Consider the following 56,963-nt stretch of genomic DNA (forward strand, 5'->3'; position numbering starts at 1 on the left):
CGCCGTCATCGCGGTGCCAGTACAGCGGCGCGTTCCAGCCGTGCTGGCGAATATGTGCCCAGCCGTCAGACAGCCAGAGCTCGCTGCGCGCGTAGCCGCCGTCGGCAATGAACGACAGGTATTCGCGGTTGCTGACCAGGCGGTCGGCCAGCTGGAAGTCCTCGACGAACTGCCGATGCCGCGGCGTCTCGCAATCGAAGGCGAAGCCGTTGCCAGCATGGCCGATGTGGTGCACGCCGCCAGCGTAATCGTGCCAGCGAAGACGTTCGCTCTGCAGCGCAGGGGGCGCTTTCAGGTCGTCCCGGTAGACGGGGTGCAGCGGGTTCTGCGCAAGGATGTGCTTGATGTCCATGAGCAGCAGTTCCTGATGCTGCTGCTCATGCTGCAGCCCCAGCTCGACGCGGCGCACGATTTCGGCGGCGTGCTCTTGTGGGGGGTTGACCAACAGCTCGGCCATGGCGCGGTCGACGTGATGACGAAAACGGTAAACGTCGTCTACACCGGGGCGGGAGATCAGCCCGCGCTGGACCCTTGGAAAAGGCGTGCTGTGGGTTTCATAGTAGGAGTTGAACAGGTGATCGTAAGCGGCGTTCAGCGGTTTATAGCCTGACTGATAGGGCTTGAGCAGAAAGGCTTCGAAGAACCAGCTGATGTGCGCCAGATGCCATTTCGGCGGGCTGACATCAGGCATGCTCTGGATGACGTAATCCTCGACCTGCAACGGTGCGCAAATCGCTTCGCTGGTAGCGCGAACCTGCTGGAAGCGCCGCAGCAGATGATCCATCTCGGCCAGGGCCGGTTGCTGCTTCGGCTGTTGTGCCAGGTTACCCATGGGCATCCCCCCGATCGATGCATGGAGCGGCCAATAACCGCTTCTATAAACGACCTGAAGCGAGGCGCAAAAGTTTCTCGCAAGAGGTGCCGGTCGCCGGTCTCAGTTATTCGTAAAAGCAGCCCAACGCTAAATAACCTGGTCTCCGGCCTGTCGTTCAAGTTGCAGTCATCTGCTTTCGGGACGGCGCCTCCAGCCACTTATTGAGCGCCGGTTAATCGTCCGCGAGCGGCGGGACGGGCCGAATCAGGATTTCATTCACATCCACATGGCTGGGTTGCGACAGCGCATAAACCACCGCACGGGCTATGTCTTCGGGTTGCAGGGCATAGGGCGGCGGCTGGTCGAAGAGTGGCGTATCGACCATGCCCGGCTCGATCAGCGTGACGCGCACGCCGGTGCCGCGCAGTTCTTCGCGCACGCTCAGTCCCATGCCGGTCACCGCCCACTTGCTGGCGCTGTACATCGAGCCGGGAATGACGAAGCGGCCGGCGGCCGAGCCGGTCAGCAGGACATGGCCCCTGCTGGCTTTCAGCGCTTCTAAACTGCAGCGCAGCGTAAGGCCTACGCCATACACGTTGGTCAGCAGCATCTCGCGCCAGACTTCAGGGTCCGCGCCGCTGAAGCCGCCTTCGCTGCCCGGCATTCCGGCGTTGGCGTAGACCGCATCGAGCTGACCGAAGTGGTCGAGCACCCGCTGCACCATGGCCTTTTGCTCCGCGTATTCCTTCACATCACAGCGAATGGCCAACGCCCGGTCGGGACCGCCGAGTTCGTCCACCAACTCCGTCAGCTTGTGCTCGGAGCGAGCGGCCAGGGCGATGCGATAGCCAGCCTCGGCTGCGATACGCGCGGTGGCGGCGCCAATCCCGGAGGACGCACCTGTGATCAGAAGAACCGGATCGGTCATGCTTTCCTCTCGGAATCTAACGGATCAATAGTTCGGTGGCGTCTCGGGGATGCCGGTGTCGTCGGTTATGGCTGGCATGGTCCAGGGCTCGAGGCGTTGGTCCTTGTCTTCTACGTCCAGCCTGGCCTGCTCGATGACCCCGCCAAGGCGCTGCGGGCTGGTGTATTCCTCGCGCGACACGCTGGGCACGCGCAATATTTCGGCACCGCTTCCGGACATCACGGTAAAGCCGAAGCTCTCTTCGTCCGGGTTGGCGCTGGTCACGCAGCCACACGGAAGAAAGGCTTCGGAGACGAGTTGCATCGCTTCATCAAGGTTCAGGGGTTGGTTGCTCATGGGGTTCTCCATCGACGGGCTGTCTCAAGTGGACCTCCAAGCGCCGTCGCCGTTTCCTTCTACCTGACGGGCATGCGACGGGCTGCGGCGAGACGGCCTTGTAGATGCGCTGCGGCGACAGCATATTCAGGTGATGACAAACTCCACCGTTCCCGACGCGCTGGCGACCTTCCACCCAGCAGTGGCTGGCTGGTTCGTACGCAGTTTCCCTGCACCGACTCCGGCACAGACCCGCGCCTGGCCCTTGATTCGTGCCGGCCACTCGACCCTGGTGGCGGCGCCCACCGGCTCGGGGAAGACGCTGACCGCCTTTCTCGCCGCCATCGATCAGCTGGTGCAAGAGAGCGTCGCCGAAGGTGGCCTGCCGGACCAGACCTCGGTGCTCTACGTCTCGCCGCTCAAGGCGCTGTCCAATGACATTCACGTCAATCTGGAACAGCCGCTGGCGGGCATCTCGGCGCAGCTGCAAGCGCTCGGCCTGCCACCGCTGACGATACGCACCGCGGTGCGCACGGGCGACACGCCACAGGCCGAGCGCGCCGCGATGCGCAAGCGCGTGCCGCATATTCTGGTCACGACGCCGGAGTCGCTCTACGTGCTGCTTGGCTCCGAGTCCGGCCGGCAAATGCTCGCCAATGTGCGCAGCGTGATCGTCGATGAGATTCATGCCATCGCCGGCAACAAGCGTGGCAGCCATCTGGCTTTGACGCTGGAGCGGCTGGAGGCCTTATGCGGGCATCTGTTGGTGCGCGTCGGGCTCTCGGCAACACAAAAACCCATCGAGGCAGTGGCCGATTTCCTGGTCGGGGTCGGACGCCATTGCGCAATCGTCGATGTGGGCCATGGCCGGTCGCGTGACCTGGCGCTGGAAGTGCCGCCGGTCCCGCTGGAAGCAGTGATGAGTAACGCTGTTTGGGAGCTGGTGTACGACAGGCTGGCCGTACTGGCCGGTGAACATCGAACCACGCTGATCTTCGTCAACACGCGGCGCATGGCTGAACGCGCGGCGCGGCACTTGAGCGAGCGGCTGGGCAATGCGGTTGTCGCGGCCCATCACGGCAGTTTGGCGCGCGAGCAGCGGCTTGATGCCGAGCAGCGACTCAAGCGCGGCGAGCTGCGGGTACTGGTGGCTACTGCATCTCTTGAGCTTGGGATCGATATCGGGGACGTCGAGCTGGTCTGTCAGCTGGGTTCGCCGCGGTCCATCTCAGCGTTCCTGCAGCGCGTCGGCCGCGCCGGTCACCAGGTGGGTGGTGTCTCGAAGGGACGTCTATTTCCCAGCTCACGCGATGATCTGATCGAATGCGCCGCCTTGCTCGACAGCGTGCGGCGCGGCGAGCTCGATACGTTGGTGATACCAGTGGCCCCGCTGGATGTGCTGGCGCAACAGATCGTGGCCGAAGTGTCGTGCCTGGAGTGGCAGGAGGATGCCTTGCTGGCGTTGATCCGCTGCGCCATGCCTTACGCCGGGTTGAGTGAGGCGGATTTTCAGGCGCTATTGGCGATGCTCGCCGAGGGCTACACCACCCGCCACGGCGCACGGGGCGCTTATCTGCACCGCGATCTGGTCAGCCGCAGCCTGCGCGGACGACGTGGCGGCCGTCTGACCGCGCTGACGTCTGGCGGCACCATCGCCGACAACGCGGACTACTCGGTGCTGCTCGAACCACAGGGCTTCAACATCGGCACGGTCAACGAGGACTTTGCCGTCGAGAGTCTGGCCGGCGATGTCTTTCAGCTGGGCAATACCTCGTACCGCATCATCAAGATCGAGTCTGGCCGCGTGCGGGTCGAGGATGCACAGGGCCAGCCGCCAAACATCCCGTTCTGGATAGGCGAGGCGCCTGGGCGCAGCGATGAGCTGTCCGCGGCGGTGGCGCGACTGCGCGGGGAAATCGATGAGCGCCTGGACGAAGCCGAAGCCCGTAGAAGCCAGCTTGCTGGCGATGCTTTTGAGTCTGCAGGGATCGCCAGCGAGCTGGCGCCTACAGAAGCGACCAACGAGGTGCGATCAAGACTGCAGTCTGCCATTGACTGGCTCACTGAGACGCTCGGCCTGGCAGAAGCCGCGGCTCGCCAGATCGTTGAGTACCTGGCCCGTGTCCGCTCGTCGCTGGGTGCGCTGCCGACGCAGCAGCGGTTGATCATGGAGCGCTTCTTTGACGAGTCCGGCGGCACCCAGCTGGTCATCCATTCGCCGTTCGGCAGTCGGATCAACCGTGCCTGGGGACTGGCGCTGCGCAAGCGCTTCTGCCGCACTTTCAACTTCGAGTTGCAGGCGGCGGCGACCGAGGATGCAATCATCTTTTCGCTGTCGACCAGTCATAGCTTTCCGCTCGATGAGGTTTGGCGCTATCTGCACCCCAACAGCGCCGAGGCGGTGCTGGTCCAGGCGCTGCTCGATGCGCCGCTGTTCGGGGTGCGCTGGCGCTGGAACGCGACCACTGCCCTGGCGCTGCCGCGCATGGCCGGCGGGCGTAAAGTCGCGCCGCAGCTGCAGCGAATGAAAAGCGAAGATCTACTCGCAACTGTTTTTCCGGACCAGGTCGCCTGCCTGGAGAACATCGTCGGCGAGCGGGAGGTGCCGGATCATCCTCTGGTCGCCCAGACCCTCAACGACTGCCTGCACGAAGCCATGGACAGCAATGGCTGGCTGGCGCTATTGCGGCGGATCGAGGCGGGGGACATCGAGCTACTGTCGCGTGATCTGCCGGCCCCGTCGCCGCTGGCCATGGAAGTGTTGGGCGCTCGGCCTTACGCCTTTCTCGACGACGCTCCACTGGAAGAGCGTCGGACCCAGGCCGTGCTGAATCGCCGTTGGACCGACCCCGAGTCCAGCGACGATCTCGGTGCGCTGGATGCCGCAGCGATCGAGGCGGTGGGGGAGGAAGCCTGGCCCCAAGCGCGCAATCCGGACGAGTTGCATGAAGCGGTCACCGGACTGGGCTGTATCGCGGAAGCCGAAGTGCAGGCCGAGCCTCAGTGGCTTGCCTGGCTGAACGAGCTGGCTCGTGGAGGGCGCGCGACGCGGATGCAGGTCGCGCAGGATCGCGCGCTCTGGTTGCCCGTCGAGCGTCTTGCACTGTTGCAGTCCATCTATCCCGAAGCGGGTTGCGAGCCAGTCCTCAGGCCGCTGCCGGGCTTCGATCAGCCGTCGAGCGAAGACGACGCCTTGGTCGAGCTGATCCGCGCGCGCCTGACGGGCTTCGGCCCCTTACCGGTTCCGCTGATTGCCCGGCCGCTTGCCCTGCCGGCATCGGCGGTCGCCCTGGCGCTAACGCGTTTGGAGTCTGAGGGTTTTGTGTTGCGCGGCCGCTTTACGCCGGCCGCAACTGACGATGAGTGGTGCGAGCGGCATCTGCTGGCGCGCATCCACCGCTACACGGTCAAGCGCCTGCGCCGCGAAATCGAACCGGTTGAGCGCGCTGATTTCATGCGCTTCCTGTTCGACTGGCAGCACCTGTCCGAGGCGACACGAATGCAGGGCCGCGATGCGCTCGGCACGGTAGTCGAGCAACTTGAAGGCTTCCAGGCCGCGGCAGGCGCCTGGGAGAGCGACCTGCTGCCGGCGCGCCTGAAGGATTACGGCGGCACCTGGCTGGACGAGCTTTGCCGCTCCGGACGCATCGTCTGGACGCGCCTGGCTGGGCGAATCAAAGCCAGCAGCGGGCCGGTGCGCGGCACGCCTATCGTGCTGCTTCCGCGCCGGCAACTGGCGGCCTGGTATGCACTGGCCAGTGATGCGCCGCAGCCCGAGCTGTCATCACGCGCGCAGCGGGTGTTCGAGACGTTGCAGGGGCAGGGCGCATTGTTCTTCGACGAGCTGCAGCAGGACGCACGCCTGTTACGCAGCGAGCTGGAAGATGCTCTCGGTGAGCTGGTTGCGGTAGGGCTGGTCAATGCAGACAGTTTTGCCGGCTTGCGGGCATTACTGGCGCCCGCCGCGAAGCGCTCACGCAGTACCCGACAGAGCCGCGGTGGCGCATTCATCGGTGGCATGGCGGATGCCGGTCGCTGGGCGCTGGTACGAAAAGTCGCGTCGCTATCGGCCGAAGCCCCTGCGCGCCGTCCAGTATTGGACCCAGAAGCGTTGGAACACATTGCGATGACCTTGCTGCGTCGCTACGGCGTGGTGTTCTGGCGCCTGCTGGACCGAGAGGCGGATTGGTTGCCGCCCTGGCGTGAACTCCTGCGCGTCTACCATCGGCTCGAAGCGCGGGGCGACATCCGCGGCGGTCGTTTCGTGGCGGGTGTGCCGGGTGAGCAGTTCGCCTTGCCCGAAGCGGTTGGTCTGTTGCGTGAGGTGCGCAAGCGCCCGCTGGCCGGCGAGATGATCGCCGTCTCGGCGGTCGACCCGTTGAATCAGGTCGGCACGCTGCTGCCTGGCGAGCGCGTACCTGCAACTGCAGGCAATCGCATCCTCTATCGCGACGGCGCACCGCTGGCACTGCTGATCGGCGGAAAACCGGAGCTGCTGGCTGAGTTGGACGAAGACGACCAGCGTAAGGCCAGGCAACTGCTGGCGGTAGCGCGGCGTTGAGGGCTGCGGTACTGCTCTTCAGAGAGTTTGGGACTGATGAAGGGGACGGCAACCTACGGCGGCGATCAGTGCCGATTGGGATCGCTCGCTTATCGCAATCCCCCGAGCGTGGCGGGTCAGCTTGGAAAGCATGAAAAAGGCCGGCTGCAATCGCTCGCAGCCGGCCTTTCGTAACGCGGGTGAACGTCAGCCGGCTACCAGCACTCGGATCGCCTCCAGGCGCAGACCGGCCTTCTCCAGCATCGCCAGACCTTCTTCACGCTGCTTGCGCACGGCTTCGATCTCGCTGTCGCGCACGCTCGGGTTGACCGCCTGAAGGGCGGTCAGCCGCGCCAACTCTTCGTCGAGGCTCGCCTTCAGCTTGCGCTGCGCCTCGGCGACGCGCTCGGTGTGGCGCGGTGTGACCTTGGCTTCCGCATCGGCGATTTGCTTGGCCAGCACGTCGCGCTGAGCCTGGACGAACTTGTTCGCACTGGCGCGCGGGACGCTTTCCAGCTGATCGGTGAGCGTCTCGAACGCCACCTTGGGCGCCAGGTCGTTGCCGTTCGAATCCAGCAGGCAGCGCAGCGCCAAGGGCGGCAGGAAGCGGTTGAGCTGCAGTGCACGCGGCGCCACCACCTCGCTGACATAGAGCAGTTCGAGCAGGACGGTGCCGGGCTTCAGCGCCTTGTTCTTGATCAGCGCCACGGCGGTGTTGCCCATGGAGCCGGACAGCACCAGGTCCATGCCGCCCTGGACCATGGGGTGTTCCCAGGTGAGGAATTGCATGTCTTCACGAGCAAGGGCCTGCTCGCGGTCATAGGTGACGGTCACGGCTTCGTCGTCACCGAGCGGGAAGCTGGCGTCGAGCATCTTCTCGCTGGGGCGCAGGATCAGGGCGTTCTCGGAATGGTCTTCACTGTCGATGCCAAAGGCGTCGAACAGCTCTTCCATGAAGATCGGCAGGGCGAACTGGTCGTCCTGCTCTTCGATGGCTTCGACCAGTGCCTTGCCCTGTTCGCCGCCGCCGGAATTGAGCTCCAGCAGACGGTCGCGGCCGGCATGCAGGTCGGCTTCCAGGCGCACGCGTTCGGCGAGAGCCTCTTCAATAAGCTTCTGGAACTCGTCGTCGTCGCCTTCTTCGAGCTGGTTCAGCAGGCGCGGCCCGAACTGATGCTGCAGAGCATTGCCGGTGGGGCAGGTGTTGAGGAACGCATTCAGCGCCTCGTGGTACCACTTGAACAGGCGTTCCTGCGGGCTGGTTTCAAGATAGGGCACGTGCAGCTGAATGACATGCGCCTGGCCGATCCGGTCGAGGCGGCCGATGCGCTGCTCCAGCAGGTCGGGATGCGACGGCAGATCGAACAGCACCAAGTGATGCGCGAACTGGAAGTTGCGGCCCTCGCTGCCGATCTCGGAGCAGATCAGCACCTGCGCGCCGAACTCTTCATCGGCAAAGTACGCGGCCGCGCGGTCGCGCTCGAGAATGCTCATGCCTTCATGGAACACGGTGGCCGGGATGCCGGAGCGCACGCGCAGCGCGTCTTCCAGATCCAGCGCGGTCTCGGCGTGGGCGCAGATCACCAGCACCTTGAATTTCTTCAGCATCTTCAGCGTGTCGATCAGCCACTCGACGCGCGGATCGAAACTCCACCAACGGTTCTGCGGGTCCGGCTCTTCCTGCTGGCTCTGGAAGCTGACTTCCGGATACAGCTCGGCATGCTCGCCCAGCGGCAATTCCAGATACTCGGCGGGGCAGGGCAGCGGATAGGGGTGCAGTTGGCGCTCAGGGAAACCGCGCACGGCGGCGCGGGTGTTGCGGAACAACAGGCGGCCCGTGCCGTGACGGTCGAGCAGCTCACGAATCAGGCGGCTGCTGGCTTCGATGTCGCCATCGGTGGCCGCGGCGAGCAGCGCTTCGCCTTCGGCGCCGAGGAAGTCATGGATGGTCTGGTGTGCTTCCTGTGACAGGCGGCCCTCGTCCAGCAGTTCTTGCACCGCTCGTGCAACCGGCTGGTAGCTGGCGCTCTCGGCGCGGAAGGCTTCGAGATCATGGAAACGGTTCGGGTCGAGTAGGCGCAGGCGAGCGAAGTGGCTTTCCTGGCCGAGCTGCTCGGGTGTCGCCGTCAACAGCAGGACACCAGGGGTGACTTCGGCCAGTTGCTCGACCAGCTTGTATTCGGCGCTGGCGTTTTCCGGGTGCCAGACCAGGTGATGCGCTTCGTCCACCACCAGCAGGTCCCAGCCGGCAGCGAAGGCCGCGTCCTGGGCGCGCTCGTCGTCCTTCAGCCAGTCCAGCGAGACCAGTGCGAGCTGGGTGTCTTCGAAGGGGTTGGTGGCATCGCTTTCGATGAAGCGTTCGTCGTCGAACAGCGCGACTTGCAGGTTGAAACGGCGGCGCATTTCCACCAGCCACTGGTGCTGGAGGTTCTCCGGAACCAGGATCAGCACGCGCTTGGCACGGCCAGAAAGCAGCTGGCGATGGATCACCAGGCCGGCTTCGATGGTCTTGCCGAGGCCCACTTCGTCCGCCAGCAGAACGCGCGGGGCGATTCGGTCGGCGACTTCACGGGCGATGTGCAGCTGGTGCGCGATGGGTTGCGCACGCACGCCGCCCAGGCCCCACAGTGAGGAGGTGAGTTGTTTGCTCTGGTTTTCCAAGGTGTGGTAGCGCAGCTTGAACCAATTCAGCGGGTCGATCTGGCCAGCGAACAGACGGTCACTGGCGAGGCGGAACTGGATGAAGTTCGACAGCTGGGTTTCCGGCAGAGTGCGGGCTTCGCTCTGTGCGGTCAGGCCGTGATAGACCAGCAGGCCGTCGACATCGTCGACTTCGCGCACGGTCATCTTCCAGCCTTCGAAGTGAGTGATTTCATCACCCGGGACGAAACGCACGCGCGTCAGCGGAGCGCTGCGTGCAGCGTATTGGCGGGTTTCACCCGTCGCGGGGTAGAGCACGGTGAGCATGCGGCCGTCCTGCATGAGGATGGTTCCCAGACCGAGTTCCGCTTCGCTGTCGCTGATCCAGCGTTGCCCCGGTAGATACTGCTGCGCCATGCCCTGCCTCCCGCTGTAAAAAAGCCCGCTATGTTAACGGATCACCGCGCATAGATCGACGATAGATGCCACTGCATCAAGCCTGTCACCGCTCGTGTTCATCCATGACGACCCGGAAACGCACCCCGGCAGTGTAGCGTTGCTGCTAAAGTCGTCGGCAGAACCGCCGATCAACCGCTACAGGCCCGCCAGCCCGGTATAGAAAGCGATCGGTTTGCCAGGGGAGAGCGAAGATGCTGCCAGTCATTCCACCCGGTACCGTCCAGGTCACCGCGCAACAGGACGTGGTCAAGCCGCGACCCGATATCGCGCCGGTGACGCCCGTGCAGCCTAGCGCGAACGAAAGCTCGGTGGGCCTTGATCGTCGTCACCCTCAGGAAGCCGAGCAGATGCTGCGCGACGAGCAGCGCAGGCGGCAACGGCGTCGTGGCTACACCGCCCAGGAGCTCGCCGAAGGCGAAACCACCGAGGAAGACCAGGCCGCCCTTGATGAGCTGCCGCGACAGGGACTGTGGGTGGATGTGGAGGTTTGATCCGTCCATGTCAGACGACAGCGAGCTGATCGAGCTGGCAGATGCAGATCTGCGCTACTTCCCGCGATGGGTCGATGCAGATTTGGCTGACGGATGGTTGTCGGAGATTTCCGCACAGACACCTTGGACCCAACCTCAAATCAAACTCTACGGTCGCAGCATTACGGTGCCGCGACTGGTCGCCTGGTATGGCGATGCCGATGCGCATTATCGGTATTCCGGTTTCACACACGAGCCGCTTACCTGGACGCCGCTGTTGGCCAATATCCGCCAGCGGGTACAGCAGCAGGTCGGCCAGCACCTGAATGGTGTCCTGCTCAACTACTATCGCGATGGACAGGACGCCATGGGCTGGCACAGCGATGACGAACGAGAGCTGGGACAGCAGCCCTTGGTAGTCTCGCTCAATCTGGGCGCCACGCGGCGCTTCGATTTTCGCCGCAAGGGAACCAGCCGTATTGAGTACTCCATCTCGCTCGAACATGGATCGCTGCTGGTCATGAGCGGTCTCACCCAGCATTATTGGCAGCACCAGATCGCCAGAACACGAAAGGTTCGCGCACCGCGCCTCAACCTGACCTTCCGCCAGATCATCCACGGGCCGACCTTATGAGCAGTGACGAAAAGCTGATCGATTTCAGTGCCGAGCGTGAAAAGCGTATCCACGACATCAAGGAAAAGCGGCTGGTTGAAATGCGTCAGGCTTTCGAACAGGTGCTGCCGCTAAGCAAGCCAAAGAAAAAGTCCAAGACCAAGCCGAAAAAGCACTAACATCGCTTGCTGATAGCCCGTTCCAAATTGCTCGCGACGACTTATCGCGTGGCTGCTGTCCCGTAGCGTCCCTCCTGACACCCCCATTTTTTTGATCCAGATCAGTTACCGCGGTGCCTTTATTCAAAGGCTCCGTGGTGATTGACGTCGGTCAATTTTTTTATCGGCGGGGAAGACGACTATGCAGCCATCAGACAGCGAAACAGCTTGGAGGTAGGAAATCATGTTCGTCGATAATGTGGTGCTCGCAGGGGTGGTCACGGTCGGCCTTATGGTCGCCTTCCTCGGCGGTTTCGGATATTTCATCTGGCGGGACGCGCACAAGAAGCGTTGATCCGGCTGGTGGTACAGAGCACGCAAGGCATTTGGGCGACTTAGGTCGCCCTTTTTTTGTCTGTAATTCGCTGCAACCACGAACACCGCTGTTTCTCGATTCGTCCGAGGGGGGCGAGGCGCGCAGCGCGTATCCCCAAGTTGATTTGTCTACCCGCCCCTTCGGGTTGCTGCCGGCTGCAGGCGGTGCATACGCATCGGGACGCAGGTAAACAGTTACCCCTTCAATCTCTCTTGCTTATCAGGCAGTGGCGCGGCGCAACGGCTGGAATGCCAATCGATGCGTTCATCGTGGTGCGCCGTTCGCAGGGGAGCCCCGTTTTAGAGCGCTGCTTGCTGAATAAAACCTCTGAGCGAAAAGTCACAGCAGGCGTGTCAGCTTTGGTTGATGGCTCACTGCTATCGCCGCGGGCGTTTGGTTTGGCCGGTATATATGCTGGCCAGTCAGTCAGGAAAAGCGTGGTCGTCGGCGTTGTGGGCAAGGATGTTGCAACCAGCCTCGTAAGCGCGTCCCTCCCTGGGCGCTGGAACGCCGGCTTCCTGCAGCCGGCGGTATGCAGAGGAATCCTATGTCTTTTTTCGCCCCGGTTCTGTCTCTGATGTCTAGGGCGCGTTATGCCCAGAAATTCATCATCATCCTGGCTGTGTTCATGCTGCCGTACTGTTGGTTATCCAGCGACAAGCTGTCCGCGATCTATCGCTCTATCGATGCGCTTGAGCAGGAGCAGCTTGGGCTCGAGGCGCTTGAGCGCTATTTGGCTGTCCAGCAGGCGGCGTGGCGCGTGGCTGCTCTGCAGGTGGTTCACCAGGCGCGCGACAAGCCTGACGTCAACGAGGCAATAGCTCAGCAGGGCCGAATCTACGAGGCGCAGGCAACCGAATTCAATCGCTGGCTGAGCGCCAATGGCTTTAGCGAGCTGGCAGCGCATCCTACCGCCAGAGCTGAGGAGATGAAGTTTGAACGCGGCACGGCAGTTGACACCTTGTTCATGTATCACGGCGCGCCAGTGCTCGGGCATGTCGAGGCGATGAAAGCGATTGCCGCCCGTGCACACCTGGCACAGGATCAGGATCCGCTGGTGTTCAGCGAAATGGACCGCCTGCTCAATCGCATCCTCCCGCTTCACCAAAAGCTGGCCCAGGCCGGCGCTTACAGCGCCTACTTGAAGGCTTACGGCTACCTGGAGTCGGCAACCCGGCCGTCCGTGATCAACCTTGGCAGCGAAATCGCAGCCATGGCGGTCGCCGAGCGTGGTCCCGGAGCGGTCGCGCAGCAAGTAGCTGTGGCGTCGGAAACGCTGGCGCAGACCTATGCAGAGGTCACCGAGCCTTATACTCGTTCGCGCTTCTTCGGCAGCGACAGCGTGCAGCTGTGGGCAGATGATTTCGCCCGCTACGATGACGTCGCCAGATTGCTTGACCAAGCTTCGCTCAGCCTGTTCAGCACGGTGCGCCAGCAAGTCGCCGAGCATCTGGCGAACGAGCGTACCAGCCTGTACAGCTGGGCAGCGGCGTTGCTGGTAGTGGTGCTTTTCACTCTTTATCTGTTTGCGGGTTTTTATCTGTCGGTGCGTGGTGCCATCAAGGTCATTGCTGATGGCACACGGCAGCTTTCCGAGGGTGACCTGCGGCATGACATCCAGACTCGCGCCCGCGATGAGCTGGGCGACCTGGCGCAAGACTTCAATCGCATGCAGACCCGCATTCGCGAGCTGATCAGTGAAGTGGCGCGGTTTTCTGCGTCGACCACCGGCAAGGCCGAGCGCTTGAATACCAGTGCGATCGACAGCCAGCAGGCCATCGCCCATCAGGCAGCCGAGCTCGAGCTGATGGCCAGCGCCATCAGCGAGCTCGTCAGCAGCGTCCAGGAGGTCAGCAGCAATTCGCTGACTACGGCAGAAAAAGCGAATAGGGCTGGCGACCAGTGCCGTGACGGGCAAGTGCAGATCGAGCTCGCTGTTCTTCAGATCAATCGATTGTTCGGCGAGATGGATCAGTCCCTAGTGGCGATCACTTCAGTCGAACAGGAGAGCAGCGAGATCGCCAAAGCTGTCGACGTCATCAAGACCATCGCCGAGCAGACCAATCTGTTGGCGTTGAACGCTGCCATCGAGGCGGCCAGAGCCGGCGATCAAGGACGTGGCTTCGCTGTGGTGGCCGACGAGGTGCGAAGCCTGGCGCAGCGCTCCCACGCCCTGACCGGCGAAATCTACGCCACCATCGGTCGCTTGCAGCAGCAGGTTAGCGATGCCGTGCGCATCATCCAGGCCAGCCACTGCAATGCGTCCGAAACTGTGGAAGAGGTGACCCGCACCGCGGCGATCTTTGAGGGCATCACCGAAAGCATGGGGCTTATCATCGATCACAACACTCAGATCGCCTCTGCGGCGGAACAGCAAGCGACCGTTGTGGAGAACGTCGAACGCAACACACTGGCTATCAAGAGTCTGAGTGAAGCCAATGCGACTGAAGCCAGCCACACCGTGGCTGTGAGCGGGGAGGTCGTCAACATGACGCGAGAGCTGCACGGGCTGATCGGGCAGTTCAAAATGAAGTGATCTGGTGGCGGCCTAAGAGGCTTCCATGCCGGAACAGTTACCGACTGGGCTATCTGTCACCGCCCGATCACGGTGACAGCATCCGGTGATGCAGGGGTGGTATTGGTCTGGGCCCGCATCGCTTTGTTCTCAGCCGATGCTGACCGGCGGCAGGGCTTTGATCTCGACAGTCTGTGCCTTGCGTGGGGCAAGAATTTCGGCCTCACCGTCCACGACCATCTCGTCGCGCTGGTTGAACACCTGGGTGGCGATGCGAACGCGAAACTTGGGCAGCTTTTCGAGAATTTCCAAACGCACAGTCAAGGTGTCGCCAAGCTTGACCGGCAGGGCGAAGCGCATCGTCTGCCCGAGATAGATGGTGCCCGGCCCAGGCAGCTCGCATGCCACGGCTGCGCTGATCAAGGCGCCACTGAACATGCCATGGGCGATGCGCTCACGGAAGATTGTCGAAGCGGCAAATTCGGCGTCCAGATGAACCGGGTTGTGGTCCCCCGACATGGCGGCGAACAGTTGAATGTCACGTTCTTCCACGGTCTTGCTATAGGAGGCCTTTTGGCCAACTTCCAGATCAGCGTAGGGAGTGTTGCTCAGCGTACTCATGCGTAGACCTCTGAATGCGGATATAAACGACAGAACCCGCCGCAATAGGATCCGTCGGAGCGAAAGGCGCGCCGTAGAAGGCGCCCGAGTGGCTGCATTCTAGAGCTCTGCGATGGCGTTGTCCCGTGTCTGGTGGTCTGGCGCAGTGGCCGGAGATTCACATCACTGATTACACCCGCCTCGCTATTGCACCGGACAGCGGAGCTGTTAAGTTCGCCACAGCCCGCCGCGAGTGGGTCAGACACTCTCAGGTATAGAGGCCAATAACAATGCAACCTGACTTCTGGAATGACAAACGCCCCGCCGGTGTGCCTAACAACCTGGATATGGGCGGTTTTCGCTCGGTTGTGGAAGTATTCGAGCGCTCCTGCAAGACACACGCAGACCGTCCCGCATTCAGCAACATGGGCGTGACGCTGACCTATGCGGACCTGGAGCGGTACTCGGCGGCTTTCGCGGCCTGGCTGCAGAACCACACTGACCTGCAACCCGGCGATCGCATCGCGGTGCAGATGCCCAACCTGCTTCAATACCCTATTGCTGTCTTCGGTGCCCTGCGCGCCGGGCTGATCGTGGTCAACACCAACCCGCTGTACACCGCGCGGGAGATGCGCCACCAGTTCAAGGATTCCGGTGCACGGGCGCTGGTATACCTGAATACCTTCGGCAAGCTGGTACAGGAAGTCGTACCCGATACGGGCATCAAGGTCCTCATCGAGGCCCGTATCGGTGACATGTTGCCATCGCTCAAGGGGCTGCTGGTCAACGCCGCGGTCAAGCACGTGAAAAAGATGGTGCCGGCGTACAGCCTGCCCCAGTCCGTGTCGTTCAAGCACGTGCTGCGTGATGGCGCGCGGCATGGGCTCAAGCCGGTGTCGCTGACGCTGGACGATGTTGCGGTCCTGCAATACACCGGCGGGACGACTGGTGTGGCCAAAGGCGCCATGCTGACTCATGGCAACCTGGTCGCCAATATGCAGCAGGTCCACGCCAACATGCAGCAGCTGGACGAGCAGGGGCACACGATCATCAAGGAAGGGCAGGAGATCATGATCGCGCCGCTGCCGCTGTATCACATCTATGCCTTCACGGTTAACTGCATGTGCATGATGGTGACCGGCAACCATAACGTGTTGATCACCAACCCTCGCGACATCGATGGCTTCGTCAAGGAGCTGCAGAAGTGGCAGTTCACCGCTTTCCTCGGCCTGAACACGCTGTTCGTCGCGCTCATGTCGCACCCTGAATTCAAGAAAATCAATTTCGCCTCGCTGAAGGGCACCAACTCAGGCGGTACGGCGCTGGTTTCCGCAGTGGCCGAGCGCTGGAAGAGCATGACTGGCGTCACTGTGACCGAAGGCTATGGCTTGACCGAAACCTCACCCGTGGTCTGCGCCAATCCCCACGGCGACGGTTCACGTTTGGGCACCGTTGGCCTGCCGGTGCCGGGCACAACGTTGAAAGTGATCGACGATGACGGCAGCGAACTCCCTCGCGGTGAACGCGGTGAGTTGTGCGTCAAAGGTCCTCAGGTAATGAAGGGCTACTGGCAGCGTCCCGACGCCACGGCCGAAGTGCTGGATGCCGAGGGCTGGCTCAAAACCGGCGATGTCGCGGTAATCGATGAGGATGGTTTTGTTCGCATCGTCGATCGCAAGAAGGACCTGATCATCGTGTCCGGTTTCAATGTCTACCCCAACGAGATCGAAGATGTGGTCATGGCGCATCCGAAGGTGGCTGCCTGCGCAGTGATCGGCGTGCCTGATGAAAAGTCCGGCGAAGCCGTGAAACTGTTCGCCGTGCGCAGCGATCCCAGCCTGACCGTAGATGAGTTGAAGGCTTATTGCAGAGAGAATTTCACGGGATACAAGGTGCCTCGCCAAATAGTATTCCGCGACTCGCTGCCAATGACTCCGGTGGGCAAGATTCTGCGCCGGGAATTGCGCGATCAGGCCTGATCTCAGCGATCCCTGAGATTGCTCTCGAAGTGACCGGTAAATCCTGATCGGTCACTTTGTGCCCTTTTTGCTCTGGCTGGACACTGTTCGGCCAGTTCCAAAACTGCTAACCTCGAATCCACTTTTTGGCCGGAAGTTCCGTACAAAAATTAACAAAACACAACAAAACAGCTGCTATATGCAGTAAAGCTGTCGCTTAGGAGTGGGGTTACATGACCGATAACTTCTGGAAGGATAAGTATCCTGTCGGGGTCAACAGTGAGATCAATCCCGATGAGTACCAGAACATTCAGGCTGTGCTCAAACAGTCCTGTGAGCAATTCGCAGACAAGCCTGCCTTCAGTAATCTCGGCAAGACCCTGACCTACGGTGAGCTATACAAACTGTCCGGTGAGTTTGCTGCCTATCTTCAGCAGAACACCGATCTGCAGCCAGGTGATCGCATCGCGGTCCAGCTGCCTAACGTCATTCAGTATCCTATCGTCGTGTTTGGCGCCATGCGCGCTGGGCTTGTGGTGGTCAATACCAACCCGCTCTACACATCGCGCGAGATGGAGCACCAGTTCAACGATTCCGGCGCCAAGGGGCTGGTCTGCCTCGCCAATATGGCTCACCTGGCGGAAGAAGTGCTGCCGAAGACAGGCATCCGGCACGTCGTAGTGACTGAGGTTGGCGATATGCTGCCAACCGTCAAGCGCATGCTGGTTAACGCCGTGGTCAAGCATGTGAAGAAAATGGTGCCGGCTTACAACTTGCCGAAAGCGGTCAAGTTTACCGACGCCATTGCGCTGGGCCGTGGCAAGGTGGCACGCGAAGCCAATCCGGCCAGTGATGAAGTGGCGGTTCTGCAATATACCGGCGGTACTACAGGCGTGGCCAAGGGTGCGATGCTGACCCACCGCAACATTGTCGCCAACATGCTGCAGTGTCGCGCCCTGATGGGCTCGGAGCTGGGCAACGGCTGCGAAACGATGGTCGCGCCGCTGCCGCTTTACCACATCTATGCGTTCACCTTTCACTGCATGACCATGATGCTGATCGGTGCACACAACGTGCTGATCACCAACCCGCGCGACTTGCCGACCTTCGTCAAGGACCTGGGCAAATACCGCTTCACCGGTTTCGTCGGGCTGAATACCTTGTTTGTCGCCCTGTGCAACAACGAAGACTTCCGCAAGCTCGATTTCTCTTCGCTGAAAGCTACCTTCTCCGGCGGTATGGCACTGCAATTAGCCGCGGCCGAGCGTTGGCAGCAGGTCACCGGTTGCGAAATCTGTGAAGGTTTTGGTATGACCGAAACCAGCCCAGTGGTCTCGGTCAACCCGTTCGGTGGCATCCAGATCGGCACCATTGGCATTCCGATGCCATCGACATTGTGCAAAGTCATCGACGACGAGGGCAACGACCTGCCCATGGGCGCTATCGGCGAGCTCTGCGTCAAAGGACCTCAGGTCATGAAGGGCTACTGGCAGCGCCAGGAAGCCACCGATGAAATCCTGGACGCTGAGGGTTGGTTGAAGACCGGCGACATCGGCATCATCCAGGACGACGGCTACATGCGCATCGTCGATCGCAAGAAGGACATGATTCTGGTCTCCGGTTTCAACGTCTATCCCAATGAACTTGAAGACGTGCTCGCAACCCTGCCAGGCGTGCTGCAGTGCGCGGCCATCGGGGTGCCGGATGAGAAATCGGGCGAGGCGATCAAGCTGTTTGTTGTGGTCAAACCGGGCGAAAGCCTGACCAAGGAACAGGTCATGCAGCACATGCACGACAACGTCACCGGTTACAAACGACCCAAGACCGTCGAGTTCCGTGACAGTCTGCCGACTACCAACGTTGGCAAGATCCTGCGCCGAGAACTTCGCGACGAAGAGCTCAGAAAACTCGGAAAGAAATAACCGTTACTGGTACGCAAAAGCCCCGCTCTGACGGGGCTTTTGCGTTTCTATACGGCCACCGGTCAACGTAACAAACGGCTTTGCTAACTCATTTACATGCGACCTTTGGCTGCTGTCTGCCTCGCTTACTCCTTGTCACAATGACGGTATTAATCCATGTGAAAAGTGGGGTCAAAGCGCATGATTGCCAATCTTCGATTACGAGTGAAGCTGCTGCTGTTGGGAGTGGTGCCGACGCTGGTGCTGGCCGTGATGCTAAGCGGCATCGCCGTCTACGAATTACGCGACCTGGCACGGCAGCAGGAGAGCAACGTCCGTGAAAGCCTGACGCGAGATCGTCGCGCCGAACTCAAGCATTATGTCGAAGTGGCGCGCAACGCCATTGGTGCGCTCTACGACCGATCTGCCGACGGGAACATGGCGGCGAGAGCCGAAGCAGTCAGGCTTCTCGAACGACTTTCATATGGCACCGAGGGCTATTTCTGGGGCTATGACGATCAGTCAGTGAGGGTTTTCCAAGGCGATACTCGCGAAAAGATCGGTCAGAGCTTTGCTAGTTACAAGGACCCCAGCGGCGTCTTTGCGATTCGCGAGCTGGTCAAGGCTGCTCAGGATGGCTCTCATTTCGTCGACTACAGCTTTGAGATGCCAGATAGCAAGGCCGTAGTGCCAAAGATCGGCTATGCCGAATACCTGCCGAAATGGAACCTGGCGTTCGGGACCTCGTTGAACCTCGATGGTGTCGAGCGGGACGTGCAGGCGGCGCGCATGGCTTTCCAACAACGCATTGATCGCATGACGACCATCATGCTGGGCTCAGCTGCCGCACTGCTGGTGTTGATTGCCGGGCTGGCGGTGTTCCTGAGCAATGCCATTTTGAGGCCTCTGCTGTTGGTCAAGCGCAATCTGGATGATATGGCCGCCGGAGACGGCGATCTAACCCATCGTTTGCCCATCACGAGCCGCGACGAGTTGGGCGAGCTGGCCGGGTCCTTCAATCGTTTCGTAGAAAAGATCCATACCCTGGTTCAGCAGGTTGCTGGCACCACTACTCAGCTGACCGGGCTGGTTGGCGCGGTGGCCAGCCAGGCGCAGCGCTCGGAACAAGCGATGGCAGACCAGCGGCATGAGACCGACCAGGTAGCCACGGCGATCAACGAAATGTCGGCTGCGGCACACGAAGTAGCGATGAGCGCGCAGCGGGCGGCAGAAGCTGCGCAGGAAACCGACCAGCAAGGCCTGGCTGCCAAGCAGGTGGTCGACCGCAGCATTGAACAGATTCACGAGCTGGCGGGCGAGCTGCGGGACAGTGGTTCTTCATTGGAGGGGCTCCAGCGGGACGTCGAGGGCATCGTCGGTGTGCTGGATGTAATTCGTGCGATTGCCGAGCAAACCAACCTGCTGGCGCTGAACGCGGCGATCGAAGCGGCCCGCGCCGGGGAAGCCGGGCGAGGTTTCGCCGTGGTCGCAGACGAAGTGCGGGCCCTCGCCAGCCGCACCCAGCAGAGCACCGGTGAAATCCAGAGCATGATCGACCGTCTGCAGAGCGCAACTTCGCACACCGTAGGCACCATGCGACGCGCCAGTGAGAAGGGCGAGGCAACGCAGGCGCAAGCCAACCAAGCCGGCGAATCACTGGATGCCATCGCCGCGCTGATCGGCACCATCAACTCGATGAACGCCCAAATCGCCAGTGCCGCGGAAGAACAGACCGCGGTGGCTGAAGAGATCAACCGCAGCGTGCACCACATCGCCGATGCGGTGGACGGTGTTGCCAGCGACGCGGCCGAAGGTGCTCAGACCGCACGTGAGCTCGATGGCCTAGGCGGACGCCTGCAGGGACTGGTTGGACAGTTCCGCGTTTAATTGCCGTCGAGACCACCCTGCTTTGCCTGGGGGTAAAGCTTCCACGTTTACGGTCCGTAACAAAAAAGGAGTCAAGAAATTTAAGCTCAAGCCGAAAGTGGTCGTAACGATAAATTGACGCCTTAAACACGGCGATTTATGTTTTCGACTGACTTGGTGACCAAAAAATGCTTTCTAATTTGCGCCTGCGTGTGAAGTTGCTACTGCTTGCACTTGGGCCGATTCTTCTTCTGGCCATGCTGTTCAGCGGCCTCGCAGTCCACGAATTACGTAGTCTCGCTGAACAGCAGGAACAACAGACCCGCCAGAGCTTGATCAATGACCGGCGCGCCGAGTTGCAACATTATGTCCAGCTGGCCCGTAATGCGTTGAAGCCTATATATGATGCCTCCGCCGACGGCGATCTAGAGGCGCGCGACAGGGCAGTGGCCGTTCTAGAGCAACTGTCCTATGGTAAAGACGGTTATTTCTGGGGTTATGACAGCCAAGCCGTGCGGATCTTGCAGGGCAATACCCGAGACAAGATTGGCCAAAGCTTTTATGACTTCCGTGATCCCAACGGTGTATATGCCATCCGCGAATTGGTCGAGGCTGGGCAGAACGGTACGTACTATGTGGATTACAGCTTTGTGCTTGGAGGCAGCAGTACGGTGGTGCCGAAGATCGGCTACGCCGATTACCTGCCGAAATGGAAGCTGGTCTTCGGTACCTCTTTGAACCTCGACGGTGTAGAACGAGATGTGCAAGCTGCGCGTGCCGAGTTCCAGCAGCGCATCGATGCGCTAGTCGGCATTATGCTGGGTTCTTCCGCAGCGTTGTTGGCACTGATTGCAGTCTTGGCGGTGTTCATGAGCAACGCACTGCTGCGTCCTCTGTTGCTGATCAAGACCAAGCTGGACGATATGGCCGCCGGAGACGGCGATCTAACCCATCGCTTGCCCATCACGAGCCGCGACGAGCTGGGCGAGCTGGCCGGCTCCTTCAATCGTTTCGTAGAAAAGATCCATACCCTGGTTCAGCAGGTTGCTGGCACCACTACTCAGCTGACCGGGCTGGTTGGCGCGGTGGCCAGCCAGGCGCAGCGCTCGGAACAAGCGATGGCAGACCAGCGGCATGAGACCGACCAGGTAGCCACGGCGATCAACGAAATGTCGGCTGCGGCACACGAAGTAGCGATGAGCGCGCAGCGGGCGGCAGAAGCTGCGCAGGAAACCGACCAGCAAGGCCTGGCTGCCAAGCAGGTGGTCGACCGCAGCATTGAACAGATTCACGAGCTGGTGGGCGAGCTGCGGGACAGTGGTTCTTCATTGGAGGGGCTCCAGCGGGACGTCGAGGGCATCGTCGGTGTGCTGGATGTAATCCGTGCGATTGCCGAGCAGACCAACCTGCTGGCGCTGAACGCGGCGATCGAAGCGGCCCGTGCCGGGGAAGCCGGTCGAGGTTTCGCCGTGGTTGCAGACGAAGTGCGGGCCCTCGCCAGCCGCACCCAGCAGAGCACCGGTGAAATTCAAAACATGATTGACCGCCTGCAGAGCGCAACTTCGCACACCGTAGGCACCATGCGGCGCGCCAGTGAGAAGGGCGAGACAACGCAAGTGCAAGCCAACCAGGCCGGCGAATCACTGGACGCCATCGCCGCGCTGATCGGTACCATCAACTCGATGAACGCCCAAATCGCCAGTGCCGCGGAAGAACAGACCGCGGTGGCTGAAGAGATCAACCGCAGCGTGCACCACATCGCCGATGCGGTGGACGGTGTTGCCAGCGACGCGGCCGAAGGTGCTCAGACCGCACGGGAGCTCGATGGTCTTGGAGGACGCCTGCAGGGACTGGTTGGACAGTTCCGCGTTTAAGCGCAGCAGGCAAATGATTCCGCGCCGGCTGCGCTGAGACCCGTAGGCATGGCCTGCGCATGGCCCAGACGAGACAGGTTCAAGCGAGGCGACAGAAGGTAGCGCCGTCCGGCGCGAGAGTAAGAACCGGGATATAAGCGTCCCGGTCTAGTCCCCTATGGCCGCGTCCACTTAATGCCGTAGGGGACGATGGCGCATGCCATTTTGCGGCCTGCCCATCAATCTCGTTGCAAGGATGAGTTACCCATGCAAAAGAAAAACAATGCACGTCGGGTAGTTGCTTCTTTCGCTTTACTGGCTTCCACCGCGGCACTCGCCGCGCCCACCTCGGACATCGCTGCGTTTGATGATTACTGGAGCCCTGGCAAGCCCGACTCACGGGTCTGCCGCTCGCCGCTGCTGGTAGGAACGCCGCTCGGGCTGCCTCGCTGTATGCAGGCGAGTAACGTCATGACGCACCTGCAGCAGCTGCAGGACATCGCCTCCCTGAACAATGACAATCGCGCGTCCGGTCAGCCTGGTTATCAGGCATCGGTCGATTACGTACGCACCACGCTCGAGCGCGCCGGTTACCGGGTACGGGTGCAGACCTTCCCCTTCCTCGCGTTCTACCCCGAGGGGCCAGGCTCACTCGCTGCGGTCGCGCCGCAGGCTGTGCAGTACACCTGGGAGGAAGACTTCACCTATGCCGATCAGACCGACCCCGGGACCGTAACCGCGCCGGTCGTTCCGGTGGACCTTTCCCTCGGCCTCGGTAATACCTCTACCAGCGGATGTGAACCGGAAGACTTTGCAGGCTTCCCAGCTGGCGCCATTGCACTGATGCAACGCGGCGCTTGCGCGTTTGGTCAGAAGGCGACCAATGCCGCTGCGGCCGGGGCAGCGGGTGCGATCATCTTCAATCAGGGCGATACCGAGGACCGAAAGGGGCTTTTGGTTGCCACACTGGGTGAGGACTATGAGGGCGGCATCCCGGTGCTGTTCTCCACCTATGGAAATGGTGTGACCTGGGCCGGGACCGATGGTCTGCAGCTGAGCATGAACGTCGACGTGGTGCGCGAACGGACCGAAACCTACAACGTGCTAGCTGAGACCCGTCGGGGCAATCCTGACAATGTGATCATGGTCGGCGCACACCTGGATTCGGTGTTCGAAGGGCCAGGGATCAACGACAACGGCTCCGGTAGCGCCGCGCTATTGGAAATGGCAACGCTGATGAGCAGAGCCTACCCGCTGAACAAGGTGCGCTTTGCCTGGTGGGGTGCAGAGGAGTCGGGGCTGGTCGGCTCGACTTACTACGTCAACCAATTGCCGGAGGAGGAGAAGGAGCAGATCAAGGCCTATCTGAACGTCGACATGATTGGTTCGCCGAATTACGCGAACTTTATCTATGACGGCGACGGGTCTGATTTCGGCTTGCAAGGCCCGCCCGGCTCGGGTGCAATCGAGCGCCTGTTCCGCTCGTACTTCCAGCTGCGCAACGCGCAGTCAGAGGGCACCGAGATCGACTTCCGCTCCGACTATGCGCAGTTCTTCGAAGACGGTATCGCCTTTGGCGGGCTGTTTACCGGCGCTGAAGACATCAAGACCCAGGAGCAGGCGCAGCGTTACGGAGGTGCGGCCGGACAAGCGTACGATCCGTGTTACCACAACGAATGCGACGACCTCAGCAACCTCTCCACCGAGGCGCTGGAGCTGCACGGCGATGCGTTGGCCTTCGCGACCAGTTGGCTGTCCCTGTCGACCAAGATGATCGACGACGAGATAGCGGCGGCGGCCGAGCAGAGCATCGGTGCCATGCGCATCCAGCAGGTACAGGAGAAGTCACGCTGGGGTCATTGGATCCGCTGATCGTCTGAACACCGCGCCGGTTCGCCGGCGCGGTCCTTCCGCCAATCCCTTTCCTTACGGCCAGCCGGGCAAATCTGCGACAATCGCGCCCATCACGAAATCGCTTACGGCAGTCCATGACCGACGCAACGCCTGCTTCAGAACAACTCCTGAAAAACCTCGATCAGGCGATGTACGCCGACCGTCATCGCTTGCGTCGTCAGCTGCACGACTTGCGCAAAAAAGCCGGTGCCGCCCCGATTGACGAGGAACGCCTCGCTCAGTGGCTTGAGCGCTTTCAAGCTTCAGCGGCCAAGGTCGAGGCGCGGCGCCAGAGTGTGCCGGTCATGCGCTACGACGACAGCCTGCCGATCGCGGCCAAGCGTGACGAGATCAAGGCCGCGCTGGAAAAGCATCAGGTGCTGGTGATTGCGGGTGAAACCGGCTCAGGCAAGACCACCCAGCTGCCGAAGATCTGTCTGGAGATCGGACGGGGTGTGCATGGCCTGATCGGCCATACTCAACCGCGTCGGTTGGCTGCGCGCAGCGTTGCCACACGGGTTGCCGAGGAGATCGGCACGCCGCTGGGTGAGCTGGTGGGTTATCAGGTGCGCTTCGAGGATCAGAGCAAGGACAGCTCGCTGATCAAGCTGATGACCGACGGCATCCTGTTGGCCGAAACTCAGCACGACCGTTTCCTCGAGCGTTACGACACGATCATCGTCGACGAGGCCCATGAACGCAGCCTCAACATCGATTTCCTGCTCGGCTACCTGAACACGCTGCTACCGCGGCGGCCGGACCTGAAGGTGATCATCACCTCGGCGACCATCGACCTTGAGCGCTTCTCCGAGCATTTCAATGGTGCGCCAATCGTTGAAGTCTCGGGACGCACCTTTCCGGTCGACACCTGGTATCGCCCGCTGGCCGCCGAGACCGATGAGGACGGCAACCGCGTTGAGGATGACCTCACCGTCGACCAAGGCATTCTGGCGGCGCTGGACGAGATTGATGCCCACGAGCGCAGCATCGGCAAGCGCCCCGGCGACGTGCTGGTGTTCCTGCCAGGTGAGAGGGAGATTCGCGATGCGGCGGAGGTTCTACGCAAGGCCAATCTGAAATTCACCGAGGTGCTGCCGCTGTATGCACGGCTGACGCCCGCCGAGCAGCAGAAGATTTTCCGGCCCGCTGCCGGCCGCAAAATCGTGCTGGCGACCAACGTTGCGGAAACCTCGTTGACCGTGCCAGGCATCCGCTACGTGATCGATTCGGGTACGGCGCGCATCAGTCGCTACAGCTACCGCGCCAAGGTGCAGCGGCTACCGATCGAGGCGGTGTCTCAGGCCAGCGCCAACCAGCGCAAGGGGCGATGCGGGCGGGTCGAGCCGGGGATCTGCATCCGGTTGTACGGTGAGGAGGATTTTCTCAGCCGGCCGGAATTCACCGATCCGGAGATTCTGCGCACCAACCTTGCGGCCGTCATTCTGCAGATGCTTCATCTGCGCCTCGGCCAGATCGAGGATTTCCCCTTTATCGAGCCGCCGGACGGCAAAGCCATCAGCGATGGCTTCAACCTGTTGCAGGAGCTGTCGGCGGTCAATCGCGAGAACCAGCTGACCCCCTTGGGCCGGCAGCTAGCGCGCCTGCCCATCGACCCACGGCTCGGGCGTATGCTGCTGGAAGCGGCGAAGATGGGCAGCATGGCCGAGGTGCTGATCGTCGCCAGCGCGCTGTCGGTGCAGGACGTGCGCGAGCGCCCGGCTGATCGACAGCAGCAGGCCGACCAGGCCCACGCGCAGTGGAAGGATCCGGACTCGGATTTCGCGGCGCTGATCAATCTCTGGCGCGGTTTCGAGGAGCAGCGCCAGGCGCTCGGTTCCAACCCGTTGCGCACCTGGTGTCGGAAGAACTTCCTCAACTATCTGCGGCTTCGCGAGTGGCGGGATGCGCATCGCCAGCTGACGCTGATCGTTCGGGAGCTGAAGCTCAACGATAGCGCGCAGAACCGTGGCAGCCAGCCTGCGGATGAGCGGGTATCGCAGCGTCAGGATCGCCAGCACGCCGAGTCTCGCAATGCGAAGTCCGCTCAAGCTGCGGATCTCAGTAGGGTGGAAGACGGCGAAGCCTCTTCGTCCGATAGGCCCGCTCTGACAAAGGACAAAAAGGTCAACGTCAAGCTGGCCCAACAAGCCGAAGCCAGCGAGGCCGCGCAGAAAGCCAAAAGCTATGCGGCGGTGCACAAGGCGATTCTGTCCGGGCTGCTCAGCCAGGTCGGGCACAAGACCGAGGAGGGCGACTTCCTCGGCGCGCGCCAGCGACGTTTCTGGGTGCATCCGTCCAGCGTCATCGGTCGCAAGAAGCCCAACTGGATCATGGCGGCCGAGCTGGTCGAAACCACCAAGCTGTTCGCGCGCATGGTCGCCAAGATCGAGCCCGACTGGATCGAGCCGCTGGCCAAGCACCTGACCAAGACCAACCACTTCGAGCCGCACTGGGAGAAGAAACGCGGGCAGGTGGTCGCCTTCGAGCAGGTCACCCTGTACGGCATGATCGTCGTGGCGCGGCGGCCGGTGCATTTCGGTCCCATCGATCCGGCCGCTGCGCGTGAACTGTTCATCCGAGAGGGATTGGTGCGCGGCGAGATGCACAGCCGCGCCAAGGCGCTCACCGCCAATCGCGAGCTGCTGGAGCTGTTTGACGAGCTGGAAGCCAAGGCCCGTCGCCGCGACATCATTGCCGACGAGGACACGCTATTCGCCTATTACGACGCGCGCGTGCCGCAAGACATCTACCAGACCGCGAGCTTCGAGACCTGGTACAAGCGTGAAAGTCAGAAGAACCCGCAGCTCTTGGTCATGTGCGATGAGGATGTCCTGGCGCGTGACGCCAGCGAAGTCACCGCGGCGCAGTACCCGGACCATCTGCGTATTGGCGAACTGCAGCTGCCGCTGGAGTACCACTTCGAACCCAGCCACCCGCGCGATGGCGTGACGCTGCGTGTGCCTGCGCCGCTGCTGCCGCAACTGCGTGCCGAGCGGCTCGACTGGCTGGTGCCGGGGTTGATCGAGGCCAAGGCCGTGGCACTGGTGCGCAACTTGCCCAAGGCGATCCGTAAGAACTTCGTCCCGGTGCCGGACTTCGTAAAGGCCGCGCTCTCGAAAATCACCTTCGCTGACGGCGCACTGCCGGATGCGCTGGGCCGCGAGCTGCTGCGCATGACCGGTGCCCGGGTGTCGGACGATGCCTGGGCGGAAGCGGCCGTGGGGCTCGAAAGCCATCTGAAGATGAACATCGAGGTGGTCGACGCCCGTGGGAAGTTCCTCGGAGAAGGCCGTGATCTGGCCGAACTGACGGCACGCTTCAGCGAAGCCAGCCAGGCCGCATTGGTGCCGCCGCAGCAGAAGGCCGAACAGAAACCGGTCGAGGCCAAAGGGTTCGCTCAGGTGGCCGAGAAGGCTCAGGCGAAGATGGCCGGCTTGTCGATGACCGTCTATCCCGCACTGGTCGAGGAGGGTGGAGTGGTCAAGGAAGGCCGTTTCCCGACCCAGGCCGAGGCCGATTATCAGCATCGCCGCGCTCTGCAGCGTTTGTTGCTGCAACAACTGGCCGAGCCGGCGAAGTACCTGCGCAACAAACTGCCAGGCCTCACCGAGCTGGCGCTGCTCTATCGCGACATGGGCAAAATCGATGCACTGGTCGAGGACATCCTGCTGGCCAGCCTCGATAGCTGCATCCTCGACGGCGAAGCCCAGCTGCCCCGCGATGGCGCTGCGCTGGCGTCACTGGCCGAGCGCAAGCGCGGTGACTGGGCGCCGCATGCCGAACGACTGGCGCGCCTGACACTGGACATTCTCAAGCTCTGGCACGGGCTGCAGAAGCGCTTCAAAGGCAAGATCGACTTGGCTCAGGCGGTGGCGTTGAACGACATCAAGGCGCAGCTGGCCAATCTGGTCTATCCGGGCTTCGTGCGCGAAACACCGGGTGAGTGGTTGAAGGAATATCCACGCTACCTCAAGGCTGTCGAGCAACGCTTCGAGAAGATCGGCGCTCAGCTTCAGCGTGACCGCGTGTGGTCCGGCGAATTGGCCGGTTACTGGGAGCAGTACCAGGCGCGACTGAAGAAGCACCAGCAGGAAGGCAAACGCGACCCCGAACTGACGGCTTACCGCTGGATGCTCGAGGAATACCGCGTATCGCTCTGGGCGCAGCAGCTGGGGACGAAGATGGCGGTGTCGGACAAACGATTGAACAAGCAGTGGAGTCAGGTGGAGGCTTGACTGCTGAGTGTTACAGCTTCGGTTGTTCTTCAGAATCGCCGTCGTGAGCTGGCTGGGTAGGGCCGGCGGTAATACAGGCGATTAAATGAAACGAGGCGCTTATCGATAAGCGCCTCGTTAATTTCAGCTACTCGAAATCATTTAGAACCGGTAGTTGGCGCTCAGCTCTAGAGTGCGCGGCGCGCCGGGGGTGATCAGGTCGACTGAGCCGTGGGCCGAGGCGTAGTACTCCTTGTCGAACACGTTGAACAGCCGCAATGCCGCATCCCACTTGGGTTGCTGATAGAACAGCGCCGCGTCGACGGTGGTGTAGCCTGGTAGCTCGGTATCGTTGTCCAGCGCGGTGTATCGGCTGCCGACGTAGTTGGCGCCCAAGCCAACGCGCCAGTGGGTATCGAGTGAGCGCACTGCCCACAGGTTGGCGCTGTGGCGTGGCGTGAGCGTCGGGACCTGACCTTCGTTGTCGACACCGTTGGTCTCGCTGTTCGACTTGGTGATTTCGGCATCCAGGAAGGCGTAGCCACCATACAGCTGCCAGTTGTCCGAGACCTGACCCATGAAGGTGGCTTCGAAGCCGTCGGTACGCTGCTCACCCGCCAGTACCAGTTTGGCCGGATTGACCGGGTCGGTAGTTTTGATCTGGGTACGTTCGAGACGGAATACCGCGGCGGTCAGCGTGAGCCGATCCTGCAACAGGTTCCATTTGGCGCCGATCTCGTAGTTCGTGGTTTCCTCCGGGTCCAGCTCAACGTTGGTCGTGCTGACCTGGAACATCTCGCCCGACGGCTGATAGGAACGGCTGACCGACAGGTAGTAGGACTGCATGTCATCCGGCTGCCAGACCAGACCCGCGCGCGGGCTAAGCGTGTAATCGGTGCGTTCCAGTTCGGCCTTGTTATCGAGGTCATTGCGGAAGGACTGGTCGAACTCGTCGTAGCGCACGCCCAGCAGCGCTTTCCAGTGTGGCGACAGTTCGATCAGGTCCTGGACGTAGAGGCCCGTGGTTTCCTGAGTATTGAGGCCGTCCCCCGTCTTCTGATTGGCCTGGGAAGGCACCGGCAGCAGCGTATCGCCATACACGGGCACCCGCGCGATGTCGTTCTGGTTGTAGAACTGCTGGTCCTTTTCCTGGCGGCCAAACTCAACGCCGTAGAGCAATTGATGGCTCATTCCGGCAAAGACCGCGTTCTGCTTGAGCTCGGTCTGGTTGAACCAGCCATCTTCCTTACGCTGGACGTTGCCACGCTTGAGCTTGACCAGCAGGCTGCCGTCCGGAGCAGTAACGAAGCGGTTGACATCGGTGTGTGCCAGGGTGTTGTTACGGTCCAGATCGTAGTGGTAGTAGCGGCTGGTATTGCTCAACGTGAAGGCGTCATTGATTCGGTAGTCGATGCCCGCTGTCAGCGAGAACACTTCGCTGCGGGTGTAGTCCTGGCTCGCATCGGCAGAACCGAAGCGCTTGTCGCGGTCCACATCGACGGGGCGGCCGTTGAGTGCGGGAATACCGAAGTCGATCAGACGTTTGTCATACAGATACGACGCGCCGAGGTTGATTTCGAGGTCATCGGAAAGGCGGAAATAGGCCGATGGCGCCAGGGCCTTGCGTTCCAGAAAGGCATCCTCGCGGAAGGTGTCGCTGTCTTCCAGCGCGCCGGTCACCCGAAATGCCTTGTTTTGCTGTTCTTGATCCGCCCAGCCAGCATCGAATTGTGTGCGCCGCTTTCCTTCGCTGTCGAAGCTGACGCCCACTTCCTGCTCTGGCGAGAAGGTCGGCTTCTTCGTCACGCTGTTGATCAGGCCACCGGAGGAGCCGCGACCGTAGAGCACAGCGGCCGGGCCCTTGAGTACTTCCACGCGCTCGATATTCGACATGTCCCGGTAGTAAAGCGCGTCATCGCGGATGCCATCGATGTACTGGTCGCCAATCGCACTGAAGCCCCGGATAGTGACCTGGTCGCGTTGCCCGTCGCCGTTGCTCAGGCCGATGCCCGGAACATTCTTCAGCGCGTCTTCCAGAGAATCGGCGCCCTGATCCCTGAGCACGCTTTGCGGCACTACGTTGACCGACTGCGGAATGTCGCGCAGCGGAGCGTCGATCTTCAGAGCAGTCGTGCTCGCTTCCGGCTTATAGCTTGCTTCTTCGCGGGCACCTGTTACTGCGGTAGCGGGAAGCTCAAGCGGGGAGGCGGATTGTGCATACACGGCCGGAGCGGCGAGCAGGCTGAGCAATGGCAATAGACGGGTTGCGTTTGATGGCACGGTGTCATCTCCAGTGAAAGAGGAGGCGACAATAGCGATATGTAAACTGAATGTAAATGATAAAAGTTATCATTCAGCAATCTTGCATCTGCTGTTCTCGGTGGCGGTTCTTTCAGGCTAAACGCAGGTTGCAGGCTCAGGGGTGCTTCGCACGCGTCCTGGTCGTACCTGCCACCCGTTGCAGCTGACCATGCTTGTCTAGCCTAATTCGCAGGAAATCCTCAGCTAATATCAGGTTCGCGCCAAAATGCCCTGCGGCTTCCTGCCGAATGTCCTCAATCGATAAGCCTCGACTCGGAGCGCCTTGATACCGTGCACTGAAATGCGTCAGCACCAGATGCGGCAGCTTTACCGACGCTGCGAAAGTGGCGACCTGCGCGGCTGTGCTATGGCCAAAATCAGCTTTACCAGCTTCGGCAATCGCCTGGGTGTAGGTGGCTTCGTGAACCAGTAGTTGCGCGCCTTGGCAGGCGTCGCGGAGCAGTTCGGGCCGGTCGTTATCGCCTGCGATAACCACACGACGCGGTGCACGGTTGAAGAGGAGATAGTCCTCGCTGAGCAGCGTACGGCCCTCGTACGCGACCTCGCGGCCATGCATCAGCTCGCCCCAGAGTGGGCCGCGCGGGATGCCGTCGCGGTCGAGCTTGTCGATATCGAGGCTCGGGTCCGGGCGGGTTTCGGTAAAGCTGTATCCCCAGCTCGGGACGCGATGTGAAAGAGCGGTAGCCTCGACCCGCATTTGGGAACTGGACCAGCCATCGAGCGCCTCGGTGGCATGAAATTGCAGTTCATAGGGCAACCAGCTCTGGCTCATTTCCAGCGTTGCCCTGATCCAGTCTTCGATTGCCTTCGGAGCGATGATCTCCAGTGGTTCCTGCCGCCGCGCCATTCCGGCACTGGCGAGCAGGCCCGGTAAACCGTAGCAGTGATCGCCGTGCACATGGGTGATGAACACTGCGCGCAGGCCGTGAAGCGTCAGTGGTGTGTGCAGCAGTTGATGCTGGGTGGCCTCGCCACAGTCGATCAGATACCAGCCCTTGCCCTGATCTTCCAGTAGGGCTACACCGCTGACATTGCGGGACTTGGTCGGCGTGCCGGAAGAGGTACCGAGGAAGATCAGATCCATGAGGATGCTCGTGCATTTTTGTAACGTCAGTATGGCGGCTGGGTGCTGCAGGAGAAACCGGCGCCAACCGCAGCGGTGCTGTGCATATATCTTTTAGCTACTAAGAAAGCACCAACTTATATTAAGGATTGCTAGTTCGGACCGTTATGCTGCTGGCCTTTGACACGGCCCCCGCGGGCCTTAATCGGACAGCACGTGATGGAATTCGGTGTAATCGGCTTCATTGTGGCCGGCCTGCTGGTTGGCTTTATCGTCGGTATGACCGGCGTTGGCGGCGGCTCGCTGATGACGCCGATCCTGTTGTGGTTCGGCGTAAATCCGGCTGCGGCTGTTGGTACTGATTTGCTCTATGCCGCGATCACCAAAGCAGGGGGCGTCTGGGTCCATCAGAAGCATCGAAACATCGACTGGCGCCTGACCGGCTGGCTGGCGTTGGGCAGTGTTCCGGCGGCAGCGTTGATGCTCTGGCTACTCAAGGGCCTGCACGGCGACCAGGAAGTGCTCAATGCTGTGATCAAACAGTCATTGGGTGTGGTACTGGTGCTCACGGCGCTGGCAGTGCTGTTCAAGAAACGCCTGATGTCCTTTGCGGCGCGTCTCTCAGGTCCAACCCCACGGCTCTCGCCGCGTGGCCTCAACATCCTGACCGTGGTGGTGGGCGTGGTGCTCGGCGCCATGGTGACGCTGACCTCCATCGGAGCTGGCGCGTTGGGCACCGTGGCGCTGTTCTTCCTTTACCCTTTGCTGGCCACTCGCCGACTGGTGGGCACCGAGATCGCCCACGCGGTGCCTTTGACCTTGGTAGCCGGGCTGGGCCACGCCAGCATGGGCAACATGGACTGGACCATCCTGACCTACTTGCTGATGGGGTCGTTGCCGGGCATCTACCTGGGCAGCAACCTGGCCGGCCGAGTGCCTGAAGCAGTACTGCGGCCTTGTCTGGCAGTCATGCTGGCGATGATCGGGTATAAGCTGATCTGACCTATCGCAATCTTCGGGAGTGAGCGCGCTGCGCGTGCGTAGTACAGCAGGCTCGCTTGGCGTTGCCAGACACCATGACCAATGCAACGTTTCGCTTCTATGCCAGGTTGAACGCATTCCTCCCGGTCGACCGCCGTGGGCAAGCATTTCAGTGTGCCTGCGCGGCGTCTGCCACCACCAAGCACATGATCGAAACTCTCAGCGTACCCCATACCGAGGTGGCGTTGGTCCTAGTGAACGGCGCGCCAGCTGGCCTTGATTGGCCCATCGAAAACGGTGACCGCATTGCCGTATATCCCAAGTTCGAAAAGCTGGACGTCAGTGCTTTAGCCACCGCTCAACCTTTGCCGTCCGGCTCGCCGCGTTTTGTGGCGGATGCCCACCTCGGCGGTCTGGCGCGACTGCTGCGTATGGCCGGGTTCGACACGCTGTACGACAACCACTTCGAAGATGCGGCCATGGCAGAGCTGGCCAACCGTGAACGGCGTGTCCTGCTGACCCGCGACCGCGCACTGCTGATGCATCGGGTGGTGTTGCACGGCTGTTATGTGCATGCGCTCAAACCACAAGGTCAGCTGCGCGAGCTCTATCATCGGCTCGATCTGGCCAGCCATGCCCGACCCTTCAGCTTGTGTTTGAGCTGCAATGTGCGACTGCATGAAGTGGACAGGCAGGCGATACTCGACCGCGTCCCGCCGCGCGTACAGGCGCGCCATGAGCGCTTCCTGGGCTGCAGTGAGTGCGACAAGATCTTCTGGGAGGGCACGCACTGGCAAGACATGCGCGCCTTGCTCGAATCCCTGACGCTCGTTGACTAGCGATTGGTTCGTATTGGTTAATGGCGTCTCAGTGCTCTGGAGCCGCCCATGCAACGCCACAAGATGTCCTATCTCACGCCCGCCATCCCTCTGCTTGTTTCAGGAGTTGCCTGCCTGGCGATTGGTCTTGCATCGGAAGCGAAGACCTTCGTCTGGATGGCGCCCGGCTTCATGGCGACCGGTGGCGTGCTTTTATGGCTGGGCCTCCGCCGTCGGGCCGGCTGACAGGTTCGGCGGAGCTTTGCTCAATCCTTCAGCGCTGCACGGCTCGTTGATTGGACAGGTAGATATTGTCGGGTGAAAGCGCTTGCTCATCCCGCACGGCCTGTAGCCATTCGTCCGTGGTTACCACTGCCGCGAAGCCGGTGTTCATCACCACAGTGAAGGCGCGATGAATCTCCTCGGCGCTAGCTGCGCCCACCGAATTCTCGTAGGGCAACGAGCCACTGGCGTCATGCAGCAGCTCCACCTTCCAGCCTTCATGGTGTGCCTGGAGCGTCGTTGAAACATCGCAGTTGTGGGTCATGTAGCCCACCACCGTCAGGGTGTCGATCTGCCGTTCACGCAGCCAGCCGCCAAGGTCGGTATTGGTCAGGGCGCTGGCCATGGACTTTTCGATGCGAAAATCGACTGGACGCTCTGCAACGGTCGGGTGCAACTCGGCCTGCTGGCTGCCGCGGGCAAACAGCGGTGAGCTCGCCGGTGCCAGGTGTTGCACAACCACGACAGGAATTCCTGCGTCGCGCGCGCCATCCATAGCACGTGCAATATTGACGAGCGACAACTGCACGTCCGGGTATTCGATGCGCAGGTTGCCTGTGACGTATTCGTTCTGTACGTCTATCACGATCAATGCACGCTTCTGGCTCATGTCAGATGTCCTTGCTCGAGGAGGGGGAGCGCCATTGTGTCGCGGCTCGGTTGGTATCGTGAGTGGCCCGCATGACGGCTTGCGCTAAGATCGGGCCAATTTTCCCATCTCTGCGTTCTTTGACGCCAAGGGTCAATCATGCAGCCGCATCGAATCGCAGTTATTGCCTTTGACCAGATCAGCCCGTTCCACCTGTCTGTGCCGTGCCTGGTATTCGGTGAGGAAGGCTCGCGAGAGCAGGAATACTGTGTCGAGGTGTGCGCAGCCGAGCCAGGACTCCTGCGCACCACAGCGGGGTTTGCGTTGCAGGTCGACTGCGGACTGGAAGCGCTGGAGCAGGCGCAGACGGTGATCATGCCGAGCTGGCGTCACGCCGATGAGCCACCGCCAGCCGCACTGATCGATGCGCTGGTGGCCGCCCACGCCCGCGGCGCCACGCTTGTTGGGCTTTGTCTGGGCGCTTATGTGCTGGCCGCGACCGGCTTGCTCGATGGTCGTTGCGCTACGACCCATTGGGCATCGGTCGAGCATTTCAAAACACGATTTCCCTCGGTTGAGGTCAACGCTGATGTGCTCTACCTGGATGACCACGGCCTGCTGACGTCCGCAGGCACAGCTGCCGCGCTGGATTGTTGTCTCTATCTGTTGCGTAAGCACTGGGGCGCGGAGATTGCCAACCGGGTCGCTCGGCGGCTGGTCATGTCGCCCCATCGTCAAGGGGGCCAAGCGCAGTTCATCGAACAGCCCGTGCCTGCAAACCGCCGCGACACACGCCTGGGCGAATTGCTGGATTGGACACGGGCAACGCTGCACCTACCTCATACGTTGGACAGCTTGGCAAACAAGGCGATGATGAGCCGGCGTACCTTCACCCGGCATTTTCGACTGTTCACTGGTACAACCGTCAGTGGCTGGCTACTGACCGAGCGGCTAGCCCTGAGCCAGCGGCTACTGGAAACCACCGACCACCCTATCGCTGCCATTGCCTCGCTGGCCGGGTTCGGCTCCCAGGTCTCGCTGCGCCAGCATTTCAGCAAAGCTCTCGGGGTTTCACCGAAGCACTACCGCCAGGCCTTCCGCGGCCAGGCTTGAGCATCCCTAACTTAGGCGTAACGGTCAGGCTCTCCGAGCCCGTCATGTGCGGCTCAGAGGTACTTGAGCCACTGAATGTCCCGTCGGCGTGCCTTCAGCTCGGCAAACCAACGCACCGCCGGAAACAGTGCTACGGCCAGAACGAGCGTGCTAAGCCAGATCGGCCATACGGCGTCAAAGCCGAAATAACCTCCCTGGTTGAGCCCCCATATGGCCGCCGCGGCGAGATAGAGCAATTTGAGTGCGTACAGGTGCAGCAGGTAGAAAAACATCGGTGCGGACCCGAATACTGATAGTGGTCGCAACCAACGGCGCGTCTGGTTGCGCTCGAAGGCCAACAACAGTAGCAGGCCGCTTCCCAGCGTCAGACAGAGAAACAGCAGCGACGGCGGATACTTGGTGATGTTGAGCAGGCTCATCAGGGTGTGCGTCCCGGTCTCGCCGGCATTCCACGGCTGCTCACCGTAGCCGTTGATCAGACGCAGACCCACGAAGGCCAGCAGCGCACCCAAGCCATAGCTGCGCAACCGACTCTGCCGCGCGACCGGGTCCGCTTCACGGGCAAACCACGGACCGATGAAGTAGCCGATGGCGATTACGCCGATCCACGGCAGCAGCGGGTAAGAAGTGCGTAGGCGCAGGCTTTCAGAAATATCGATCCAGCCACGGTCATGCAGGACCGCCCACGGAATATGCATCAGCGAGTCGCTGGCGAAGTGCAGCGGGTCGAGCAGGTTGTGGCCCGCGATGATTGCCAGACCCAGAGCCGCCAGCAGTCCGCGCGGCAGCCAGAGCAATGCGGCCAGGGCAATCATGCTCAGACCGATTGCCCAGATAACCTGCAGGTAAATCACGCTCGGCGGGACCTGGAACGTCCAGGCGAAGTTGACCAGGGTGAACTCCAGCACCACCAGAAAAAGTCCGCGCTTGAGCAGAAAGTTCGAAACGGCCGCCCGCCCTGCATGTTTCTCCCCGTACAGAAACGCTGATAGACCGGTGAGCAGGATGAATACCGGCGCGCAGAGATGGGCCAGCGTCCTGCTGAAGAACAGCGCAGGTTCGGTGACCGCGACATCCATCGGATCCGGGACCTGCAGATGCAGCAGAAAGGTTTCGCGAACGTGGTCGAGCAGCATGAACAGGATGACCAGACCACGTAGCGCATCGATAGATTGCAGACGCGCCGAGGCAGGTGAGGTTGCGGTAGAGGCGGACATGGAGCACTCGCGACGGTAGACATCACGCGAATGCAGGACGCATCGCGATTTGGGCGCGATACGTTATAACAAAAGTGCGGGCGCGCCAATCGCGTCTGTACAGGATCGTCGCCTGTTCCTCCACACTGGGTACGACGCACTGGGTGAGGGTTCTTAAAACGGTAGCAATTACCGAGTAAGGGCACGCCGACAGTCGCGAAGCCCCGGTATCTTTGGCGTCCGTGATGTTATCCACAAAACCTGTGGATAACACTGTGCACATAACTTGGATGACTCGACCAAACGCCCAGCTCACGCGGGCTACGCACAGATCGACGAGTTTTTACACAGTATCAGTAATTCCTTTTAAATCAGTTAGTTACTAGATTTTGATGCTGCAGTGGAAGGTGCGTGCAGAACACGATCAGAACGGATGCACCGAATGTGCATAAAAAAATCTGTCAACGGCTTTTTTAGAGAAATTCGTTGCTATAACGCTGGACAAAACCATCGAAATGGTTAGATGAGATGGCTGAATGCTAGCTCATGCCGCTGGTCATGCTCCCCACGCTGACGCAGTCGGTGAACATACCGAAACGCTCGGCTCAGAATGTTTGTCAGAGGGGGATCACCACTTTTTCGCTTTCTGATGGCGCCGCGAGCAGTCTTTCACTCTCGGCGATGGGTTCAAGGTGCAGGACAAGGCTCGCAACTTTTTTTCAAACTCACTGCATCCAATCGTCTGCCTGCTGGGTAGTACAGGTAGTGGCCGCTTGGCCGCGCAATCCGATCACTACCCGGAGACACGAAAATGGACGCAAAAAAGATCTTCTGCCTGACCGGTCTGACACTGGCCCTCGGCTGCTCTACCAGCGTTTTTGCCCAGATGGATGTACCTGAAGCCGTGCGCGTACCGGATGGCCACAAGGTCGCCATGGAAACTGTTGGCGTCGGGCAGATCACCTACGAATGCCAGGCCAAGACCGACATGCCCGGCCAGATGGCCTGGGTCTTCATGGGGCCGAAGGCAGCGCTCAACGACCGCAGCGGCAAGCAGGTCGGCAAATACTACGGCCCGCCTGCAACCTGGGAATCGATGGACGGCTCCAAGGTGACCGGCACTCAGGTCGCCATCGCGCCGGCTGGCGAGGGCAACATCCCGCACCAGTTGGTCAAGGCCAACCCAGCTGAAGGCAAGGGCGCGATGACCGGCGTTACCTACATTCAGCGTGTCGCGACCAAAGGCGGCGTAGCGCCGGCCAAGGCGTGCGCAGCGGCTAATGAAGGGGAGCAGCAGATTGTCGATTACCAGGCCGACTATCTGTTCTGGGCCAGCAAGTGAGTAAAGCGCAGCGGGTGAAAAGCCGCTCGATATGAGCGCTGATCGCCTCTATGCTCTGACTCCCCGGCCCACATGCGCCGGGGGTGTCGATAACCAGCCAATGGCAGATACCGTGTCGCAACCCCCCTTGTTCGATTACGAAGCGGCACTGCGCGCCTGCGCGCGTGGTGAGCGCTCAGCGCTGCAGCAACTTTACGAGCAGGAAAGTCCGCGCCTGCTCGGCGTGGTGCAGCGCATCGTGCGCGACCTGGCCCTGGCCGAAGACATCGTCCATGACGCCTTCATCCGCATCTGGAACAAGGCCGGGACCTATGATCAAACGCGTGGCTCTGGCCGCGGCTGGATTTTCAGCCTGACCCGCCATCTGGCCCTAAACGCCGTACGTAACAATGCCCGCCACGTCCAGATGGAACCGGACGAGGAGGGCGACATGGAGCACGCCGCCATCGATGGCTGGCAGGAACAGACCGACGCCTTCGATTGGCGGGTAAACCCCGGCAGGATCGAAGCCTGTCTCGAACAACTCGAACCGGTGCGCCGCAACTGCGTGTTTCACGCTTACGTGGACGGCTATTCACATCAGGAAATTGCCCAGCGCCTTGGTGCGCCACTGGGCACGGTGAAAGCCTGGATCCGCCGCAGCCTGACCGCCCTTCGTGGGTGCATCGGATGAACAACGAACCCAATGATTCGCACGAGACCCTGCATGAGCTCGCCGGTGAATATGTGCTTGGCACCCTGGATGCGGTAGACCGGGAGGCGGTCGAAAAGCGCCTGACCGTCGAGCCTGAGCTGCGAGCAGCGGTCGATTACTGGGAAGCGCGGCTGCTGCACCTGACCGACTTGGTCGACCCGCAAACACCTTCGCCGCGTTTGTGGAGTCGCATCCAACGCACGCTGGACGAGGCGAATCGTCAGGCTGTTCCGGTGGCACCAGTACGCCGGTCCAGCTGGTGGGACAGCCTGTCGCTGTGGCGTGGTTTTGCTGCAGCCGGCATGGCCGCTACGTTGGTACTTGGGGCCTTGTTGGTGACGCGTATTTCGCCCGACCCGTCGCCGACCTGGCTCGTTGTGCTCGCTGCTCCGCAGGACCTGTCGCCGGGTTGGGTCGTGCAGGCCAGCAATCGGACGCAGGAGATCGAGCTGATTCCGTTGGGCGTCACCGAGTTGCCGCCGGATAAAGCACTGCAGCTCTGGACCAAGGCCGAAGGCTGGCAGGCGCCTGTCTCCCTCGGGCTCGTTAAGCCTGGCGAGCCGGTAAGGATTCGTCTCGATGACCTGCCTCCGTTGCAACCCAACCAGCTGTTCGAGCTGACGCTGGAACAGCCCACCGGCTCACCGACCGGTCTGCCGACCGGGCCGATCCAGTTCATCGGGCGGGCGGCAAAGGTGATCTGACGGGTTAGCCGTGAGCTGGAATGTTCAGGCCCTTGGCCACTGCGGGTCGCGCGACGAAGGCATCCAATACCCGCTGTACGTTGACGAAGCGTTCGAACTCCACCAGTTCGCGCGCTTCGTAGAATTCAACGAGGCCGCGCACCCAGGGGAAGGTCGCGATGTCGGCGATGCTGTAACGACCGCCCATCAGCCAGTCGCGGCCCTGCAGGCGCCTGTCCAGCACGCCCAATAGACGTTGGGCTTCGGCGACGTAACGGTCGCGTGGGCGCTTGTCCTCGTAGTCCTTGCCGGCGAACTTGTGGAAGAAGCCTAGCTGACCAAACATCGGCCCGACGCCGCCCATCTGGAACATCAACCACTGAATCGTCTCGTAGCGGGCTGCGGCGTCTTCCGGCATGAGCTGGCCGGTCTTGTCCGCCAGGTACAGCAGAATCGCACCGGACTCGAACAACGCCAGCGGCTCGCCATCCGGACCATTGGGGTCGAGGATCGCCGGGATCTTGTTGTTCGGGTTCAGCGAAAGGAATTCTTCCGAGCGCTGGTCACCACTTTCAAAGCTGACCAGATGCGCCTCGTATGGCAGGCCCGTCTCCTCCAGCATGATCGACACCTTCACCCCGTTGGGCGTGGGCAGCGAATACAGCTGCAGGCGATCCGGGTAGCTGGCGGGCCATTTCTGTGTGATGGCAAAGGTGGATAGATCGTGCATCGATTCCTCCTCAGGGTGACGTCGGGGCGCAAAACAGTGCGCCGTTTAGCGACGGGGCGTCTTGTCTTGTTTTCATTCGGACAGCGGCGGTCTGTCCTCGTTGCGGCTGGTCGACGCTGCCGGCTGGTGCGGGCACTCAGGCAGCATGTGGACGGGGTGAGAACTCAACGTTGTTGTTTTCGTCGCTTTGCACGGGCTCTGGCGCCCGCTATGGTTCAAGTTTCAACTTCGCCATGGAGCGCTGCACGTGTCCCTGACCACCCCCTACGACTCGCAAAACATCTTCGCGCAGATCATTCGCGGCGATGCGCCTTGCTACAAGCTCTACGAAGAAGACGATGTCCTGGCCTTTCTTGACGTGTTTCCGCAGTCCTACGGCCATGCGCTGGTGATCCCGAAGCGCTCCGCGGCCTGCAACATCCTCGATGTGGATACCGATGCGCTGTGCAAGGTGATGGCGGTGGCGCAAAAGCTGGCGCGTGTGATCGTCGATGAGCTGCAGCCTGACGGCGTGCAGATCGCGCAGTTCAACGGGGCGCCGGCAGGGCAGACGGTGTTCCATATCCATGTGCATATCGTGCCGCGCTATTCGGGCGAGGGGCTCGGTATCCATGCCGCAGGCAAGGCCGATCCAGCGGAGCTGGAAAAGCTGCAGGCGCGGCTGGTCGGCAAGTTGGCCGAAATCTAGTGCTGAGTTAGAGCTGAACCGGCAACGCTGCCGCCACGGTTACAGTCGCGACCATCGCAGCAGCAAAGAGACACCAAAGTACTATTCGTGGCTGATGTGAGGCTTCGTACCCTGCAGGCATGAAGCCTGCTCCGCTGTCCCTCATCCTCTATTTCGCTCGCGCATGCCTCGCCGCACTTCGATGTGGGCGTGTTGTTCTGCTCGCGATGTTGCCGTTGTTTGTCCAGGCTCAGGGCGAGACGCAACCACTGCCGGTCCTTACGCTCAGCGTGCTGCAGTTCGGCACGCCGCATTGGGAACTCGATCATCTCAAGCGTCACAATCTTGACCGGGCCAATGGCTTCGCGTTGAAGGTGCGTCTGGTGGCTGACTTGCCCGCCTCAAGGCTGGCGCTGAGCAGCGGCAGCGTGGACGGCGCGGTCAGCGATTTGCTCTGGGCGCAGGCGCGTTACGAGGCCGGCACGGCATATCGCTACCTGCCGTTTTCCTCGCAGATCGGCGAAGTTCTGGTAAGTGACGCCAGCGACATTCGCACCCTGGCCGATCTGCGCGGCAAACGTATCGGTGTGGCAGGCGGGCCGGACGGGCTGGGCTGGCAACTGTTGCAGCAGGTAGCGGCAAAGCAGGGAATCGATCTGGCGCGCGAAGCGACAGTGCAGTACGCCGCGCCACCGCTGCTCAGTCAGGCGCTGCGGCGCGGTCAGGTGGATGCCTTGCTGACCTTCTGGCACTTCTCGGCGCGCCTGCGCGGCGAAGGCGGCGTACACACAGCGTTCGGTCTTGATGAGATGGTCGGAACACTGGGTCTCGATCCGGATCTGCCCGTGCTGGGTTATCTGTTTCCGCAAGCCTGGGCCAACGCGCACGGCGACCTGTTAGAACGCTTCGCCAGCGCGCTGCGACAAACCAAGAACGAGCTGGCGATTCAACCGGATCACTGGCAAACAATCCGGCCATTGATGCGTGCCGACAACGACGCGGTGTTCGCCGCGCTGCGTGAGAGCTTCGTCGAAGGCATTCCGCAGCCGCTGGACGAAGCGCGTATTGCCGCATTGCAGCGGCTGTTGGTCCTGACTGGCGCCAAGCAGGGTCAGCTGATGCCCGCGGCGCTGTTCCAGAGTGGGCCATGAGTGGGTCGCGCTATGCCTGCTGGGTTGCGCTGCCGCTGTTGGTGGCGATCTGGGCTGTTGTAGCGGCGAGTACGAACACGCCCCTGCTGCCGAGTCCGGCAAATGTGCTGCGGACCTTCTTGCTGGCTGTTGAAAGCGGCGAGCTGCCCCATCACCTATTGGTCACTTTGCGCCGGGTGCTGATCAGCTTTGCGCTGGCGATGGCGCTGGGTGCGCTGCTGGGCGTCTGGATGGGGCGTTCGCGGCTAGCCAACGCGGTGCTCGATCCCTTGCTGGTGCTGTTTCTGAACCTCCCGGCACTGGTCACCATTATCCTGCTCTACGTCTGGTTTGGTCTGGTAGAAGCGGCGGCGGTGCTGGCGGTGGTGATCAACAAGGTGCCCAACGTGGCGGTCACCGTACGTGAAGGCGCGCGCAGCCTGGATCCGAAGCTGGAGCAGATGGCGCAGGTATATGGCTTCAACCGCTGGCAGCGGGTGGTGAACGTCTGGCTGCCGCAGCTGTTTCCCTATCTGATGGCGGCGACTCGCGGTGGTCTGGCGCTGATCTGGAAGATCGTTCTGGTGGTCGAGTTGCTTGGCCGCTCCGATGGCGTCGGCTTCCAGTTGCACATGGCCTTTCAAGTGTTCGACGTGGCGAGCATATTGGCCTACAGCCTGGCCTTTATCGCCGTCGTGCAATTGATCGAACTGGCGCTGCTGCAACCGCTGGAGCGTCGCGCATCAAGCTGGCGCAACGCTGGGTTACAGCATGCTTGAGCTGCGCATCGATGGCGTGGCGGCAGGCCATCCGGTACTTGGCGTAATCAATGCGCAGGTGCGGGCCGGGGAGCGCATCTGTCTGTTGGGCCCCTCCGGTGTCGGCAAGAGCACCTTGCTCAATGCCATTGCCGGGCTTGACCCGCGTTTGGCGCCGATGATCCGACTACAACCCGGCCTACGCATCGGCTACCTGTTTCAGGAGCACCGCCTGCTGCCGTGGTACACGGTGCGGCAGAACCTCAAGCTGGTCGGCGCAACCGCAGGCGATATCGATCGGCTGCTGGCTGATGTTGGCTTGAGTGATGCGGGTGATCGGCTGCCGGATCAGCTCTCGCTGGGTATGGCGCGTCGCGCGTCGCTGGCCCGTAGCCTGGCAATCAGGCCGGACCTGCTCTTGCTTGATGAACCCTTTGCTTCACTCGACCCGGATCGCGCCGCCGAACTGCGCGAGCTGATTGTTCGCCTGCTTGAGGGACAGCCACAGATGGCGCTGATCTGCGTGACCCATGATGTCCACGACGCCGATCAACTGGCCAATCGCCTGTGGTATATGAGCGGTCAGCCTGCAACCCTGCGCTGGGATAGGCCCGTTATGGCCGGTGCCAGTGCCAGTCAGATTAGCGAGCAGTTGCGCACGCTCCAGGTCTGAAAAGGCTTGCTGGCCGCGCCATACCAGCCGCGCTCACTCAGCCAGCCGCCAGCTGCGTCAGCGCATGCAGCAGCAGCCCAACCAAACCGCCGACCAGCGTGCCGTTGATGCGAATGTACTGCAGGTCCTTGCCAACGCTCTGCTCCATCTGTTCGACCAATTCGCGGCTTTCCCAGTTTTCCACACGCTGGGCAATGTACTTGCCGATCTGTCCGCGGTAACGCTCGAGCAGGCTCGGGGCGGCTGCCATCAACTGTTCGTTGATCCAGTTGCGCATGGCGGTGTCGGCGGCCAGGGAGTCGCCCAGGCCTTGGGTCAGGCGCACGATCCGTTTGCCGATACGCGAATCCGGGCTTTCCAGATCGGCCTCCAGCCAGTCGGTCAGCTCACGCCAGAGGGTCCGAAGGTAGTCGGTCGTCGCAGGGTGCTCCAGCAATTGGGCGACGATGCGCTCGACCTCCAGCCGATAGGCCGGATCATGCTTGAGTCGATCAATGTATTCGCTAACGTGTTCGTCGAAACGCTCGCGCAGAGGATGTTCAGGGTCACCGGCAATCTCGGCGATCACCGCTGATACGCCGTCGACGAACTTGTTGGCCGACCAGCCGCCGACTGCCTTGCCAAGCCCCAGGTAGCGCAGCGTCCTGACTTCAGCCGTGATGGCATCGGCCACCAGCGCGCGGGTGTCGTCGTCCTGCAGCAGCGCATCGACCTTAATCAGCGCTTCATCGAGCATCGCCTGGTGCTTGCCCTGGCGCGTAAGCATTTCCAGCACCTGCCCGCCGATCGGTGCGAGATCGACCTTGCGCGCGCGGTTGATCAGCTTGGCCTGGACGAAGGCTTGCACGCGCTCGTCATGCAGCGACGCGACGCCGAACCTCGCCATGTTGGTGAGCTGACCGCCCACCGCTTCGGCGTTGGCCGGATGGCGCAGCCAGTTGGCCAGTCGACCGCCGATATCGAGTGCCTCGAGCTTGGCCAGCACCATAGGTGTGGAGAGGAAGTGAGTGGTAATGAAGCTCGACAGGTTCTGTCCGATGCGCGCCTTGCTGCGCGGGATGATCGCCGTATGGGGGATCGGCAGGCCGAGCGGGTGGCGGAACAGGGCTGTCACAGCGAACCAGTCGGCAATTGCACCGACCATCGCCGCTTCAGCAAAGGACGCGAGATAGCCCCAGGCCGGGTGGCGCGGTTCCATGGCGGTTGCGATGACATAGAGCAACGCAGCGAGTAGTAGCAGCAGGCCGGCGACCAGTTTCATGCGCGTGACGGGGGATTGCCAGCGGCGGTGCAGAGGGCTCATGCGATTCCTCTTTTGTGGCGAGTGGTGTGTGCGGGTGGTGCGCAGGCGTATCGGATCGGGAGGTGCCGACGGGTCTGCCTATACAGCACAGACCCGGTTAGCGAGGTAAGGGTTCGGCATCAGCAGCCGTGCGGCTTATAGCTCGTCGTCTTCCTCGCGCAGCAATACGTAGCTGTCGTCTTCCAGGCGCTCGCAGACGTAGAACATGGAGATGGTGCCGTCCTGCTCGGTCACGGCCGCGTAGTCGTCCGCCTCGACAGTGAAGAAACCCTTGGAGTCTGAGGCGTGCTCACTGGCAAACACGGCGGTAAAGAACGCGTCTTCCGGCATGCCATCGAAGTAATCGGCCCGCGCCTTGGCGTCCCACTCCTGCGGCGGCTCGAACTGCCCGGTGATGATCACGCGGGCATCGCCCATGTCGCGTTCTTCGCCGTCCGGGTCCGTTTCGTGAGCGCGGTAGATCGTGCAGTTGAGTGCATCCGGGTCGGCCAGAATACTGTCGCGCGAAGGGGTTTGGGTGGCAGGCATGGCAGGCAGCTCCGGTCAAAGATTGGATTGTCGGCAGTGTGGTGGAGTACAGGGGTCGCTGCAATCGCAAGTTGGAAGGGCGATGGATTCTTTTGGCTGCAGAGCACTGATCGGACCGCCGGTGCCCCGACAGGCGAACGCTGCAGGGCGCCTGTTGCTCCAATCGGGTAGATCCTTTGCACCAAGCCAACGAGGTAGCCATGAACCAGAGCGACCAGACTCAGCCTGAGCAGAACAAGCCAGCCGACGACCTGCCGGACGTCACCATGACCGACGCCGGCGAGAAGGAAGCAGGTGAGGACCCTGATTTCGATGAAGTCGAAGGCGACGACAACCGGGGCTAGCCCGCTGACGTTCGTTTGCCGCACCGGCTGCAAGCCAGTCGGTACGTCTAATGGCGCACTCACTCGCCGCTTTCTTGCTTAAGAAGCGGGTCGCGCAGATTCATAAAAGGAGCACAGCATGGACAAATACCACGTGAATCCCACCCCGATGGGCTGGGAACTGACCGATCAGCAGTCTCAGGAAACGGTGTTGCGTACCCTCACCAAAGACGAGATGTTCACCGGACTGGACAGCTTGATGGAAGGCAAGACCGCATCGGTCGAGGTCTACGATCGCCATGGAGCGCTGGAAGAAGAACGGCCCTATCCCGGCAGCAGCCATCCGGTGTCGACCCGGTAAGCAACAACTATCCGCACGGTGAGCGAATAAAGCTGTCGTACCATTACCGCTTCGCTTACCAGACTGGAGAGTCCTCTATGCGCTTGATCCTCGCCCTGATCCCTGTGCTGGCCTTGGCCGGGTGCTCGTCCTGGCAGGCGGATCCGGAGGACATCACGCCGGTTCCCGAGGAGCGTTTGCGTGCGTACCAAGCGCCTGTCGCCAATGGCGGCGAGCTGGTGGTGACGCGTGACTTTGGTATTCGCGGTGGCGGCTGCTATGTGGCGGTAATGGTCGATCGCAAGCTTGCTGCGCGTATCCACGTCGGCGAGCGGGTGCGCTTGCAGGTGCCGGCGGGGATGCGCATCGTCAGCATCGAGTCGGACCCTGAGGACGACACGCTGTGCGGCATGGGCAATCTGCTGCGCGAGAAGGCCGCGCGGGTCGAGCCCGGAGAGACGCTGCAGTTTCGCATTAGCAGTGATAACCGCATTGGCTTCGATATCAATCAGGTCGACACCGAGTAGACCTTCGCATCGCGCTCTGCTGAGGGCGGGCAGTGGGGCGGGTCGCTCGGTCACGGTCACCCGCCGGTATAAAGACGAAACATTCTTCCGCCGGCCAAACCGAACCCTCACTTCGCTTTCGTGCTCCCAGATAGGCAAACCGTTGTGCTTGAGCCCTCGGCGTCTATCTGACATCCCTAGCCGTCCGCTCCGCACAACGACCCATACGCCATGCAGCCCTAGTGGCCGCCCGCCAGGAGTCGATGCGTGAAACGAGCCATATCCTCCCTGATGTTCGTCGCCGGGCTTGCCCTGGTTCCCGTGTTGCACGCTGAACAGAGTCCGAGCTACGGGCCGCATCTTGAGGGGTTCGACTATCCGCACGCGATCAAGCGCTTCGAGTTTTCGTCGCAGCGCCAGCCGTTAGAGATGGGCTACATGGACGTAGCCCCAGCGGGTAAGGCCAATGGGCGAACGGTCGTGCTGATGCATGGCAAGAATTTCTGCGCGGCGACCTGGGAAGAGAGCATCGCGGTGCTCTCGCAGCAGGGTTATCGGGTGATTGCACCGGACCAGATTGGATTCTGCAGCTCCAGCAAACCCGAGCGATACCAGTTCAGTTTCGCGCAGCTGGCGCATAACACCCGGGCATTGCTGCGGTCGCTGGATCTGGAGAAGGTCACCGTCATCGGACATTCGATGGGCGGCATGCTGGCGTCACGGTTCGCCCTCAACTATCCGCAAATGATCGAGCAACTGGTCTTGGTCAATCCGATTGGTCTTGAGGACTGGCAAGCCAAAGGCGTGCCGTATGCCCCGATTGAACAGCTGTATCAAAGTCAGCTGAAAACCGACTTCGAGAAGATCAAAGCCTACCAGCAGAAGTTCTATTACAACGGCAACTGGAAGCCGCGTTATGACCGATGGGTGAATATGGCCGCCGGGATGTATGCCGGCGACGGCAAGGAAATAGTCGCCTGGAACCAGGCGCTGACGTCCGACATGGTCTTCACCCAGCCGGTCATTCACGAATTCGATACCCTCAGCGTGCCGACGTTGCTGTTGATCGGTGGCAAGGATCGCACGGCACCGGGTGCGAACCGTGCGCCGGAGGATGTTGCACAACGCCTCGGGAACTACCCAGAACTGGGCCAAAAGGCCGCGGCGATGATCCCCAACGCTACTCTGGTGCCTTTCCCGGAGCTCGGACACTCCCCCCAGGTCGAGGCCCCTGATGTGTTTCATGAGGCTTTGCTAGACGGCCTCAAGGCGCACTGATCGACGTGGCGCGTACGGATGACGGCACGCCGGTGTTTTAAGCACCGGCTGTGCAGGCCTCTACAACGGCCATACCCAGAGAATCGTGGGCACCGACACCAGCACCACCATGATCGACAGCGGCAGCCCAAGTCGCCAGTAATCACCGAAACGGTAGCCGCCCGGCGCCATTACCAGAGTATTCGACTGATGTCCGATGGGTGTCAGGAAGGCGCATGACGCCCCAATCGCGACCGCCATCAACAGCGGGTCGGCAGAGGCCTCCATGCCTCGTGAGAGCGCTATTGCCACAGGCGCGGCGAGTACCGCCGCTGCGGCATTGTTGACGACGTTGGACAGCAGCATTACCCCAATCATCAGGATCGCAACGGTGGCTGCCGGCGGCGCAGCCTGACCGATGTCGAGCAGGGCATCGGCGATCAGGCGGGAACCACCGGTGGTTTCCAACGCTTCGCCGATGGGCAGCATCGCGGCAATCAGGACGATGATCGACATGTCGATGCTTTTGTAGATGTCGCCGGTCGGCACCAGCCCGACGAGGATCATCACCAGTGCACCGGCCACCAGCGCCACAGCCGCCGGAACGATGCCCAGTGCGATGAGCGCCAGTGCGGCGGCGAATATACCGCTGGACAGCAAAACTTTTTGCGGAGCGGTGATGCGTAAGCCGCGCGAGGCCAGGGGCAGGCAACCGAGGCTGTTGAGGGCGGTTTGCAGTTGGTCCTCGCGCGCCTGCAGCAGCAGAATGTCGCCGGCGGCAAAGCGGATTTTGCCAAGTCGCTGCTGCAACCGTTGCCCTTGGCGAGCCACGGCCAGGATGTTCACACCGTATCGCTCGCGCAGCGAAAGACCGGTCGCGCTCGTGCCGACCAGTGACGAGTTGGCCGTCACAATGGCCTCTGCTAGCGCTCGCTCGGCACGGCGATCCCCGTTGGATTCGGTGGTGTCGGGCTGCTTGTCCGCGTCGCCATTCTTTTCCGCGCGCTTTTCCTGCTCGGCTTTCTCCCGCGCCTCCGCCTTGCTGTCGGCTTCGGCGGCGAGTTGCAGGTGAGTGACGTCGAGAAAGCGCTTCAGGCTGTCGGAGTCCGCTTCGACCATGAGGATGTCTTCTCCGCGCAGCACGTCGTAGGTCGACGGCATGCGCTGATACTGTCCGTCTCGTATCAGTGCGATGACCATGACATCCGCCTCGTCACCGCCTGCAACGATCAGATCATGCAGCGAGCGACCGACATACTTGCTGTCTGCCGGAATTTGCAGCTCGGTCATGTAGGCGCTGATTTCGAACAGCTCCTTGTCGCCACTTGGATCTTCACGGCGAGGGGTCAGGCGCCAGATCAAGCCGATGAACAGTACGCCGGCGAGCGTGATCGCAAGGCCCACCGGCAAAAAGTCGAACATGCTGAACGCCTCGTCGGCGACCTCACGCCGATAGCCTGCAATGATGATGTTTGGTGGTGTACCTATCAGCGTCAGGGTGCCGCCAAGCAACGAGCCGAAGGCCAGCGGCATCAACAGGTAGGAGGGCGATCGGCCGCTTTGACGGGACATCCACACGGCCACCGGCATGAACAGCGCCAGTGCGCCAACGTTGTTCATGAACCCCGAGCACAACGCGACGATGCCCGTCAGTGTCAGTACCTGAATCCAGGGACGGTCACCGACTTTGGTCAGGTGGCGTGCCAGCGAATCCACCACGCCGCCGTTGAGTAGCCCGCGGCTGAGTACCAGAACCGCCGCAACGGTGATCACGGCCGGATGCCCGAGGCCCATGAACGCCTCCTGCGGTGGCACGATGCCGGCCAGGGTGACCACCAACAAGGCACCCACTGCGACGATGTCGTAACGCCAGCGATTCCACACGAACAGGCCCAATGTCGCGGCGAGGACGGCGAACACGATCAGCTGATCGCTTTGCATGAATAACTCCGGAAGGCAGCTGCACGCGCTTTAACGAGGCGTCGGTCAGCAGAACGGGTGGAATGGTTTGAAGGTTGCGCCATGCGGCCGCTGGCGCGTGGCGCGGTCTCTACAATGGCGCGCAGCGTTCGCATCCGGCTCGCTGCGCGCCAGTCAGCAGGGGAAGCGGAGGCAGACCTGAGCACCATCCAAATTGCGGCGGATGACGGTCGCTTTGCAAGCGTGCGCCAGAGCGTCGACCAGCTCTCTGCCCTTGGCGCCGCCGCGTGGCGTGCTGCTGGTGAGTTCGTCCTCGCTGAAACCAGGCCCCTGGTCGGCAATGCAGATCTCGGCCACTCCCGGCTCCGGTCGCCGCACAGTGAGAGCGATGCGGTTCACCCGACCATGCTTGATTGCATTGATTACCAGCTCGTTGACGATCAGACCAAGGTTGGAAGCAGTCTGGAATGAAACCTTCACCGACTGGGCCTCGGTTGTCAGGATGTGATCCTCACCTCGTTCGATGGTGAGCACGCTGCGCGCCAGATTCGGCAGATAGTCGGCCAGGTCGACAACTCCGCTGGTGTACTTGTGCAACTCGTTCTGCACCGCCCCAACGCCATGAATACGGCTGATCGCTCCTTGCAGGAGGGTTTTGGCTTCCTCGCCGCTGGCGCGGTTCTTCGAGAGTTGAAGGAACGAGCTGATCAGCTGCAGGTTGTTCTTCACCCGGTGGTTGAGCTCAGCTAGCAAGAGCCGCTGGTGCTCTTCAAGGTCTCGCTGCTCGGTGATATCGATGCAGCTGCCGAAGTAACCGGCGAACTCGCCGTTGCGGAAAAAAGGCGCGCCGTTGTCGAGAAACCAGCGATAGACGCCGTCACGGCGGCGAAGTCGGTAGGGCATGGTGAAGGCTTCGCGGGCATCGAAGGCATCGTTGTAGATCGCGACGCAACGCTCGAAATCGTCGGGGTGGACGTCTTCTGCCCAGCCATAGCCGAACAATTGCTCCGGCGTTCTGTCGACGAACTCCTGCCAGGGCTTGTTGAACCAGTCGCAGAGTTTGTCGGTACGTGACCGCCAGATCATCACCGGTGCGTTATCGGCAAGCTCACGGAATTCGCGCTCGCCCATGCCGTCCTGCGGTTCACCCACAGGTTCTTGCGACTGGTCCATGTTCAGGCTCCTGGGCGGTTGCAGGTTAAAGCAGGGGAGTAGACTTCAAGCGAAGCCGGCACGGACATTGGTAACACAGTCAGCCCACTGATCAGAGCCTGTGCGACCGCTACACAGCGGCCCAGATCGCTCGGTTCGTAAGGCTTGCGTAACAACCCCAGGGCGGCATCGGTGTTGTTGCGCGCCGCTTCGGTCTGGCCGCTGACGAACATCGACGCAATCCCGTAGCGCTTGCGCAGAGTGCGCGCGAGCGCAACGCCTTCATCGTGCACCGCCAGGTTGATGTCAACCAATGCGATGTCGATGCTCTGGCTGTCGGCCAGCGCCAGGGCTTGCTCATCGCCATAAGCGGGGCCGATGATCTCGTGTCCTTCGTCTTCCAGCATAGACGCTGCGATCAACGCGAGTATGGGATCGTCTTCAACCAGCAGGATGCGCATGAAAGCCTTTCGGTATAGGAAAAGGAGGAGTTTTTGCGGAGCCACGGCAATTAGCCGTGAAGTCTAGCAATGCCGACAAGCGACTTGCGAACATTCATCGATGAGCGCTAATGATTCGAGCGGCGCCTAGGGCGCGGAACATTGGCGGGTGCGTTTCCGACGCCTATGGTTGTTGAGGACCGTAATCAGCTGCTGCGTCGCCTCCCTGGAGGTTGCACGCTGTAGCGCTGCTGATTGGGTCATGTCTGGCCCCAAAGCAAATGTGCGAGAGCCGGCACATCAGTTACCAAGGATTGACGACCGCATGCCTGAATCCATCAGTCTCACATGCCGTGACGGCTATTCACTGTCTGGGCAGCTCTGGCTGCCAATTGGGGACAGTTGCGGCTCGGTGGTTATCAGCAGCGCGACCGGTGTGCTGGCGCGTTACTACGCCCGGTATGCGGATTTTATTCGCGAGCAGGGCTACACCGTGCTGACCTACGACTACCGCGGTATCGGCGGCTCGCGGCCTGCAAGCCTGCGCGGCGTGAACATTCGCTGGCGCGACTGGGGTCATCTGGACTTCGACGCCGCGGTGCGCTGGATGCGCCAGCGTGATCCTGACGGTCCGCTGGTTGCGGTCGGTCACAGCATTGGCGGTTTCCTGCCGGGTTTCGCGGCGGCCGCGACCGAGGTGGACCGCTTTCTCAGCGTTGGGGCGCAGTATGCCTACTGGCGTGACTATGCGGCTCCGCAGCGCCTGCGGATGTACGTCAAATGGCATCTCAGCATGCCTGCAATGACTGCGCTGTTCGGCTATTTTCCCGGTCGCCGCTTGGGCTGGCTGGAAGACCTGCCGGCGGGCGTTGCAAGGGAATGGGCGTATCGCCGGGCAAGATTGGAACATAGCTACCCCGAGCACGAGCGGGCAGATGTGCTTCAGCGCTTTGCTGCGATCAATGCGCCCATTCTGGCGGTCAGCGTCAGCGACGATGAATACGGCACGCCAGCCGCCATTGCGCGCGGACTGGCCTATTACCGCAACGCTCAGGTCCAGCAGGTACAGCTCAGCCCGGCGGCATTGGGCATGGAGCGGGTCGGGCACTTCGATCTGTTCCGCGAACGCCACCGGGACGGATTCTGGAAAGCCAGCCTGGGCTGGATCGAGGAGGGCCGCAATCCCTGGTCAGAAAAGGCACAGCCCGCCGTTTGCGCAGCTTGCTGAGCGCGAGCGCGGCCGCACATCAACTGCGGTTGGTCTCTGTATCGCTCGGCGATCTTCCGTTGGCAGCGTGCTCCAGTGGTGTCGCCAGCAGTTCGCGAATAGCCTCGGCATAGGCGCGTCGACCTACGCGCATGGCGTTGTTGTGGTTGCCGCCTTCGATCAGCAGGAGCTGTTTGGGGTTACGTGCAGCGGCGTAGAGTGCTTCGCTGAAGCGCGCCGGCACGTATTGATCTTGCGTTCCGTGGACGAGCAAGAGCGGCATGCCGACCTGGTCGATCTTTTCCAGCGAGTCGAATTTCTGCGACACCAGCCAATGGATCGGCCAGGCGGTGTCGGCCACTTCCGTCGCGATATCGGCCAGGTTGGTAAAAGTGGATTCAACGATCAATGCGCGCGCTTGCGGTGGTTCGTCCCGGCGTTTGGCTTCACCACCAAGCTCGGCCGCCAGGTCTACCGCCACAGCGCCGCCCAGCGAGTGGCCATAGATCAGACGTTTGCCGGCGTCTGGTTGCAGCGTTTTCAAGTGGTCCCAGGCGATGCGTGCATCTTCATAGACGGTAGCCTCGGACGGCAGCTCGCCGAGGCTCTGGCCGAAGCCCCGGTAGTCGATTGCCAGCACCGAAAAACCCAGCGACCGGATCTGCTCCAGCCGGAACAGGTGCCCGGTGAGGTTCCACCGCGACCCATGAAGATAGAGAATCGCTGGCGCATCTGCCGCTTCGGCTGGCCACCACCATGCGTGGATGTTCTGGCTGTCGCCAAACGCAGGCGCAGTCAGCTCCAGTTCTTCTACCCCATTGGGCAGGCCTCGATACCAGCTGGCGGTACCAGGCTCGATACGAAACACCAGTTCTCGCTCTTTCTGCTCGAGCATTGAGCAACCTACCGGCAGCACGGCGAGCGCAGCGAGGATGATCAGCGAAGCAACTGTGCGGGCTCTGGTGCGGAAAAACGGCAACTTCAACATGCGGTGAGGGCGTCTCCTTCTGGAGCGGACATTGAGCGTCCAGTTGGATAGGCACGCAAGCGGCTAGCGTCGATAAGTCATTACTACAGATTGCAGTGCGGCACGGGTGACTAGCGGCCATTGATTAGCGATGCGGAGTAGCATCAACGCTCCTACTGCTGATGGAGGTTCATCGTGACTACCGCACGTATCGGTTTGCTGCCCGCTTTATTGATCGCCGCCGCGGTGGCTTTTGCTGGTTGGTCTGTAGGGCAGGGGGTGGAGCGCTTTCGCATGGCGGATCGCTCGGTGACGGTCAAAGGGCTCGCGGAACGAGACGTGTCGAGTGATTTCGCCGTCTGGACACTGGGTTTTCGTCGTGCCGGCAACGATTTTGCCAGCGTTCAACAGAGCCTGTCCGAGGATCGCAATCGAGTCGTAGCATTCCTTCGCGAGCAGGGATTCACTGACGACGAGATCGAAGTGCGCCCGTTACAGGTTCAGGATCTGTTGGCGCGTGAGTGGGCCCCGCAGGAGATCGCCCTGCGTTTCAACGGCAGTGGGCAGGTGCTGGTGAAATCGCCGCGTGTCGAGGCGGTCGGTAAGGCCGCTAACGGCGTAGACCCGTTGATACAGGCCGGCATCCAGCTGGATACCGAACAGAACGGATTTAGCGGGCCGCGCTACCAGCTGCGAGGCTTCAACGACCTAAAACCGGCGCTGTTGGAAGATGCCACCCGCAACGCCCGCGAGCAGGCTGCCAAGTTCGCCGAAGATGCCGGTGCGCAGCTCGGCGAATTGAAGACTGCCAACCAGGGTGTAATCCGGGTGCTCGACGACGACGGCAGCGACATGGACTCCGGGCGCACGCCAGGCAAGCGTCTGCGTGTGGTCAGCACATTCGAATACGCGCTGCAGTAATTCGTCCGTTGCTGGGACGCCGGAGGACCTCCGCAGCTGCAGCAAAACTGATCTCATGTGGCGCGAGGCTCGATATCCGTTCGAACATGGAGCTTTATGCGGTTATTTTGGGTGGGTCAATCAACAGGCGTTTCGGTTGGCAAGTCCACTACTCTGTGAGGTCATTCCCTCAATCGCAGGCGGTGGCGGCTCCCCTTGTTTCTTCGCTTGGGTTGCTTGCAGTCCAGGCCCACCAAAACACCAGCAAGCCGACGGCAGCGGTAGCGGCGCCGATGTAGCCGGTCGAGGTCCAGCCAAGCCCGGCGCTGATCGCCAGCCCGCCGAGCCAGGGTCCGAGCGCGTTGGCAACGTTGAATGCCGAATGGTTGGATGCGGCTGCCAGGGTCTGGGCTTCACCGGCCACATCCATCAGGTGGGTCTGCAGCGGCGGACCGAGCGATACCATGGTGCCTACCGCAAACGCGGCTGGAAGGATCGTCCATAGCGAGTGCGAGGCGAGCGGGAACACCAGCAGCACCACAATGCTCCATAGCAGCAACCAAGCAATTGCCTTGAATCCCAACTTGTCGAACAGCCAGCCGCCAAAGATGTTGCCGATTATGCCGCCCAGGCCAAGTGCGGCCAGGCCTACCGGAATCCAGTGCTCGCCGACGCCGGTGACCTCCAGCAGGGTCGGCGCCAGGTAGCTGAATACGCAGAACATGCCGGCGAAACCGATCGAGCTGATGGCCAGCGCCAGCCACACGGGTTTGCGATTGAAATCACGCAGTTCACGCATGGGGTTGTTGCGCGGCTCACTGCGGTCGAGTGGTAGGAAGATTGCCACCAGCAACACCGTCAGCAGGGCGATGAGGCCCACCAGGCCGAAGGCCCAGCGCCAGCTGAGCCATTGCCCCAGCCAGGTGGCGGTTGGGTTGCCGATCAGCATCGCAATAGTCAGGCCGGCCAGCACGCGGCTGACCGCCTTGGCGCGTTGGTGGGGGGCCACCATTGAAGCGGCGACCAGCATGGCTACGCCGAAATAGGCGCCGTGGGGCAGCCCTGCAATAAAGCGAAAGACCATCAGCGTGTGGTAATCCGCCGCCATCGCGCTGGCGAAGTTGCCCAGTGCGAAGAAGGTCATCAGCAGCAACAGCAGATGCCGCCGAGACATTCGGGAACCGAGGATCGCCAGCAGCGGTGCTCCCACCACCACGCCCAGCGCATAGGCGCTGATTACGTGGCCCACCTGGGGTTCGCTGATTCCGAGCCCCTGCGCGACGTTGGGCATCAGGCCCATGATGGCGAATTCGCCAGTGCCGATGGCGAACCCGCCCATGGCCAGGGCCAGCTCGATCAGCAATATGGCGCGTGCCGAAAGCGTCGGCTTGCCTGTGGCGTTCACATGGTTCATCGGTGCCTCGACGGAATGATTCGAATAACGGACACGCGCCGCTCAAGTCGAGCGGCGCTGGGGTGTGTGGGGGTGGGCGAATAAGTAGGCAGTAATCACAGGTTGAAGTTCGTCACCAAGAGCGAGGATGCAAGCTTGTGACGCCCCAGTGTCGACGTGCTAGGCCGAGCCGCTACCGATACTTCGCCAGGATCGCGTTGAACTCACCGTCGTGTTGCATCTGCTGTATGGCAGCGAGAAGTTCGCGGGCCGGTACGTCCGGCTCATCGCGAACGATGCAGTGGATAGCAGACTCCCACAGCCGGTCGATAGCCTGCAGCTTGCGTTGTGCCGGTCTGTCACGATTGAACCAATCCAATGCTACCTGAGTGCTGATTGCATAACGATTACGTCCGGCGGCGAGCTTTTCCAACACCTGCTGCTCGGTTCGGGCATCGTCGCGGATCAAGGTGCCGTCTCGAAACGAAGCCTCTGCCTCCGGATAGTAGAAGCCGAGTACTGTGCCTATTCGTCGGCCGCGTAGGCTTGACAGTTTGGCTGGAGAAGTTTCAGGGCGAGCCACCAGAATGCTGCGCTGATTCATGAACGGCACGCTCCACCGATAAGTCGCGTGGTTTACCGCCAGCCAGGCCGGGTTCATATAACAGCTGACATCGACCGCGCCCTCGGCCAGTAGCGGTTGGATGCGCGCCCGCGACATCACCAGCTCCTCGGCTTTGCGCCCAACCCTTCCGGCGATGCGCCTGTGAAGGTCGTGAAGAATGCCGTCGACCGGCTGGCCGTTCTGCAAATCAATCATCGGCATGGTCGAGCTGTCGCTGACCGAAAACCGCAACGGCGGATCCGCAGCCTGCGCCCAGGCGGGATAGAACAGAAGGGACACAACAATGATCTTTGCGCGCACGGTTGGAGCGATCCTTCATCAGTGACTGACCTGTAGGGGCTAGTACATGTTCGCGAAGGCGCGGATTATCGCGATATCGTTCCGTTTCTGTCCATTTACCGCATGAATAATGCATAGCGGATCAACGCCGGTTCTGCCCGTGCCCGCCGTGCGGATTCAGGCAAAAATCCCCGTGCGTTACGCCTTACGGGTAGGCGGCGCCATGAATTCCGGCCCTACCGGGTCGGTAATGTGCTCGGCGAGCAATGCGTCGATATCCGTCAGATCCTGTGGGCTTAGCGACCATCCAAAGGCATCGTCGATGCCGTCCAGCTGGTCCGGCCGGCGTGCACCCCAAAGCGCAATGGTCGGGCCCTGGTCGAGTACCCATCGGATGGCGAGCGCCAGTACGGACTTGCCGTGACGTTCCTGTGCCAGCGCTCTCAATGCCTCGACTGCGGACAGGTACTGCTCGAAGCGCGGCGTCTTGAACTTGGGGTCCGACTTGCGAAGGTCGTCGCCATCAAAGGTAGTGCTGCTGGTCATCCGGCCGGAAAGCAGCCCGCGGCAAAGGGCGCCATAGCCGAGCACGACCAGGCCATTATCCCGAGCGTAGGGCAACACATCGGTTTCGATTGCGCGCTCGAACAGGTTGTACGGCGGTTGCAC

The 56,963-nt window shown here is 61.4% G+C and carries 47 protein-coding genes and 3 pseudogenes (2 of these 50 running past the window's edge); 31 read left to right on the forward strand and 19 right to left on the reverse strand.

Features of this window, described 5'->3' with window-relative positions; translation table 11 throughout:
* The 3 genes from egtB to ALTERO38_RS04450 all read right to left on the reverse strand — a co-directional run.
* Window positions 1–832 carry the 5' portion of an ergothioneine biosynthesis protein EgtB gene (egtB, locus tag ALTERO38_RS04440; RefSeq protein ID WP_159969631.1) on the reverse strand. 464 nt of this gene lie to the left of the window's left edge, so the window shows 832 of its 1,296 coding nt (coding positions 1–832); the start codon lies at window positions 830–832; its stop codon lies off the left edge, out of view.
* 214 nt (window positions 833–1,046) lie between these two features.
* Window positions 1,047–1,742 carry an SDR family oxidoreductase gene (locus ALTERO38_RS04445; RefSeq protein WP_159967411.1) on the reverse strand — a complete coding sequence of 232 codons (696 nt, stop codon included), beginning with the start codon at window positions 1,740–1,742 and terminating at the stop codon, window positions 1,047–1,049.
* Window positions 1,743–1,766: 24 nt separating this feature from the next.
* Window positions 1,767–2,078: a hypothetical protein gene (locus ALTERO38_RS04450; protein ID WP_159967412.1), complete on the reverse strand. Its 312-nt coding sequence runs from the start codon at window positions 2,076–2,078 to the stop codon at window positions 1,767–1,769.
* Window positions 2,079–2,211: 133 nt separating this feature from the next.
* On the opposite strand from ALTERO38_RS04450, the gene ALTERO38_RS04455 reads away from it, so the two are divergent.
* Window positions 2,212–6,618, forward strand: a complete 4,407-nt coding sequence (locus ALTERO38_RS04455) for a DEAD/DEAH box helicase (protein ID WP_159967413.1) — start codon at window positions 2,212–2,214, stop codon at window positions 6,616–6,618.
* Between the two features lie 186 nt (window positions 6,619–6,804).
* Here ALTERO38_RS04455 and rapA read toward each other — a convergent pair whose 3' ends face one another.
* Entirely contained in the window at window positions 6,805–9,654 is a 2,850-nt protein-coding gene (rapA, locus tag ALTERO38_RS04460) for an RNA polymerase-associated protein RapA (protein ID WP_159967414.1), read from the reverse strand.
* A gap of 233 nt (window positions 9,655–9,887) precedes the next feature.
* Between rapA and ALTERO38_RS04465 the strand changes: the two genes are divergently transcribed.
* From ALTERO38_RS04465 to ALTERO38_RS04480, 5 genes are all read left to right on the forward strand, one after another.
* Window positions 9,888–10,187: an aspartate-semialdehyde dehydrogenase gene (locus ALTERO38_RS04465; RefSeq protein ID WP_159967415.1), complete on the forward strand. Its 300-nt coding sequence runs from the start codon at window positions 9,888–9,890 to the stop codon at window positions 10,185–10,187.
* Between the two features lie 7 nt (window positions 10,188–10,194).
* On the forward strand, window positions 10,195–10,800 hold the full coding sequence (locus tag ALTERO38_RS04470) for an alpha-ketoglutarate-dependent dioxygenase AlkB (protein WP_159967416.1): 606 nt from the start codon (window positions 10,195–10,197) through the stop codon (window positions 10,798–10,800).
* Window positions 10,797–10,958, forward strand: coding sequence for a hypothetical protein (locus ALTERO38_RS04475; RefSeq protein WP_178114569.1), 162 nt, complete (start codon window positions 10,797–10,799; stop codon window positions 10,956–10,958). The genes ALTERO38_RS04470 and ALTERO38_RS04475 overlap by 4 nt, the downstream gene beginning before the upstream one ends.
* A gap of 223 nt (window positions 10,959–11,181) precedes the next feature.
* The gene (gene ccoM, locus ALTERO38_RS21625; RefSeq protein ID WP_045425123.1) at window positions 11,182–11,292 is read left to right on the forward strand and encodes a cytochrome c oxidase subunit CcoM; all 111 of its coding nucleotides are present in this window, start codon (window positions 11,182–11,184) and stop codon (window positions 11,290–11,292) included.
* Window positions 11,293–11,860: 568 nt separating this feature from the next.
* Complete coding sequence (locus ALTERO38_RS04480; RefSeq protein WP_159967417.1) at window positions 11,861–13,849, forward strand: methyl-accepting chemotaxis protein; 1,989 nt, start codon at window positions 11,861–11,863, stop codon at window positions 13,847–13,849.
* Between the two features lie 129 nt (window positions 13,850–13,978).
* On the opposite strand, the gene ALTERO38_RS04485 is transcribed toward ALTERO38_RS04480, so the two are convergent.
* Window positions 13,979–14,449: a MaoC family dehydratase gene (locus ALTERO38_RS04485; protein ID WP_148924572.1), complete on the reverse strand. Its 471-nt coding sequence runs from the start codon at window positions 14,447–14,449 to the stop codon at window positions 13,979–13,981.
* A 269-nt stretch (window positions 14,450–14,718) separates the two neighbouring features.
* Between ALTERO38_RS04485 and fadD2 the strand changes: the two genes are divergently transcribed.
* The 8 genes and pseudogenes from fadD2 to hrpA all read left to right on the forward strand — a co-directional run bounded on the left by fadD2 (window position 14,719) and on the right by hrpA (window position 28,134).
* Window positions 14,719–16,407: a long-chain-fatty-acid--CoA ligase FadD2 gene (gene fadD2 / locus ALTERO38_RS04490; protein ID WP_159967418.1), complete on the forward strand. Its 1,689-nt coding sequence runs from the start codon at window positions 14,719–14,721 to the stop codon at window positions 16,405–16,407.
* Between the two features lie 212 nt (window positions 16,408–16,619).
* Window positions 16,620–18,308 carry a long-chain-fatty-acid--CoA ligase FadD1 gene (fadD1, locus tag ALTERO38_RS04495; protein ID WP_159967419.1) on the forward strand — a complete coding sequence of 563 codons (1,689 nt, stop codon included), beginning with the start codon at window positions 16,620–16,622 and terminating at the stop codon, window positions 18,306–18,308.
* 252 nt (window positions 18,309–18,560) lie between these two features.
* Window positions 18,561–19,316: pseudogene (locus ALTERO38_RS21690) on the forward strand (cache domain-containing protein); the annotation flags it as partial.
* 261 nt (window positions 19,317–19,577) lie between these two features.
* Window positions 19,578–20,174, forward strand: a pseudogene (locus tag ALTERO38_RS21695) (methyl-accepting chemotaxis protein); the annotation flags it as partial.
* Window positions 20,175–20,410: 236 nt separating this feature from the next.
* A pseudogene (locus ALTERO38_RS21700) lies at window positions 20,411–21,169 on the forward strand (cache domain-containing protein); the annotation flags it as partial.
* A 102-nt stretch (window positions 21,170–21,271) separates the two neighbouring features.
* Entirely contained in the window at window positions 21,272–22,027 is a 756-nt protein-coding gene (locus ALTERO38_RS21705; RefSeq protein WP_372239399.1) for a methyl-accepting chemotaxis protein, read from the forward strand.
* Between the two features lie 246 nt (window positions 22,028–22,273).
* Entirely contained in the window at window positions 22,274–23,878 is a 1,605-nt protein-coding gene (locus ALTERO38_RS04510; protein WP_159967422.1) for a M28 family metallopeptidase, read from the forward strand.
* Between the two features lie 116 nt (window positions 23,879–23,994).
* Window positions 23,995–28,134, forward strand: a complete 4,140-nt coding sequence (gene hrpA / locus ALTERO38_RS04515) for an ATP-dependent RNA helicase HrpA (RefSeq protein ID WP_159967423.1) — start codon at window positions 23,995–23,997, stop codon at window positions 28,132–28,134.
* Window positions 28,135–28,275: 141 nt separating this feature from the next.
* Here the strand turns inward: hrpA and ALTERO38_RS04520 are convergent, their stop codons facing one another.
* The gene (locus ALTERO38_RS04520; RefSeq protein WP_159967424.1) at window positions 28,276–30,393 is read right to left on the reverse strand and encodes a TonB-dependent siderophore receptor; all 2,118 of its coding nucleotides are present in this window, start codon (window positions 30,391–30,393) and stop codon (window positions 28,276–28,278) included.
* A gap of 136 nt (window positions 30,394–30,529) precedes the next feature.
* Window positions 30,530–31,519, reverse strand: a complete 990-nt coding sequence (locus tag ALTERO38_RS04525; protein ID WP_159967425.1) for a ribonuclease Z — start codon at window positions 31,517–31,519, stop codon at window positions 30,530–30,532.
* A 198-nt stretch (window positions 31,520–31,717) separates the two neighbouring features.
* On the opposite strand from ALTERO38_RS04525, the gene ALTERO38_RS04530 reads away from it, so the two are divergent.
* The 3 genes from ALTERO38_RS04530 (at window position 31,718) to ALTERO38_RS04540 (ending at window position 33,543) form a co-directional block, all read left to right on the forward strand.
* Window positions 31,718–32,500: a sulfite exporter TauE/SafE family protein gene (locus ALTERO38_RS04530; protein ID WP_159967426.1), complete on the forward strand. Its 783-nt coding sequence runs from the start codon at window positions 31,718–31,720 to the stop codon at window positions 32,498–32,500.
* A 74-nt stretch (window positions 32,501–32,574) separates the two neighbouring features.
* Entirely contained in the window at window positions 32,575–33,318 is a 744-nt protein-coding gene (locus ALTERO38_RS04535; RefSeq protein ID WP_159969632.1) for a Mut7-C RNAse domain-containing protein, read from the forward strand.
* Window positions 33,319–33,366: 48 nt separating this feature from the next.
* Entirely contained in the window at window positions 33,367–33,543 is a 177-nt protein-coding gene (locus ALTERO38_RS04540; RefSeq protein WP_159967427.1) for a hypothetical protein, read from the forward strand.
* 28 nt (window positions 33,544–33,571) lie between these two features.
* Here ALTERO38_RS04540 and ALTERO38_RS04545 read toward each other — a convergent pair whose 3' ends face one another.
* Window positions 33,572–34,189, reverse strand: a complete 618-nt coding sequence (locus ALTERO38_RS04545; RefSeq protein ID WP_159967428.1) for a cysteine hydrolase family protein — start codon at window positions 34,187–34,189, stop codon at window positions 33,572–33,574.
* Between the two features lie 138 nt (window positions 34,190–34,327).
* Between ALTERO38_RS04545 and ALTERO38_RS04550 the strand changes: the two genes are divergently transcribed.
* Window positions 34,328–35,281, forward strand: a complete 954-nt coding sequence (locus ALTERO38_RS04550) for a helix-turn-helix domain-containing protein (protein WP_159967429.1) — start codon at window positions 34,328–34,330, stop codon at window positions 35,279–35,281.
* Between the two features lie 53 nt (window positions 35,282–35,334).
* Here the strand turns inward: ALTERO38_RS04550 and ALTERO38_RS04555 are convergent, their stop codons facing one another.
* Window positions 35,335–36,498: a DUF1624 domain-containing protein gene (locus ALTERO38_RS04555; protein ID WP_159967430.1), complete on the reverse strand. Its 1,164-nt coding sequence runs from the start codon at window positions 36,496–36,498 to the stop codon at window positions 35,335–35,337.
* 790 nt (window positions 36,499–37,288) lie between these two features.
* Between ALTERO38_RS04555 and ALTERO38_RS04560 the strand changes: the two genes are divergently transcribed.
* The 3 genes from ALTERO38_RS04560 to ALTERO38_RS04570 all read left to right on the forward strand — a co-directional run bounded on the left by ALTERO38_RS04560 (window position 37,289) and on the right by ALTERO38_RS04570 (window position 39,217).
* Window positions 37,289–37,819 (forward strand): DUF3455 domain-containing protein, encoded by a 531-nt coding sequence (locus tag ALTERO38_RS04560; RefSeq protein ID WP_159967431.1) that lies wholly within the window; start codon window positions 37,289–37,291, stop codon window positions 37,817–37,819.
* A gap of 100 nt (window positions 37,820–37,919) precedes the next feature.
* Window positions 37,920–38,492: a sigma-70 family RNA polymerase sigma factor gene (locus ALTERO38_RS04565; RefSeq protein WP_159967432.1), complete on the forward strand. Its 573-nt coding sequence runs from the start codon at window positions 37,920–37,922 to the stop codon at window positions 38,490–38,492.
* Window positions 38,489–39,217, forward strand: coding sequence for an anti-sigma factor domain-containing protein (locus ALTERO38_RS04570; RefSeq protein ID WP_159967433.1), 729 nt, complete (start codon window positions 38,489–38,491; stop codon window positions 39,215–39,217). The genes ALTERO38_RS04565 and ALTERO38_RS04570 overlap by 4 nt, the downstream gene beginning before the upstream one ends.
* 4 nt (window positions 39,218–39,221) lie before the next feature.
* On the opposite strand, the gene ALTERO38_RS04575 is transcribed toward ALTERO38_RS04570, so the two are convergent.
* On the reverse strand, window positions 39,222–39,926 hold the full coding sequence (locus ALTERO38_RS04575; RefSeq protein ID WP_159967434.1) for a glutathione S-transferase N-terminal domain-containing protein: 705 nt from the start codon (window positions 39,924–39,926) through the stop codon (window positions 39,222–39,224).
* A 247-nt stretch (window positions 39,927–40,173) separates the two neighbouring features.
* Between ALTERO38_RS04575 and ALTERO38_RS04580 the strand changes: the two genes are divergently transcribed.
* The 4 genes from ALTERO38_RS04580 to ALTERO38_RS04595 all read left to right on the forward strand — a co-directional run bounded on the left by ALTERO38_RS04580 (window position 40,174) and on the right by ALTERO38_RS04595 (window position 43,154).
* Window positions 40,174–40,614 (forward strand): HIT family protein, encoded by a 441-nt coding sequence (locus ALTERO38_RS04580; protein ID WP_159967435.1) that lies wholly within the window; start codon window positions 40,174–40,176, stop codon window positions 40,612–40,614.
* 119 nt (window positions 40,615–40,733) lie between these two features.
* Complete coding sequence (locus ALTERO38_RS04585; RefSeq protein ID WP_159967436.1) at window positions 40,734–41,744, forward strand: ABC transporter substrate-binding protein; 1,011 nt, start codon at window positions 40,734–40,736, stop codon at window positions 41,742–41,744.
* Complete coding sequence (locus ALTERO38_RS04590) at window positions 41,741–42,502, forward strand: ABC transporter permease (RefSeq protein ID WP_159967437.1); 762 nt, start codon at window positions 41,741–41,743, stop codon at window positions 42,500–42,502. Before ALTERO38_RS04585 ends, ALTERO38_RS04590 begins: the two co-directional genes overlap by 4 nt.
* Window positions 42,495–43,154 (forward strand): ABC transporter ATP-binding protein, encoded by a 660-nt coding sequence (locus ALTERO38_RS04595; RefSeq protein ID WP_159967438.1) that lies wholly within the window; start codon window positions 42,495–42,497, stop codon window positions 43,152–43,154. The genes ALTERO38_RS04590 and ALTERO38_RS04595 overlap by 8 nt, the downstream gene beginning before the upstream one ends.
* Window positions 43,155–43,191: 37 nt before the next feature.
* Here the strand turns inward: ALTERO38_RS04595 and ALTERO38_RS04600 are convergent, their stop codons facing one another.
* Entirely contained in the window at window positions 43,192–44,457 is a 1,266-nt protein-coding gene (locus ALTERO38_RS04600; RefSeq protein WP_159967439.1) for a DUF445 domain-containing protein, read from the reverse strand.
* Window positions 44,458–44,592: 135 nt separating this feature from the next.
* Window positions 44,593–44,985: a hypothetical protein gene (locus ALTERO38_RS04605; protein WP_159967440.1), complete on the reverse strand. Its 393-nt coding sequence runs from the start codon at window positions 44,983–44,985 to the stop codon at window positions 44,593–44,595.
* Between the two features lie 200 nt (window positions 44,986–45,185).
* Between ALTERO38_RS04605 and ALTERO38_RS04610 the strand changes: the two genes are divergently transcribed.
* The 4 genes from ALTERO38_RS04610 to ALTERO38_RS04625 all read left to right on the forward strand — a co-directional run bounded on the left by ALTERO38_RS04610 (window position 45,186) and on the right by ALTERO38_RS04625 (window position 47,432).
* Complete coding sequence (locus ALTERO38_RS04610) at window positions 45,186–45,329, forward strand: hypothetical protein (RefSeq protein WP_159967441.1); 144 nt, start codon at window positions 45,186–45,188, stop codon at window positions 45,327–45,329.
* 118 nt (window positions 45,330–45,447) lie between these two features.
* Window positions 45,448–45,669, forward strand: coding sequence for a hypothetical protein (locus ALTERO38_RS04615; RefSeq protein WP_159967442.1), 222 nt, complete (start codon window positions 45,448–45,450; stop codon window positions 45,667–45,669).
* Window positions 45,670–45,746: 77 nt separating this feature from the next.
* A complete protein-coding gene (locus ALTERO38_RS04620) occupies window positions 45,747–46,175 on the forward strand; it encodes a 3-isopropylmalate dehydratase (RefSeq protein ID WP_102834934.1) in 429 nt (142 codons plus the stop codon).
* 246 nt (window positions 46,176–46,421) lie between these two features.
* Window positions 46,422–47,432, forward strand: coding sequence for an alpha/beta fold hydrolase (locus tag ALTERO38_RS04625; RefSeq protein WP_178114570.1), 1,011 nt, complete (start codon window positions 46,422–46,424; stop codon window positions 47,430–47,432).
* A gap of 60 nt (window positions 47,433–47,492) precedes the next feature.
* Here ALTERO38_RS04625 and ALTERO38_RS04630 read toward each other — a convergent pair whose 3' ends face one another.
* The 3 genes from ALTERO38_RS04630 to ALTERO38_RS04640 form a co-directional block, all read right to left on the reverse strand.
* Complete coding sequence (locus ALTERO38_RS04630) at window positions 47,493–49,352, reverse strand: SLC13 family permease (RefSeq protein ID WP_159967443.1); 1,860 nt, start codon at window positions 49,350–49,352, stop codon at window positions 47,493–47,495.
* Window positions 49,353–49,505: 153 nt separating this feature from the next.
* Entirely contained in the window at window positions 49,506–50,504 is a 999-nt protein-coding gene (locus ALTERO38_RS04635) for a sensor histidine kinase (RefSeq protein WP_159967444.1), read from the reverse strand.
* 2 nt (window positions 50,505–50,506) lie between these two features.
* Window positions 50,507–50,944, reverse strand: a complete 438-nt coding sequence (locus tag ALTERO38_RS04640) for a response regulator (RefSeq protein ID WP_159967445.1) — start codon at window positions 50,942–50,944, stop codon at window positions 50,507–50,509.
* A gap of 304 nt (window positions 50,945–51,248) precedes the next feature.
* Here ALTERO38_RS04640 and ALTERO38_RS04645 point away from each other — a divergent pair, with 304 nt between their 5' ends.
* The gene (locus ALTERO38_RS04645; protein WP_159967446.1) at window positions 51,249–52,151 is read left to right on the forward strand and encodes an alpha/beta fold hydrolase; all 903 of its coding nucleotides are present in this window, start codon (window positions 51,249–51,251) and stop codon (window positions 52,149–52,151) included.
* A gap of 19 nt (window positions 52,152–52,170) precedes the next feature.
* Here the strand turns inward: ALTERO38_RS04645 and ALTERO38_RS04650 are convergent, their stop codons facing one another.
* Entirely contained in the window at window positions 52,171–53,118 is a 948-nt protein-coding gene (locus ALTERO38_RS04650) for an alpha/beta hydrolase (protein ID WP_159967447.1), read from the reverse strand.
* 174 nt (window positions 53,119–53,292) lie between these two features.
* On the opposite strand from ALTERO38_RS04650, the gene ALTERO38_RS04655 reads away from it, so the two are divergent.
* On the forward strand, window positions 53,293–54,018 hold the full coding sequence (locus ALTERO38_RS04655; RefSeq protein WP_159967448.1) for an SIMPL domain-containing protein: 726 nt from the start codon (window positions 53,293–53,295) through the stop codon (window positions 54,016–54,018).
* Between the two features lie 169 nt (window positions 54,019–54,187).
* Here the strand turns inward: ALTERO38_RS04655 and ALTERO38_RS04660 are convergent, their stop codons facing one another.
* The 3 genes from ALTERO38_RS04660 to ALTERO38_RS04670 all read right to left on the reverse strand — a co-directional run.
* Window positions 54,188–55,411 carry an MFS transporter gene (locus ALTERO38_RS04660; protein ID WP_159967449.1) on the reverse strand — a complete coding sequence of 408 codons (1,224 nt, stop codon included), beginning with the start codon at window positions 55,409–55,411 and terminating at the stop codon, window positions 54,188–54,190.
* A gap of 172 nt (window positions 55,412–55,583) precedes the next feature.
* A complete protein-coding gene (locus ALTERO38_RS04665; RefSeq protein WP_159967450.1) occupies window positions 55,584–56,315 on the reverse strand; it encodes an ABC transporter substrate-binding protein in 732 nt (243 codons plus the stop codon).
* Between the two features lie 177 nt (window positions 56,316–56,492).
* Window positions 56,493–56,963 carry the 3' portion of an aldo/keto reductase gene (locus ALTERO38_RS04670; protein ID WP_159967451.1) on the reverse strand. The gene runs 519 nt beyond the window's last position, so 471 of the gene's 990 nt are visible here — the last part of the coding sequence; the start codon falls outside the window, past its right edge — the gene reads right to left on this strand; the stop codon is at window positions 56,493–56,495.

This window comes from Pseudomonas sp. 9Ag, from assembly GCF_902506445.1.
Lineage (GTDB): Bacteria > Pseudomonadota > Gammaproteobacteria > Pseudomonadales > Pseudomonadaceae > Stutzerimonas > Stutzerimonas stutzeri_AB.

What these genes read in the sequence shown, in the direction of transcription:
- ALTERO38_RS04445 (WP_159967411.1), bottom strand. Translation starts at nt 1,742, where the DNA reads ATGACCGATCCGGTTCTTCTGATCACAGGTGCGTCCTCCGGGATTGGC.
- ALTERO38_RS04450 (WP_159967412.1), bottom strand. Translation starts at nt 2,078, where the DNA reads ATGAGCAACCAACCCCTGAACCTTGATGAAGCGATGCAACTCGTCTCC.
- ALTERO38_RS04455 (WP_159967413.1), top strand. Translation starts at nt 2,212, where the DNA reads ATGACAAACTCCACCGTTCCCGACGCGCTGGCGACCTTCCACCCAGCA.
- rapA (WP_159967414.1), bottom strand. Translation starts at nt 9,654, where the DNA reads ATGGCGCAGCAGTATCTACCGGGGCAACGCTGGATCAGCGACAGCGAA.
- ALTERO38_RS04465 (WP_159967415.1), top strand. Translation starts at nt 9,888, where the DNA reads ATGCTGCCAGTCATTCCACCCGGTACCGTCCAGGTCACCGCGCAACAG.
- ALTERO38_RS04470 (WP_159967416.1), top strand. Translation starts at nt 10,195, where the DNA reads ATGTCAGACGACAGCGAGCTGATCGAGCTGGCAGATGCAGATCTGCGC.
- ALTERO38_RS04475 (WP_178114569.1), top strand. Translation starts at nt 10,797, where the DNA reads ATGAGCAGTGACGAAAAGCTGATCGATTTCAGTGCCGAGCGTGAAAAG.
- ccoM (WP_045425123.1), top strand. Translation starts at nt 11,182, where the DNA reads ATGTTCGTCGATAATGTGGTGCTCGCAGGGGTGGTCACGGTCGGCCTT.
- ALTERO38_RS04480 (WP_159967417.1), top strand. Translation starts at nt 11,861, where the DNA reads ATGTCTTTTTTCGCCCCGGTTCTGTCTCTGATGTCTAGGGCGCGTTAT.
- ALTERO38_RS04485 (WP_148924572.1), bottom strand. Translation starts at nt 14,449, where the DNA reads ATGAGTACGCTGAGCAACACTCCCTACGCTGATCTGGAAGTTGGCCAA.
- fadD2 (WP_159967418.1), top strand. Translation starts at nt 14,719, where the DNA reads ATGCAACCTGACTTCTGGAATGACAAACGCCCCGCCGGTGTGCCTAAC.
- fadD1 (WP_159967419.1), top strand. Translation starts at nt 16,620, where the DNA reads ATGACCGATAACTTCTGGAAGGATAAGTATCCTGTCGGGGTCAACAGT.
- ALTERO38_RS21705 (WP_372239399.1), top strand. Translation starts at nt 21,272, where the DNA reads ATGGCAGACCAGCGGCATGAGACCGACCAGGTAGCCACGGCGATCAAC.
- ALTERO38_RS04510 (WP_159967422.1), top strand. Translation starts at nt 22,274, where the DNA reads ATGCAAAAGAAAAACAATGCACGTCGGGTAGTTGCTTCTTTCGCTTTA.
- hrpA (WP_159967423.1), top strand. Translation starts at nt 23,995, where the DNA reads ATGACCGACGCAACGCCTGCTTCAGAACAACTCCTGAAAAACCTCGAT.
- ALTERO38_RS04525 (WP_159967425.1), bottom strand. Translation starts at nt 31,519, where the DNA reads ATGGATCTGATCTTCCTCGGTACCTCTTCCGGCACGCCGACCAAGTCC.
- ALTERO38_RS04530 (WP_159967426.1), top strand. Translation starts at nt 31,718, where the DNA reads ATGGAATTCGGTGTAATCGGCTTCATTGTGGCCGGCCTGCTGGTTGGC.
- ALTERO38_RS04535 (WP_159969632.1), top strand. Translation starts at nt 32,575, where the DNA reads ATGACCAATGCAACGTTTCGCTTCTATGCCAGGTTGAACGCATTCCTC.
- ALTERO38_RS04540 (WP_159967427.1), top strand. Translation starts at nt 33,367, where the DNA reads ATGCAACGCCACAAGATGTCCTATCTCACGCCCGCCATCCCTCTGCTT.
- ALTERO38_RS04545 (WP_159967428.1), bottom strand. Translation starts at nt 34,189, where the DNA reads ATGAGCCAGAAGCGTGCATTGATCGTGATAGACGTACAGAACGAATAC.
- ALTERO38_RS04550 (WP_159967429.1), top strand. Translation starts at nt 34,328, where the DNA reads ATGCAGCCGCATCGAATCGCAGTTATTGCCTTTGACCAGATCAGCCCG.
- ALTERO38_RS04555 (WP_159967430.1), bottom strand. Translation starts at nt 36,498, where the DNA reads ATGTCCGCCTCTACCGCAACCTCACCTGCCTCGGCGCGTCTGCAATCT.
- ALTERO38_RS04560 (WP_159967431.1), top strand. Translation starts at nt 37,289, where the DNA reads ATGGACGCAAAAAAGATCTTCTGCCTGACCGGTCTGACACTGGCCCTC.
- ALTERO38_RS04565 (WP_159967432.1), top strand. Translation starts at nt 37,920, where the DNA reads ATGGCAGATACCGTGTCGCAACCCCCCTTGTTCGATTACGAAGCGGCA.
- ALTERO38_RS04570 (WP_159967433.1), top strand. Translation starts at nt 38,489, where the DNA reads ATGAACAACGAACCCAATGATTCGCACGAGACCCTGCATGAGCTCGCC.
- ALTERO38_RS04575 (WP_159967434.1), bottom strand. Translation starts at nt 39,926, where the DNA reads ATGCACGATCTATCCACCTTTGCCATCACACAGAAATGGCCCGCCAGC.
- ALTERO38_RS04585 (WP_159967436.1), top strand. Translation starts at nt 40,734, where the DNA reads ATGAAGCCTGCTCCGCTGTCCCTCATCCTCTATTTCGCTCGCGCATGC.
- ALTERO38_RS04590 (WP_159967437.1), top strand. Translation starts at nt 41,741, where the DNA reads ATGAGTGGGTCGCGCTATGCCTGCTGGGTTGCGCTGCCGCTGTTGGTG.
- ALTERO38_RS04595 (WP_159967438.1), top strand. Translation starts at nt 42,495, where the DNA reads ATGCTTGAGCTGCGCATCGATGGCGTGGCGGCAGGCCATCCGGTACTT.
- ALTERO38_RS04600 (WP_159967439.1), bottom strand. Translation starts at nt 44,457, where the DNA reads ATGAGCCCTCTGCACCGCCGCTGGCAATCCCCCGTCACGCGCATGAAA.
- ALTERO38_RS04605 (WP_159967440.1), bottom strand. Translation starts at nt 44,985, where the DNA reads ATGCCTGCCACCCAAACCCCTTCGCGCGACAGTATTCTGGCCGACCCG.
- ALTERO38_RS04610 (WP_159967441.1), top strand. Translation starts at nt 45,186, where the DNA reads ATGAACCAGAGCGACCAGACTCAGCCTGAGCAGAACAAGCCAGCCGAC.
- ALTERO38_RS04615 (WP_159967442.1), top strand. Translation starts at nt 45,448, where the DNA reads ATGGACAAATACCACGTGAATCCCACCCCGATGGGCTGGGAACTGACC.
- ALTERO38_RS04620 (WP_102834934.1), top strand. Translation starts at nt 45,747, where the DNA reads ATGCGCTTGATCCTCGCCCTGATCCCTGTGCTGGCCTTGGCCGGGTGC.
- ALTERO38_RS04630 (WP_159967443.1), bottom strand. Translation starts at nt 49,352, where the DNA reads ATGCAAAGCGATCAGCTGATCGTGTTCGCCGTCCTCGCCGCGACATTG.
- ALTERO38_RS04635 (WP_159967444.1), bottom strand. Translation starts at nt 50,504, where the DNA reads ATGGACCAGTCGCAAGAACCTGTGGGTGAACCGCAGGACGGCATGGGC.
- ALTERO38_RS04640 (WP_159967445.1), bottom strand. Translation starts at nt 50,944, where the DNA reads ATGCGCATCCTGCTGGTTGAAGACGATCCCATACTCGCGTTGATCGCA.
- ALTERO38_RS04645 (WP_159967446.1), top strand. Translation starts at nt 51,249, where the DNA reads ATGCCTGAATCCATCAGTCTCACATGCCGTGACGGCTATTCACTGTCT.
- ALTERO38_RS04650 (WP_159967447.1), bottom strand. Translation starts at nt 53,118, where the DNA reads ATGTTGAAGTTGCCGTTTTTCCGCACCAGAGCCCGCACAGTTGCTTCG.
- ALTERO38_RS04660 (WP_159967449.1), bottom strand. Translation starts at nt 55,411, where the DNA reads ATGAACCATGTGAACGCCACAGGCAAGCCGACGCTTTCGGCACGCGCC.